Below are 57671 nucleotides of genomic sequence, written 5' to 3'. Positions count from 1 at the left end.
GTCGGCAGGGCGACGAGCCCCAGCAGCTTCGTCACCGAGATCTTCCGCCTGAGGAACATCGACGCCGCGTCGGCGGCGGAGACGGTACGGCCGCTGGTGAGCAAGGAAGGCTCGGTCACGGCCAACCGCAACAGCCTGATCGTGGTCGACTTCGCGGACAATATCGCGCGCATCCGCCAGATACTGGCCGGCATCGACCGCGACACCGCGGCGACGCAGATGCTGACATTGGAAAATGCCGGCGCGCGCGAGATCGCCGAAGCCTTGTCGACGCTGGTTGCGGCCGGTGGCGAGGGCGGGGCGGCCGCCTCGGTCGTTCCCATCGACAGCTCCAACTCCATCGCCTTCCGCGGCGATGCGGCGACCGTCGCGCGGCTGATGGAGATGGCGCGTGAGCTCGATGAACGGGCGGCGAGCGGGACGGAGCTTCGCGTCATCTTCCTGGAACATGCCGATGCCGAGCAGCTGCTGCCGGTACTACAGCGCCTTCTGGGCCAGGCGTCCGGCCCCACGGCCGGCCCGGCGCCCGTCGCCAATGGCGATACCAATGCGCCCGCGCCGCAAGCCGCCTCGCTGTCGACCGGCGCCAGCGTGTTCGGGAACAAGGCGGCGGTCGTCACGCGCTTCGAGGGCGCCAACGCCATCGTCATCGCCGCGCCCAACGACGTGCAGCGCATGCTGGGCGAGGTCATCCGCCAACTGGACGTCCGCCGCGCCCAGGTGCTCGTCGAGGCGATCATCGTCGAGATTTCCGACACCGCCGCCAAGCAGCTCGGCGTGCAGCTGTTCCTTTCGGGGCTCAAGGGATCGAACATCCCGTTCGCCGTCACCAACTATTCGAACATCACGCCTAACATGAACGTGGTCGCCGGCGCGGTGATCGCCAACGAGCTGCGGCGCGACGACGATAAGGATGACGACGACGATGATTCGAACGGCCTCGGCGACCTCGCCGATGCGCTGACCGAAGCCGCAGTCGGCGAGATCGCGGGCTCGTCTGGCGCGCTCATCGGCGGGGCTTTTCGCAGCGGCAACGAGGTCTTTGGGGCGATCGTCAACGCGGTGCAGCGGGACAACAACTCCAACATATTGTCGACGCCGTCGATCATGACCCTGGACAATCAGGAAGCACGCATCCTGGTCGGCCAGGAGATACCGATCACCACCGGCGAGGCGCTGTCCGACAATTTCGACAATGCCTTCCGCACCGTGCAGCGCCAGGAGATCGGCATCGTCCTCGAAGTGAAGCCGCAGATCAACGCCGGCGGCGCGATCAAGCTCGACTTGCGCCAGGAGGTGAGTTCCATCGCAGGGCCGGTCTCGAACAATTTCAACGACCTCATCCTCAACAAGCGCGAGATCGAGACGACCATCACGGTCGACGACGGCGAGATCGTCGGCATCGGCGGCCTGCTCGACGACAATGAGCGGCGGACCCTGGAGAAGATCCCGTTCCTCGGCGACATTCCGCTGCTGGGCGAGCTATTCAAGTCGCGGGGACGCTCGCGCGCCAAGACCAACCTCATGGTCTTCATCCGGCCGACGATCATGCGCTCGGCGGACGACGCGCGCGCCATGACCGAGCGGCGATACGGCTATATTCGCGGCATGCAGTATCAGCGCAATCCGGACCGGGAGCCGAGCATCGATGAGCTGGTGCGCGACTATATGGGCGCGGTGCCGCCGAGGTCGCTCGCGCCGCCGCCGACTGATCCGCGCCTTTATGCGCCGGCGGTCGAGCCGGGGGACGCGGTCGTCGATCCCGTCCCCGTTCCGCAAAGCCAGGTGCCTCGATGAAGATCAGCCGCGGCGACAAGATACCCGACGAGGTGGGGGACCCAGCCGCGCCGCAAGAGGCGTCGCTGCCGCTCAACATCCCTTACGGCTTCGCCAAGCGGCATGGCGTGGCGCTGCTCGGCGAACAGGACGGGCATCTTTCGATCGTCATGCGCGAAGGGGCCGACCCGCGCACCCTGATCGAGGTTCGCCGCTTCCTCTCGCGACCGTTCGACGTCGAGTTCGCGGCGCCCGACAGGTTCGACCGCATCCTCTCCGAACGCTATGCGATGGACGGGCAGGCCGCCGCCGACGCAGCGGGGACGCTCGGCCTCGGCGACGAGCTCAGCCATCTCGCGACCGATCTCCCGACCGCCGACGACCTGCTCGACAGCGCCGACGACGCGCCCGCCATCCGGCTCATCAACGGCATCATCGCCGACGCCGCTCGGCAGGGCGTGTCGGACATCCATATCGAACCTTATGAATCCGGCCTCGTCGTGCGGATGCGGGTCGACGGCGTGCTGCGCGAGACTTTGCGCATGCCGCCCCATGTCGCGCCGGTGGTGGTGAGCCGCATCAAGGTGATGGCCCGACTCGACATCGCCGAGCGGCGGGTGCCGCAGGATGGGCGCATTGGCCTGACGCTCGGCGGCAAGCTGCTCGACGTGCGCGTCTCCACGCTGCCCAGCCGCGCCGGAGAGCGAGTGGTGCTGCGCATCCTCGACAAGGACAATGCCGGCATCGACCTGGACGTGCTCGGCATGCCGCCGGCCATCCATCAAATCTATCTGGACGCCTTGGCCGAGCCGAACGGGATCGTCCTCGTCACCGGTCCGACCGGCTCGGGCAAGACGACGAGCCTCTATGCCGGCCTGCGCCTCCTCAACGACGGCAGCCGCAACATCCTGACCGTCGAGGATCCGGTCGAATATGCGATCGAGGGCGTGGGCCAGACCCAGGTCAACGACAAGGTGGGCCTCAGCTTCGCCACCGGGCTGCGGGCCATCCTCCGCCAGGATCCCGACGTCGTGATGGTCGGCGAAATCCGCGACCGCGAGACGGCGGACATCGCCGTCCAGGCCTCGCTGACCGGCCATCTCGTGCTCTCCACGGTGCACACCAACGACGCGGTGGGCGCCATCACCCGCCTGCGCGACATGAAGATCGAGCCGTTCCTGCTCGCTTCCACCTTGCGTGCCGTCATCGCCCAGCGGCTGGTGCGGCGGCTCTGCCCCACTTGCCGCGAGCCGGTGCAGGCGAGTGGATCGGTGAGCGCCTTGCTCGGCTTCGATACCGGCACGGTCATCTACGAGGCGCGCGGCTGCTCCGAGTGCAACCACAGCGGCTACAAGGGACGGATCGGCGTCTTCGAGGCCGTGCGCATCGACGAGTCCATCCGTCGCCTGATCAACGCCAATGGCGACGAGGCGGTGATCGCCAACCATGCCTTTCGCAACGCGCCCAATCTCGGCTCCGCCGCGCGGGCGCTGGTCCGCGACGGGGTGACGACCGCCGAGGAAGCCGTCAGGATTTCGCGCCGGGGAGCCGAAGCCGAACATGTCTGACTATGACTATCTCGCGCTCGACACCGCCGGACGCGAACGGCGCGGGTCGGTGAAGGCCGCGACCGTCGAGGACGCCCGCGCCGCTCTTGGCGCGCGCAAGCTGTTCGTCGTGAAGCTGGAGCGGGGGACGGGCGCCGCGACGCCGCCTTTGCTGTCTCGCCGCGCGCTGCTCCGCAAGAAGCTCACGGCAAAGCAGCTGGCGCTCTTCACGCGGCAGCTGGCGACCCTGGTCCAGGTGAGCCCGCTCGAGGAGTCGCTGCGCACCATCGCCCGCCAGGCCGAGCAGGAGATGGTGCGCCGCGTGCTCGACAGCGTCCATGGCGGCGTCGTCGAAGGCCGCCGCCTGTCCGAGGCCATGGGCCGGGAGCGGACCAGCTTCCCGCCGCTCTATCGCGCCATGGTCTCGGCCGGCGAGAGCTCGGGCACCTTGCCGCAGATCCTCGAGCGGATGGCGGACCTGCTCGAACGGCAGGCCGAGGTCAGGGGAAAGGTGATGAGCGCGCTCGCCTATCCCGTCATCCTCGCCATCGTCGCCACCTTCGTCGTGTTCGCGCTGATGATCTTCGTCGTGCCCAAGGTGGTCGAGCAGTTCGAGGATGTGGGGCAGGCGCTGCCTTTGCTCACCCGCATCGTCATCGCCCTTTCCGAATTCCTCGGCAATTGGTGGTGGGCGCTGCTCCTCGCCCTCATCGGCGTCGGCCTGCTGATCGGGCGCGCGCTGCAGGACGAAGCGCTGCGGCTGCGCTTCGATCGCCGGCTGCTGCGCCTGCCGCTGATCGGCCGCCTCATCCGCGACCTGCACGCCGCCCGCATGGCGCGAACGCTCTCGACCATGGTCGGCAGCCGCCTGCCGCTGCTGGAAGGCCTGAAGCTCACGACGCAAACCGTCCACAACCGTGCGCTTCGGCAGGCGTCGGAGGAAATCACCGAGGCGATCCGCACCGGCGGCAGCCTGTCGGCCGCGCTGAAGCGCGCCGGCGTGTTCCCGCCGCTGCTCGTCTACCTGGCGGCGAGCGGCGAAGCGTCCGGCAAGCTCGACATCATGCTGGAACGCGCCGCCGACTATCTGGAGCGCGAGTTCGACAGCTTCACCAGCGCGGCGCTGTCGCTGCTGGAGCCCGCCATCATCGTCATCATGGGAGCGATCGTCGCGGTGATCGTGCTGGCGATCCTGCTCCCCATCCTGCAACTCGATACGCTCGCCTCCGGAGTTTGAAATGGTCCTGAACCGAATCCTTTCCCGTCATTCCCGCGGAAGCGGGAATCCATTCAGAGTCGGGGCAAGGCACCAGCGCCGCCTGGATTCCCGCTTTCGCGGGAATGACAAAAGGATGGGGAATGACGAAAGGACGCAGGATGAGGGCGAGGAAGGCTTCACCCTCGTCGAGCTGATGGTGGTGATCGTCATCATCGGCCTCCTCGCCACAGTGGTCGCGATCAACGTCATGCCGGCGCAGGACACGGCGCGGGTGAAGAAGGCGGAGGCGGACATCGCGCTGCTGGAGCAGGCGACGGAGATGTATCGCCTCAGCAAGCTCAACTATCCGGCGAGCGGCGAGGGGCTGCAGGCGCTGGTCAGCGAGGGCTTCGTCAAGCGCCTGCCAGACGACCCCTGGGGCAATCCCTATCATTATGCCGCGCCGGGCGGAGAGGGTCGCGCCTTCGACATCTACTCCTACGGCGCCGACGGCCGCGAGGGCGGCGAGGACGACGATGCGGATATCGGTAATTGGTGACCCGATCCTCCCCGCGCGCAGCGGGGGGAGGGGGACCATGCGGAGCATGGTGGAGGGGTATGCTGACGAGGCCTCGCCAGTTACCCCTCCACCACCCTTCGGGTGGTCCCCCTCCCCACGAGCTTCGCTCGCAGGGAGGACAGCCGGATTCACCCTCGTCGAGCTGCTGATCGTGCTGACCATAATTGGGCTTGCCTCGGCCGGCGTAGTGATGGCGATCCCCGACACGCGCGGCAGCCTCACGGAAGAGGCGGAGCGGTTCGCCGCGCGGGCGGCGGCCGCGCGGGACCGGGCGATCATCGATGCGGCAGCCCTGTCGCTCCGCGTCACCAGCACGGGCTATGGTTTCGACCGGCGCGTCGATTCCGAGTGGCAGCCGCTCGAACGCAAGCCGTTCGGCGACCAAAGGTGGACGGAAGGGACGCGCGCCAGCGCCGACGGCGGCGAAGCCGTGCGCATCCTGTTCGATCCCACCGGACTCGTCGACCCGGCCCGCCTGACCTTGGTGCGCGACGACGAGCAAGTGGTGGTCGAGATCGGCGCGGATGGCGAGATCGATGTCATCGTCTAATCCCGGCGAGGCCGGCCTTACGCCCCCGAGGCGTTCCGCCGAACACGGCTTCACGCCCCCGAGGCGTTCCGCTGAACACGGCTTCACGCTGATCGAGATGCTCGTGGCGCTCGCCATCTTCAGCCTGGCGGCGCTGGCGCTGCTGCGCCTGGAAGGCGCCACCGTCTCCAACACGGCACGCCTGCAGGACCAGGCGATGGCGCAGGTCGTCGCCCGCAACATCGCGGTGGAGACGATGACCGATCCGGCGCCGCCGTCGCTGGGGCAGGAGAGCGGCGAGGTCGAGAATGGCGGCCGCCGCTGGGGCTGGACCCGGCTCGTCGCGCTGTCGCCCGAGCCGCGCATCCAGATGATCACGATCAGCGTGCGCAGCCAGGCCGGACCGGAATCTGCGACGCTCACCATCTTCCGGCGGGCGGCGTTGTGAATTCGGCCTCCTCCCGCGAACAGGGGTTCACCCTGGTGGAGCTGCTCGTCGCGCTCCTCATCTTCGGCATGATCGCCGCCGCGGGCGTCGCCTTGCTGTCCTTCAGCGTGCGCGCCCAGGACATGGCCGATGCGCGCCTTGACGATGTCGCGGCGATGCGGCGCGTGGGCGCGCTGCTGACCGGCGACCTCGCCCAGGCAGCGGCGCGCGTCGTCCGCAACGAGGCGGGGGCGGTGAAGCCCGCTTTCGTGGGAGGAACCGGCGCGGAGGGCGATATCGCCCTGGCGCTGGTCCGGCGCGGCTGGGACAATCCCGACGGCGCGGGCCGGCCCTCGCTGCAGAAGGTGGAGTATCGCCTCACCGGCGTTCGGCTGGAGCGCATCGCCTATCGCAATCTCGACGGCGCGGCGCCGATGGAGCCGGTCACCGTGCTGGAAGGCGTGGAGGCGCTCCGCCTTCGCTACCGGGATTCGGAAGGCGAGTGGCGCGAGCGGTGGGACCCGACCCAGATCACCGATCTGCCGCGCGCCGTCGAGATGATCGTCGACGTCCGGGACGGCGGTCCGGTCCGCCAGCTCTTCCTGGTCGGGGCGGGTCTTTGAGCATGTGCCGACCCATTCCCAGCGCCGAACGCGGCGCGGCCCTGCTGACGGTGCTGCTGCTCGTCGCGGTAATGGGGGCGCTTGCGGCGTCGGCGCTGGAGAAATTGCGCCTTTCGACCGCCCTTGCCGCCAACAGCAGCGGCCTCGATCAGGCGCGCGCTTTCGCCATCGGCGTCGAATCGCTGCTCGCGCTCCGGGCCGACGACATCCTCGCCGCCAGCCCCGACCGGACGACGCTGGCCGGCGGCTGGAACGGAGAGACGAGGCGCTATCCCATGCCCGGCGGCGGCCTGGTCGAGGCCACCGTCCGCGACGGCGGAAACTGCTTCAACATCAACAGCGTCGCCACCGGAGCGCTGGCGACGGACCTCGCGCCGCGCGCGGCGGGCATCGAGCAGTTCGTCGCGCTTCTCCGCATCCTCGAAGTCCCGGAAGGCACGGCTCGACGCATCGCCGAGGGCGCCGGCGACTGGGTCGATGCCGACGTCAATCCGACCCGAGAGGGAGCGGAGGACCGCGTCTATGGCGGCGCCGAGCAGCCTTACAGGACCGGCAACACGCTCTTCGCCGACGTGAGCGAATTGCGAGCCGTGAATGGCATGACGCCCGAGATCTATCTGCACGTTCGACCCTGGCTTTGCGCGCTTCCCACGACCGATCTGTCGCCGATCAACGTCAACACGCTCTACGTGGAGCAGGCGCCTCTGCTGGCCATGCTCGATCCCAATCAGATCAGCCTCGACGCGGCCCGCCGCCTGATCGCGGAGCGGCCGGCGTCGGGATGGGCGAGCCTGGTCGATTTCTACCGGGAGCCGGCGCTCGAGGACGCGCATCTGGCGCTCGACGTTCAACTGCAACCTCAGCTAAGGACGCGGTGGTTCTCGCTCGATCTTCGGGTCGAGCTTCAAGGGGCCGAGCTGCACGAGACCGCGCTCGTCGATGCGCGGATCGCGCCGGCGCGGGTGGTGGCGAGACGCTGGGGGAGTGACGATTGAGCGTGAGCGACGTCCTTCTCATCTTCCTCGGCCGGCGTGAAGGCGTGGATGGCTGGCTCCGGCTTCGGGACGGCGCTGTCGTGGCGCGCGGCACCGGGCTTGAGGGGCTGCCGGACCTTGCCGATCCGCTGCGCATCGTGGCCGCGGTCCCGGGTGACGCGGTGGCCATCCATCGCTTCGAGCTTCCTGAAGGTCTCGCGCCCGCCCAGGCCGCGGCGGCGGCGCGCCTCATGGCGGCGGAGGTCAGCGCCCAACCGGTCTCCGAGATGCACGTCGCCGTGGGAGCGGGGAGGGAGGGGGACGCGCTGCGCCTCGTCGCGCTGGTGCCGGCGCTCGCCATGGCGGATTGGCTCGGCCGCCTTCAGGCCCAGGGACTCGACCCGGACAGTGTCATCCCCGAACCGCTGCTGCTGACGGCGCCGGACGAAGGTTTTCGCCGCTACGATCGGGGCGAGCTCCCGCTCTATCGCGGCCGGAACGAAGCCTTCAGCATCGAGCCTGACTTGGCGGCGCTGGTCGTTGGCGACGCCCCTGTCGAGACGATCGGGGACGAGGCCTTTGAAAGAGGCCTTGGCGATACCATCGCCGCGCCGGCGGTCGATCTTCGCCAGGGGGCTTTCGCCAAGCGGCGGCGCTGGGCGATCGATTGGAAGCGCCTGCGGCGTACGGCGCTGGTCGCGGCGGGCATCCTGCTGCTGACATTGGCCATCCAGATCGCTTCCATCTTCCGCTACACCTTCGCGGCCGACGCTCTGGAGGCGGAGGCCGCCGAAGTGGCGGCGGGCGTGCTTCCCGGCAGCGGCCCCGTCACCGATCCGGCGCGGCAGCTCGACTCCCGCCTGGCGCAGCTGGGCGGCGGCGGTGCCGGTTTCGACACCCTGGCGTCCGGCCTGATTGCTGGGATCCGCGCCACGCCGAACGTCCAGCTGACGGCCCTGGTCTTCGATCGCGAGGGCAGCTTGCGCGCGACCGTGCAGGGCGACACGCCGGCCGCCTTCAGCGCGCTCGAACAGCGGATCGAGGCGAGCGGCTTCGAGGTGGATGTGGGACCCGCCCGAAGCGGTGGCGGCCAGCCGACGGCCGAGTTGACGGTGCGCGCGTCATGATGGACAGCCTGAAGCCCTGGTGGCGCACGCGGACGTTGCGGGAGCAGAGGCTGCTGCTGGCGATGATCGCGCTCGCCGCCATCGTCTTCGCCTGGCTGCTGGTCGTCCGGCCGCTCGGCGATGCCTTGTCCGATGCCCGCGAGCGGCATGGCGATGCGGTGGTGGCGCTCGCCGAAGCGCGGGCGCAGGCGAAGCTGATCGCGGGGCTGGAGCGGGAGGAACCGGCGGAGCTCGGCGGTCCGGTCGACGCCATCGTCGGCGCCGCCGCGAGCGAGGCGGGGTTCCAGGTCAGCCGCATCGAACGCGAAGGAGCGGTCGCGGCGACGGTCGTGATGGACGCGGTGCGTCCGCAGGCTTTCTTCGCCTGGGTCGCACAGCTCGAGGACCGCGGCCTCGCCGTGGAGCGGCTCAGCGCCAGCACCAACAGCGATCAGACTCTCGCCGTCGAGGTCACCTTTCGAGCGAGGGCGGGCTGATGCGCTTCCGCCTGCCGCTGGGCCGCCCGCTGTTCGTGCTGTGCGCCACGTTGTTCGCGCTCGTGGCGCTCCTGCCGCTGCGGCTGGGAATGGACTGGCTGTCGCTCGACCAGCGGGGTCTCGCCGCGCGCGAGGCGAATGGCAGCATCTGGCTCGGCGTATTGAGCGAGGCGCAGCTTGGTCCCGTCGAGCTCGGCGATCTCCAGGCGCGCCTCAGGACATGGCCCCTGTTCCTGGGCCGCGCGCGAGTGGACCTGGAAAGGGGTGGGGAAGGGGACCCGCTCCAAGGCTCGATCACCGTGTCGCGTCACCATTTCGGCATCGACGACGCTACCGGGCGGCTCGACATCGGCTCCGCGCTCGCGCCGCTGCCGATCGCCAGCCTCGAACTCAGCGACGTCACCGCGCATTTCACCGACGGCCAGTGCAGCCGTGCCGAGGGGCTGGTGAAGGCCGGTATCGCCGGCGCCATAGCCGGCCTGTCCCTGCCCGCCGGCCTCAGTGGCACCGCGCGCTGCGACAAGGGCGCGCTGCTGCTTCCGCTAGCCAGCCAGTCCGGCATGGAAGCGCTCAGCCTCCGCGTCCATGAGGACGGTCGCTACCAGGTGGAGCTGGCCGTCCGCCCCGCCGACGACCAGATGCGCGATCGTCTGCTGGCTTCCGGCTTCAGCCTCGGCAGCAACGGCTACGTCCTCTCCATCGCCGGAGAATTCTGAGCCGCCAGCCGCGCCGCGATCCAGGCGCAGACGATGAGCTGGAAGGAATGGAACAGCATGACCGGCAGGATCACGTACCCCGCCGCGGCGCCGGGGAACAGGATGCGCGCCATCGGCACCCCGCTCGCCAGCGACTTCACCGATCCGCAGAAGAGGATCGCCGCGCGGCTTTCCCGGCTGAAACCGCCGAAGCGGCCGATCGCGACGGTGGCGACGAGGATCAGGGCCAGCAGCACCAGGCAAAGGCCGATCACGGCGGCGATGTCGACGGGCGGGATGCGGCTCCAAAGCCCCTCTACCCGCGCCGCCGAGAAGGCGCCGTAGACGGCGAGCAGGATCGTGCCCTTGTCGACGAAGGTGGTGAGGCGTGGCCGCCCGGCGATGAGCGGGAAGAGGAGCGGCCGGAGCGCGTGGCCGAGGATGAAGGGCAGGAACAGGGTCGCGACAATATTCCAGATGCCGCTGAACGACACCTGCGTCCCCTGAGCGCTGAGCAGAAGGCCCACGAGCAGCGGCGTCAGGAACACGCCGAGCAGGTTCGAACCCGCCGCCGCCGCCACGGCACCGGCGACATTGCCGCGCGCCATGGACGTGAATGCGATCGAGGATTGGACGGTCGAGGGGAGGGCGCAGAGGAAGAGCATTCCGGCCCAGAGCTCCGGCGACAGCAGGCCGGGGAAGAGGTTCGCCAAGGCCAGCCCCGCGACGGGGAAGACGAGGTAGGTCGAGGCCAGGATCGCGGCGTGCAGGCGCCAATCGGTGAGGCCGGAGACCAGAGCCTCCCTCGGAAGGCGGACGCCGTGAAGGAAGAAGAGAGAGAAGATCGCGGCCAAGGTGGCGGCATCCAATGCGGCCGCGGCTACGCCCCGCACGGGCAGGAGGCTCGCGAGCAGAACGGCCCCGATCATCCACCCGATGAAGGGATCCGGGAACAGGCGTTTCAGCAGGGGATCAGGCCTTGGTCCGATCGTCGCCGAGATCGTCGTTTCGGTAGCGGCTTTCGATGAAGCGGCGCTGGGTCTCGAAGCCGTCGTGGCGGTCGCGGCAGCATTGATCGAGCAGCGTGTCCAGTTCTCCGGCGACGATGCCAAGGCTTTCGGTGAAGCGCTCGCTGCTTTCGGACGCGGGCGTCCGGGCGCTTGGCGGCAGATCGAGATAGGAGTCGACGAGGCGCGGCAGATGCTGCCCGATCAGTCGCCTCGCGTCGCCCGCCAGCATCGATTGCGGATCGAGCGTGCCGAGGTGCGGCTGCAGCTCGGCGAGGCGGGTCATGATCGCGTCCGCCGCCGGGAGCGCACGCCCGGGGAGCTCCTGGGATCGGTCGAGCAGGCCTTCCTCGGCGCGGGCGGCCAGCTCGCCGAGTGGCAGGGGCGCGGCGGTCGTATCCTCGGCCCTCGCGCGCTTGCCCGATCCGAAGAAGAGCGAGAGGAAGGCGACGAGGAACACGGTCGGGAGCGCCACCAGCCAGGTGAAGAAGCCGATCGGATCGACGAGGAGGCTGAAGGCGATCAAGGCCAGCAGCAGGCCGGCGAGGATCAGGCTCGCGCGCCTCACCCGGCGCATCCACTCCTCGAACTTGCGCCTGAGCTTGCGCTTCTTCGCCTCGCGGCGGGATTGGGAGCCGAGGTTTCGCCTCAGGAAATCCTCGGTTTCGTAGAGAACGCGCTCCAGCTCGAAACCCATGTCATTCGCCCCGGATGGCGCCGCCCTCGTCCTTGTAGCGGCTCTCGAGGAAACGGCCCTGGGTCTCGAAGGCGGTAAGGTCCTCATGCGCCAGCTTGCGGCCGAGATCGTCGAGCGCGGACTTGGCGGCATCGAGGCCGGAGACGAGGCGCTCGTCGACCGTCATCCCTTCGCCGTCGCGCTCGTGCCGATACTGCGCCGGGACGCGTTGGTAGCGCTCGATCAGCTCGGGAATATGCTTGCCCATCAGGCGCCGGGCGTCCTGAGCCAGGGGATCGAGGATGTTCGCTTCGGCGAGGCGCTGCTCCAGCAGGGGCAGCTGCCGGCTGATCGCGTCCACCTGCTGCGCGGCCGGGGCGGGGAGAGCAGCGCGACGGCGGACGAGAAGATTGTCGAGCCGCTGGACGACCGCCTTGTTCGGCATGTCCTCCTTATATTCGACGGCCGGCCTTTCCGTCGGCCAGACCGAGAAGAAGATCAGGATGAACAGCATCGCCACGGCGACGAGGAACAGGCCGCTCCAGCCGATGGGCGAGACGAACAGGCCGAAGGCGATGGTGGCGACGATGAGGGCGCCGACCGCCATGCCAATATTGGCGAGCCGGCGTCCGAGGACCCGCGCGCTGCGGCTGTAATAGCGCCTCCGCGCCGCCTGGGCCGCCGGCGGATGGCCGTCGAGCCGCGCCGCCATCTCGTCGAAGCGGGCGATCGCCTGATCCACGCTGCGGGGATTGCGGGTCATTTAGGGCGCTCCCCGCCGCGTCATCCCGACGAAAGTCGGGACCCAAGAACACAGGCGCCTGCGAACAACCACCGCCATCGGCGTTCTTGGGTTCCGGCGTACGCCGGAATGACGGAAGGTGGGCATGCTTATCCCTCCAGCGCCGCGAGGGGCGATTGGGTGCCGGCGAGGCGGTTCTGCTCGACGCCTTCGGCGCGGGCGATGTAGCCGCGGCTCTTCTCGACCTCATTGGAGAGCGTGTCGACGGTCTGCTTCATGTTGGCGAGCGCCTCGACCTTGAAACGGTCGATCGTGTCCATCGTGTCGTAGATGTTCTGGAAGGCGCGCTGCAGCGTCTCCAGCGGAATGGTCGAGGACGCGGCCTGCTTGTGGATCTCGCCCGACTGGGTCTTCAGCAACGTGCCGGTGCTCTCGATCATGCCGGCGGTGGTGGTGTTGAGGGCGGTGATCTGCTCCAGCACCAGCTTCTGGTTGGTCAGCGCCTGGGCGACGGTGACGGCAGTGCGCAGCGCCGAGACGGTGGTGGTGGAGGCGCGGTCGACGCCCTTCACCAGCTCGACATTGTTCTTCTTGACGAGATCGAGGGCGAGATAGCCCTGCACGGTCACCGCCATCTGGGTCAGCAAATCGGTGGTCCGCTGGCGGGTGTAGAAGAGCGCGGTCTCGCGGATCGCCTTGGCCTTGGCCGGATCGATGGCGTCGAGCTCGTTCGCCTTCTCCTCGAGCTTTCCATCGAGCGTCTTGGAGATGTGGATCATCTGCTCGAGACGACCCATGGTCTTCCACATGTTGGCGCGCTCGGTGTCGATGGCGGCATTGTCCATGAGAAGCTCGTCCTTGCCGGAGGCGAGGGCGGCGAGAATCGAGGCGATATGGGTCTGCGCCGACTGATATTTCATGAAATAGCCGCGCATCCGGTTCCCGAACGGAATGATGCCGAGGAACTTGCGCGGCTTGGTGAGCGCGCCGCCGCGGCCGGGATCGAGCTCCTCCACCGTCTTGCGAAGCTGCGTGAGATTGGCGCCGATGCCGGTATCCTTGTCGATCGCCTTGAGCGGCCGGTCAAGGAAGCGGTTCGAATGGCCCGCCGCCTCGGCGATCTCCTTGCGGCCCATCGTCGTCAGCTGATCGACCTTCTTGCCGAATTCTGGCGAATTGGCGTCGGTCGCGACGAGATCGGCGACGAAGCCGTCGACCTTCTCCTCGAGCGCCGTGCGCTGCTCTTCCTTCAGCGGCACGAGCCCCGCGGCCTCCTGCGGCGCGATGGTCTGCAGCGCTTCGGGCGCATCCAGCTTCAGCTTCGTTTCCGTCGCCATGGTTTCCCCTTCTTTTGAGGCGTTCACTGACGAAGATGGGGCACGCACTACCCTTAGTGCAAGGGCAATTGGTGTTTTATAGCGCCAATACGCTCGAAATGCGGACACCGGCTCATATCATCCATGATATCATCCCCGGAGTCGAAGCGGAGATCGGTTTATGAAGCGCCTCTTCGCCCTGCTGCCTCTCCTTCTCATGACAGCCGCCGCGCCGGCTTCGGACGTGACCGGAAACTGGGTGACTGAAGACGGCACGGCGTTGATCGCGATCGGCCGCTGCGGAAACAGCGTCTGCGGCAAGGTCGCCAAGGCGCTGGTGATCAAGCCCGGTCGTGCGGAGACCGACGTCAAGAATCCCGACCCCAGGCTGCGGAAGCGGCCGATCATCGGCATGACCATCCTCAGCGGCTTCAAGACGGACGGCGGCGGATGGAAGGACGGCCGTATCTACGATCCGGAAACCGGCAAGACCTATCGCTCTCGCCTCCGCCTCAATACGGACGGATCGCTCAAGGTCTCCGGCTGCATCCTCTTCGTCTGCCAATCCCAGCGCTGGACTCGTCCGCGCTGAACGGGTCAGGAGGAACTCTTGGGCTCCTGGGCCAGGCTCATGATCTCCGCGCCGAGCTGCAGGTCCGGCAGATGGCCGAACGTCTGGCGGCGCAGGCGTCCCTCGCGGTCGATCAGGATCAAAGTGGGCGTCCCCTGCATCGCATAGGCGGACATGGTGCGCGGGATGGGGCTTCCCTCGCCAGGCGCATCGATACCGACCGGGAAGGCGAGTCCATATTCATGGAGAAACGCCTTCAACGCCGCCGGGCTGTTGCCTTCGTGATGTTCGAACACCGTGTGGAGGCCGATGACGGCGACGTCGTCCGCCCGGAACGTCTCATGCACTCGGCGCGCCTGCGGCAGCGCCTGGCTGGCGCAACCCGGGCAGAGCATCTGAAAGGCATAGAGCACCACGACTCGGCCGCGCAGGTCGTCGAGGCGAAGCGGCCGTTCGCTGTTCAGCCACTCCGTCGTGGTCCAGTCCTGCGCCTGTATCGGTCGCACCTTCCCCTCTCGCTCGGCGGGTTCGCTCGGACGGACGATGGGACAGGTGCCGCGCCTGATGCAAGGGCAGATGCTGGGGTTCGGCCGATCACATGTTCTGGGGTTCGCGGAGGCCAAAAACAGGTTACTGATATCTGGGGTGAATAGGGGGGCGGCATGAAAATAGCTTCGTTCGGAATGCGCCTGTTCGTGGTGCCGCTTCTGGCGGCCGGCCCGGCCTTCGCTCAAGACGCGGACGTGCCGAAAGCTTCGGAGCCGGATAGCCTCACGATCGGCCTCGGCGCCGCCTGGGCGCCCTCATATGAGGGCTCTGACGATTATATCGTCGTCCCGGCCGGGCTCGCATTCGGCAAGATTAGCGGCTTTGCCTATTATACGCGGGCGACGACGCTCTACGTCGATCTCATCCGCGATCCCTATGACGCCAAGGTCGATCTCGCCTTCGGCCCCGCCGCCAATCTCCGGGTCGACCGCGCGAGCCGGATCGAGGACGCGCGCGTGAAGGCGCTGGGCGAGCTGGATTATGCCGTCGAGGCGGGTCTCTTCGCCGGCGTGGCCGTCAATCGCGTGCTGCACGATTACGACACCGTCACCGCCCGCCTATCGTGGCTCCACGATGTCACCGATACGCATGACAGCTTCATCGTCACGCCCGCGCTCGAATATGGCACGCCGCTTAGCCGCAAGAGCTATGCCGGTCTCCAGCTGTCGGCCGACTATGTGGGCGAGGATTTCGCGGGCACCTATTACGGCGTAACACCCGCCGGCGCGGCGGCCAGCGGCCTCTCGCCTTTCGCCATCGACGAAGGCTGGAAGAATGTCCGCGCCAGCCTGCTCGGCAGCTACAAGCTCCAGGGCGACCTCACGACCGGCGGCCTCGGCCTCTTCGGCATCGCCAGCTATTCCTCGATGCTCGGCGAGTTCAAGGAGAGCCCCCTGGTGGATGAGGCGGGCGATGCCGACCAGTTCTTCGTCGGCGGAGGGCTTACCTACACCTTCTAATCAAAGCTGGCTCATCGGTCGGCGTCCGCCTTCGCATGCGGGTTCTTGCCGCCGTCCGCGATGAAGCGGTCGATTTCGGCTTCCAGGACGGGGAGGGGGACGGAGCCGAGGCCGAGGATCGTGTCGTGGAAATAGCGTTGGTCGAACTTGTCGCCGAGCGCCTTCTCGGCCTTGGCGCGCAGGCGCCGGATGGTCATCTCGCCCAGCTTGTAGGCCACGGCCTGGCCCGGCCAGCTGATGTAGCGGTCCACCTCGGTCTCGACCTCGTGCTGCGATAGCGCGGTGTGGCTGGCGAGATAGTCGATCGCCTTCTCGCGGCTCCAGCCCATGGCGTGGATGCCGGGGTCGATGACGAGGCGCACCGCGCGCCACATCTCGTAGGACTGGCGGCCGAACTGCTCGTACGGCGTGCGGTAGATGCCCATGCCGATGCCGAGCCATTCGGTGTAGAGGCCCCAGCCTTCGCCATAGCCGGAGAAATAGGTCTCGTTTCGGAAGTCCGGCCGCTCCGGCGCCTCCAGGGCGAGCGCGGCCTGGAAGCTGTGGCCGGGCGCGCATTCGTGCAGGGTGAGGGCGGGGATGTTGTAGAGCGGGCGGACCGGCAGGTTGTAGGTGTTCATGAGGCAGCTGCCGAGGCCGCCGCGGCCGGCCGTGTAGAAGGGCGCGATCGCGTCCGGTACCGGCAGGATGGTGAAGCGGCCGCGCGGCAGGAAGCCGATCACGTCGTCGATCTTCCCGTCGACGCGCTTGGCGACATAGGAGGAGACGCCCATCAATTCGTCCGGCGTCTTGGCGTAGAATTGCGGATCGGTCTTCAGGAACTGCAGAAATTCCTGGAAGCTGCCCTTGAAGCCGGTCTCGGCGATCGTCGCCTTCATCTCCGCCTGGATGCGGGCGACTTCCTTGAGACCGATCTCGTGGATCTGCTGCGGCGTCAGGTTCAAGGTCGAATATTGTTTCACGTTGGAGAGGTAATAGGCCTCGCCATTGGGCATGTCGGCGGCCGAGATCGTCTTGCGGGTGTTGGGGAAATAGACGTCGCGGATGAAGGTCAGGAGCTCGCCATAGGCCGGCGCGACGGTGTCACGAATGAGGGTTTCGGCCTCGGCGCGAAGCTTCGCCTGCTCGGCCGCCGGGATGCTGTCCGGCATGTCCTCGAAAGCCTTGAAGAAGGGATTCTTGGCCGCCTCGACGCTGGTGTACGGGACGAGCGAGGAATCCCGGCCCTCCAAGGTCACGCGCGGCACGCTGAAGCCGCGCTCCAGGCCGGCGCGCATATTGGCGACATGCTGATCGAAATAGCGCGGAATGTCCCGCATCCGGCTCAAATAACGGCGATATTGCGCGGCCGTGCGGTAGCCCTGGCGCGGGTTGAGGTACGACCAGAAATTGCTGTCGCTGTCGAACGGCATCTCCCATTCGCGGAAGCGCGCGTCGGCGATGTCCTGCTCCAGATTGGTGCGGAAGACGGCCGCGTTGATCTGTTCCTCGTGGGAGAGCTGGTCGAGCGGGATTTGGTCGAGCGCCGCCAGCGTCTTTTCCCAATAGGCGAGGCGCCTCAGATGGCTCTCGGCATCCACCTGGGGCAGATGGTCGCCCGCCGTCCATTCGCCTTCCTCCTTGATCTGGCCGAATTCCTTCATCCGCCACTGCCACTCGGCCTCGTAGAGGGCGCGGAGGCGGGCATCGGCGGTGCCTCGCTCGGCCGTCGCCGCAGGGGCCTGCGCAAAAGCGGGCGCAGAAAGGGCGGTGGCGGAGAGGCTCGCTAGGAGAGCAGCGGAGAGAGACAAGAATTTCGTCACGAGCGGCCTCGAAATCTGAAGGTGGTCGGGGCCGGAACGATAGGAGCCACCGTATACGATTTGCAACCCGGCACTTGCCGCAGCCAAGCTCAGCCCGGGACGCGGCGAAGGGCCGGCCAGGCTTCGGCGATCACCCGCGTCGCGGAGCGAAGGAAAAGGACGGCGATCACCGAGGCGACGATGATGTCCGGCCAGAAGGAACCGGTGACGGCGACGGCGCCGGCCGCGAGCAGCACGCCCGAATTGGCGATGACGTCGTTTCGCGAGCATTCGACCGCGCTCGACATGTTCATGTCGAGGGAGCGGAACCGCCATATCAGCCGGAGGCAGAAGAGGTTCACGACGAGGGCGAGGCCGCCGAACAAGAGCATCAAGGTGGAACGGGGCGGAACGCCGGTCTGAAGCCTGACGCCGATCTCGATCAGCACGGCAAGGCCGAGGCCAAGGATGAAGAGGCCCTTCGCCATCGCCGCTCCGGCCTTCCAGCGGTCGCTCCTGTCGAGGGCGTAGAGGCTCAAGGCGTAGACGCTGGCGTCGCCGAACATGTCGGCTGAATCCGCCATGAGCGCCGCCGAGCCGGCGATCAGGCCGGCGGTGAACTCGACGAGGAACATGGCGGCGTTGAGGGCGAGCACGAGGACGAGCACGCGGCGCTGCTCGGCCTGGCGCGCCAGCCGTTCCAGTTCGCTCCCCTTGCTTGCGCAACAGTCGGCCACGGGATATCTCCGAAGGTGGATCATCGGAGCGGGAGAGGCGAAACGCAAGAGTTCGCGGCCGCCCGGACGGTCTTTCCCCCTTTGTCCTGGAGTTATCGATGTTTCGTAAGTTGATGCTGGCGGGCCTCGCGGCCACCACCCTCATCACCACCGCCTGCAACACCATCTCCGGCATGGGCCGGGATGTCGAGTCCGTCGGCCGGACCGTCTCGGACGCAGCCGATTAACTGTTTACGTCATCCCGGCGAATGCCGGACCCAAGAACTCAGGCGTTTGAGAAGACGCCGAAGCCCTTCTTCACTGAACGGTGTTCTTGGGTCCCCGCGTTCGCCGGATGACGCCGTCTACAAATCCGGCAGCGCCTGGGCCGCTTCCCCCCAGCCTTGAAGCAGGCGGCCGGAGGCGCGCTCCAGCAGCGTCTCCGCATCCTTCACGCTGAAACGCCCGCCCGACTCCATCTCGTCCAACTCGTCCCAAACGATCGGCGCCGACACGGTGGCGCCTTCGCGGGCGCGGGCGCTGTAGGGCATGATGGCGGTGGCACCGCGCTGGTTGCGCAGCCAGTCGAGGAAGATGCGGCCCTTGCGCTTCGCCTTGGACATGGTCGCGGTGAAGCGGTCCGGCTCGCCTTCGGCCAGGGCCAGGGCGAAGCGGTTGGCGAAATCCTTCACCGCCGGCCATTCCGCCTTCGGCGTCAGCGGCACGACGATGTGCAGCCCCTTGCCGCCGGTGAGCAGCGGAAAGGTCTGCAGCCCCATGTCCGCGAGGTGGCGCTTGATGTCCCGCGCGGCCTTTTTCACGGCGTCGAAACCGAGTCCCTCGTCGGGGTCGAGGTCGAAGATGAGCCGATCGGGCTTTTCGATATCCTCGACCTTCGAGCCCCAGCCGTGGAACTCGATCGTTCCCATCTGCACGCAGGCGAGGAGCCCTGAGGCGTCGGCGACGTAGAGATAGTCCTCGGTGCCGCCTTTCTTCTCCTTCACGGGAACATGAAGGACATGCTTTCCGAAGCTGCCGCTGTCATGCTTCTGGAAAAAGCATTTCTTGGCACGGCCTTGCGGACAGCGGACCAGGCTGACCGGGCGGTTCGCGGTCCACTCCAGCATCAGCGGCGCGACGGCGCGATAATAGTCGGCAAGCTGTCCCTTGGTGATCTTGGCTTCGGGAAAGATGACGCGGCCGGGATTGGTGATCTTGATGTCGTCGACCGGGGCGGGCTCGACCGGCTGAGGCCTTTCCTCGACCACGTCCTCGGCCGACTTATCGTCGCGCAGGCCCAGGAAGCTCGCGTGACGGACGACGCCCTCTGAGGTGAACTCGGCGAAGGCGACCTCCGCGACCAATTCGGGCTTCACCCAGTGGGCGCCCCGGGTTTCGGAGCGCGGCGCCTCGACCGGCGCCTTCTTGACTTCGATCTCCCCGAGCTTTTCGCGCAACTCCTGCAGCGTCGCCATGGAGAAGCCGGTGCCGGTCTTGCCGACATAGCGAAGCTTGCCGTCCTCGTGCACGGCGAGGAGCAGCGCCCGCAGCGCTCGTCCCTTGCTCTCGCTCGGCGTCCAGCCGACGATGACGAATTCCTGGCGCCGCGTGCATTTGATCTTCAGCCAGTTCTTGGTGCGCGCGCCGCGATAGGGGGCGTCGGCGCGCTTGGAGATGATGCCTTCCTGGCCGGCATCGCACATGCCTTTCAGCAGCTTCTCGCCGTGGCTTACGATGTGATCGGCATAGAGGATGAAGGGCGGCTGCCCATCGCCGATTAGCGACGCGAGACGGGCCTTTCGTTCAAGGTTCGGGAGCTTGGTCAAAGACTCGCCCGCGATCTCCAACGCGTCGAACAGGAACAGCGTAAGGCCGCGTCCGCCTTCGCTGATCGCCTGCTGGAGGGCGGAGAAGCTTGTGCCGCCATTCTCGTCGACATGGACGATCTCGCCGTCGAGCAGGGCCGAGCCGACCTCGATCTCGCGCGCCGCCGCGGCGATCTCCGGGAACTTGTCGGTCCAGTCGAGCCCGGTGCGCGTATAGATTTTCGCCTTCCCGCCGCCCAGCGCGAGCAGGCAGCGATAGCCGTCATATTTCATCTCGTGCAGCCAGGCGGAGCCGGACGGGACATGATCGACCAGCGTCGCCTTCTGCACGGCGTGGAATTTGGGAGGCTTCGATCCTCCCCGGGACGGGGAAGGGGACCGCGCGGAGCGCGGTGGAGGGGCCGCCGCGTTAGCGGCGGTTGCACCGCCGCCCCCTCCACCACGCCGCTTCGCGTCGCGGTCCCCCTCCCCGGACCGGGGAGGAGCTTTCACCTCGCCCTCCGAGGTCCAGACCGCGTCCATTGCCTCGGCGATCTTGTTCATGGTTCGGCCGGTCTTGACCGAGGTCAGAAACTTTTCCGTGAGGGCTCCGGTCGGTCCGGCATGGACGTCTTCCACCTTGCGCAGGATCCAGTTCTCGGTCCGCTCTCGGCCGCGCGGCTTCAGGCGGAACATCACCCACTCGCCCTTCATGCGCTCGCCGTCGAGGGTGAAGTGGAGGTGGCCCTCCTCCAGCGTCTTCCTCGGGTCCTTGCCCGGGACTGGCGTCCAGGTTCCGCGGTCCCACAGCATCACCGTGCCGCCGCCATATTGGCCCTTTGGGATCGTGCCCTCGAAGGTGGCGTAGTCCAGAGGGTGATCCTCGGTGCGGACGGCGAGGCGCTTGTCGTCCGGATTAGGGCTGGGTCCGCGCGTAACCGCCCAGCTCTTCAGCACGCCGTCCAGCTCCAGCCTGAAATCGAAATGGAGCCGGGTCGCGTCGTGCTTCTGAACCATGAAGTCGCGGCCGCCGCTGTCGGCGACCGTCCCCGCCGGTTCCGAGGTCTTCGTGAAGTCGCGCTTCTTCTTATAGGTGGCGAGCGGATCGGAGTTGGTGCGAGCCATTCAACCCCTCCGTTCGCCCCGAGCGTAGTCGAGGGGCGTATGTGATGTGTCGGTGCCAGCGCCCCTCGACTTCGCTCGGGACGAACGGGGCGGGAAGGGCATGGCTACGCCCGCTTCCTGGCCGGTGCGGGCTTTTTGGCGGGGGCCTTCTTCGCGGGCGCCTTCTTGGCGGTGCCCTTTCCGGCCGCCGCCCCCGGCTTCTCGATCGACTTCTTCAGCGCGGCCATGAGGTCGATGACGTTGGAGCCGCGCGCGGGGGCTTCCTCTTCCTCCGCCTCGATCTTGGCGCCCTTGGACTTGCGCTTGCGCTCGATCAGGTCCTTCAGCGCGTCGACATAGCGGTCGTGATACTCCTCGGGATGGAAGGCCGCCGTCTTCTTCTCGATCAGCGTTTCGGCGAGGTCGAGCAGCTCCTCGTCCGGCTCCTCGTCGCTGATGTCGCGGAAATAGGACTTGGCCTTGTGGACCTCGTCGGCATAGCGCAGCGTCTCCAGCACGATGCCGCGGCCGCAGGGCTTGAGGCTGACGATATATTCGCGCCCGCGCAGCGCTAGCTGCCCGAGGGCGACCTTCTTGGTGCGGCGAAGCGCTTCGCGCAGGACGATGAACGCCTCCTCCGCCAGGTCGTCGGCGGGGACGACGTAATAAGGCTTTTCGAAATAGAGGACGTCGATCTCGTCATGGTCGACGAACTGGGTGAGCTCGAGCGTCTTCTTGCTCTCCAGCTTCACGCTTTCGATCTCGTCGTCGTCGAGGAGGACGTAATGGCCCTTCTCATATTGGAATCCCTTGACGATCTCCTCGGGGTTCACCGGGCCGACGCCGGGCACGACCTTTTCATATTTGATCCGTTTGCCGGTCGGCTCGTGGATCTGGTTGAAGGCGACCGTGGCGCCGCTCTTGGTGGCGCTGAAGATTTCGACGGGAATCGAGACCAGGGCGAGCCTGATCTGCCCTTTCCAGTAAGCGCGTGCAGCCATGGGTCCTGCTCCAGTCGATTCGCTGGCGATTCAATCCCCGGGAAGGACGGCGGTTCCGTAATCCTCCCCGGAACGGGGAGGGGGACCGCGACGCGAAGCGGCGTGGTGGAGGGGCCGACGGACTCTGGGCCAAACGCGGCCGCCGACAGCTCGCTTCGCTCGCGACCCCTCCACCATGCTCCGCATGGTCCCCCTCCCCGTTCCGGGGCGGATTTTAGACGGGTATTTCCGTGGTAAATTTCACCTGGCGCAGCGCGAAGTGCGACGCGGCGTTGGCGACGCTGGGGTGGGCGAGGACGCCGCGCATGACGAAACGGTCATAATCGGCCACGTCCCGGACGGAGATGCGCAGCAGATAATCCCACTCGCCCGACATGGCGTAGCATTCGACGATCTCCTCGCGCGACTGGATGAAGGCCTCGAACTCGGCGCGGGCGTCGGTCGTCTGGTGGGTCATGCGGACATGGCAGAGGACGTTGACGGGACGGCCGAGTGCTTCCGGGTCGGCGAGGCGGACCGTCCCGCGCAGCACGCCCGCCTTCTCCAGAGCCCGCACCCGGCGCCAGACCGAGGCGGCCGAGGCACCGACCTTCTCGGCGAGCGCGGCATGGCTGAGGCTGGCATCGCGCTGAAGCTCCCGCACGATTCGACGGTCAACCGCGTCGATGTGACGATCATCTTCCATGATTGGCTATATAGTGAAACGTGCGTTTCACATCCAGCGAAAAGCTGCGAAGTTATGAGACCCATTTTACCCGCTGATGGACTATGCGTATCGGCAAGCGAGTGTGGGGCCGCACGAACAAGGAGGCAGCTTCAATGGCGGAAGGATTCATTTTGGCGGACGAACCGAGGCTTTTCGATCGGCTGGAGGCGCAACCTTCGGACTCGCTGCTCGCTCTCATCGGGCTCGTCAAGGCGGACACGCGCCCCGAAAAGATCGACGTCGGCGTCGGCGTCTATCGCGACGCGGCGGGCGGGACTCCGATCCTGCGCTGCGTGAAGGCGGCCGAGAAGATCCTGCTCGAGACGCAGGAAACCAAGGCTTATCTCGGTTCCGAAGGCGATGCCCGCTTCACCGAGCTCATCAAGCCGATCGTCTTCGGCGGTCAGGGCGCGCGGGATGACCGTATCGTCGGCGTGCAGACGCCGGGCGGCTGCGGCGCGCTTCGGCTCGGCGCGGAACTGATCCGCGCCTCCGGCGGGGGTGCCCGCGTCTTCGTCGGCCAGCCGACCTGGCCGAACCACAATCCGCTGATCGGCGCCGCCGGCGTCGAGATGGTCGACTATCCCTATTACGACAAAGCCTCGCACACGGTGCTGTTCGACCGGATGATGGGCGCGCTGGAGGAGGCGCGGCCCGGCGACCTGGTGCTCGTCCATGGCTGCTGCCACAATCCCACCGGCGCCGATCTCAGCCTGAACCAGTGGCGCGAGCTCGCCGATCTCATCGCCGCGCGCGGCATCGTTCCCTTTGTCGACCTCGCTTATCAGGGTCTCGGCAACGGGTTGGAGGACGATGCGGCCGGAACGCGTCTCGTCGTCGAGGCGGCGGAGCAGGCGCTGGTCGCGCAGAGCTGCGACAAGAATTTCGGCCTCTATCGCGAGCGCACCGGTGCGCTTTTCGTCAAGGCGTCGAGCGGGGAGCAGGCCAACGTCGTGTTCGGCAATCTGATCGGCCTCGCCCGCACCATGTGGTCGATGCCGCCCGATCATGGCGCGGCGATCGTCCGCACCGTGCTGGAGACGCCCGAGCTTGAGGCGGACTGGCGTGCGGAGCTGAAGGAGATGCTCGCCCGCATCCGCAGCCTGCGCGCGCGCCTCGCGACCTTCGATCCGCGCCTCGCCTATATCGACGAGCAGAACGGCATGTTCTCGATGCTGCCGCTCTCGCCCGAGGCGGTGGTGGAGCTCCGCGCCAGCCACGGCATCTACATGGCGAACAGCGGCCGCTTCAACGTCGCCGGCCTGTCGGACGACAATGTCGACTATTTCGCCAGGGCCGTCGTCGAGAGGCTGCCGGAGGCGGATCGTGGCTGAAGCGATGGCGGCGTCACCCAAGGCGCGGGCGAACGCGCCCGATCCCGACTTCGACTGGCGCCGCATCGCCTATCTCGTCCACGTCTCGCGCGCCCTCGACAAGCTGGAGGAAACGAAGCTCGTCCCTGAGAAGAAGGTGCTCTACCAATTCTCGGCGCGCGGGCACGACATGGCCCAGATCATGCTGGGCTCGCGCCTCGACCAGCCGAAGGATGCGGTGTGCGGCTATTATCGCTCGCGTCCATTGCTGCTCTCGCTGGGTGTGCCTCTGGAGGACGCGCTCGGCTCCGGCATGGGACGGGCAGGGGGCTATTCGGACGGCCGCGATATCGGCGTCGTCTTCAACTATCCCAATCCGCGCGGCGCTCCCGCTCTGCCGATGTGCGGCGGCGTAGGGGCGCAGTATACGCCCACCGCCGGCTGGGCGCAGGCGATCGAATATTATCGGACCGTGCTGAAGGACCGCGCCTATGAGGGGGCGATGGCGGTGGTGCTGGGCGGCGACGCCTCGGTCGCGACCAACGGCTTCTGGTCGGCGCTGACGATCGCCACGACGCAGAAGCTGCCGATGCTCTTCTACATCGAGGACAATCAGTTCGGCATCTCCGTGCCCGGCACCTACCAGACCCCCGGCGGCAACATCGCCCGGAACCTGGAAAGCTTCACCAATCTCCACGTCATCTCGGGCGACGGCACCGAGCCGGCGGAAGCCGCGCGCCTCCTCAAGATGGCGTCGGATCATGTGCGCGGCGGCAAGGGCCCGGCGCTGCTCCGCCTCACCGTTCCGCGTCTCCAGGGGCACAGCTTCCAGGATACCCAGACCTATAAGTCCGAGGAGCTGGTCGAATCCGAATGGGCGCGCGATCCGCTGCCCAAGCTCAGATCCTACCTCGTCGGCTCGCTCCTCGACGACGGCGAGTGGGAGGCGATCCAGGCCGAGGCCGAGGCCGCCGTCGAGACAGCGCGCGAGATCGCCGAAGGACGGGACGTGGCCGATCCGGAGACGGTGCTTTCCAACGTCTTCTACGAAGGCGAGATGCAGCAGCTCGGCGGCCAATGGACCCATGGTTATGAGCCGCCCGCCTCGACCGACCAGCCCAAGCCCGAGGGCCAGCGCATCAACATGGTGACGGCCATCCGCCGCACCCTCGACCATGAGCTGGAGATCAACCCGCGCGTGCTCCTGTTCGGCGAAGATATCGGTCCCAAGGGCGGCGTCCATGCGGTGACGTTGGGCCTCCAGGACAAGTTCGGCATCGAGCGGGTGTTCGACACCAGCCTCTCAGAGGAAGGCATTGTCGGCCGCGCCGTCGGGATGGCGATGGCGGGGCTGATGCCCGTGCCCGAGATCCAGTTCCGCAAATATGCCGAGCCGGCGATGGAGCAGATCAACGATTGCGGCACCATGCGCTGGCGCACCAACAACCGCTTCGCCGCGCCGATGGTGCTGCGCATCCCCGGCGGCTTCTTCAAATGCGGCGACCCCTGGCACAGCCAGACCAACGAGGTGCAGTTCGTCCACAATCCCGGCTGGAAGGTGGCGGTGCCGAGCAATGCCGAGGACGCCGTCGGCCTGCTCCGCGCCGGCCTTCGCGGCAACGATCCGGTGGTGTTCTTCGAGCACCGCGCCATGCTCGACGACGTCTGGGCCCGCCGCCCTTATCCGGGCGACGACTATGTCCTCCCCTTCGGCCGCGCCAAGAAGACGCGGGAAGGCAGCGGCATCACCATCGTCACCTGGGGCGCCATGGTCCCGCGCTGCGAGGAAGCGGCGAAGGACGTATCCGCAGACATCATAGACCTTCGCACCTTGATGCCGTGGGATCGCGAGATGGTGCTGGACTCCGTCCGCCGCACTCGCCGGTGCCTGATCGTTCACGAGGACCTCCAGACCGGCGGCTTCGGTGCCGAGATCGCGGCCGTGGTGGCGGACGAGGCCTTTCTCGATCTCGATGCTCCGGTGTCGCGCCTCACAATGCCCGATATTCCAAGCCCGCATAATCCGGTGCTGCTCAACTGGGCCGTCCCGAGCGTCGAGCGCATCCGCGCCAAGATCGACGATCTCATTTCCTTCTGAGGGTTCAATATGATCGACGTCATTGTTCCCAAGGAGCAGGAAGGCACCCAGGCCGTGGTGCGCTCCTGGCTGAAGCAGATCGGCGACCGGGTGGAGGAGAACGATCCGCTCGTCGAGCTGGAGACCGACAAGGTGGCCGTGGAAGTGCCGGCACCCGCGGCAGGCGTGCTCAAGGAGATCGTGCTCGACACCGATGCCGAAGCGCTCCCCGGCGCCGTGCTGGGCCGCATCGCAACTGACGAAACAGAAGAATCCGTTCGTCCCGAGCGAAGTCGAGGGGCGCCGGCACCGACCCCTGAGAAACGCCCCTCGACTACGCTCGGGACGAACGAGGTTCGTGATCCCGAGATGCGTCTCTCCCCGGCGGTAAAGCGCGCGCTCCTGCAGCACGATATCGATCCCAAATTGATCAGCGGCACCGGCCGCGACGGCCGCATCACGCGTGCGGACGTCGACAAGGCCGTCGAGGAGGCGACGCACGTGCGCCCCGTCGAGGGGATCATCCCGGCCGCAGGCATCCGCTCGCACAGCGTGCCCCACGACCGCATGCGCCTTCGCATCGCCGAGAACATGCTGAGCTCGGTCACCCAGGCGCCGCACGTCACCGCGGTGTTCGAGGCCGATTTCAGCGCCATCCAGGCCCACCGCGCCCGTCACAAGGATGTGTTCGCCAAGAAGGGCGTGAAACTTACCTACACCGCCTATATCGTCGCCGCGGCGGCCGAGGCGATGAAGGTCGCGCCCGCGATCAACAGCCGCTGGCATTCCGACCGGCTCGAAATCTTCGACGACGTCAACATCGGCGTCGGCACCGCGCTTGGCGACAAGGGGCTGATCGTTCCCGTCCTTCCCCGGGTGCAGACGCTGTCGCTGAAAGGCATCGCCGCCGGCCTCGACGCGCTGATCGAAAAGGCCCGCGCCGAGAAGCTGACCAGCCAGGACGTGAAGGGCGGGACCTTCACCATCTCCAATCACGGCGTTTCGGGCTCGCTTTTCGCGTCGCCGATCATCATCAACCAGCCCCAATCCGCCATCCTCGGCGTCGGCAAGCTGGAGAAGCGCGTGGTGGTGCGCGAGGTCGGCGGCGTCGACACCATCCAGATCCGCCCGATGGCCTATGTGAGCCTCACCATCGACCACCGCGTCGTCGACGGCCACCAGACCAACGCCTGGCTCAGCCGCTTCGTCGAGCTGCTGGAGAATTGGCCGGCGGAATGAAAAACCCCTCCCCGGGGAGGGGGAGGGGTTAGTGAGGAGTGGGCCTAGGGCATTCGACACCCACCCCGAAACTCAAACCGCCTTAGCGGCATTTATCGTTGAGCACGTTCCGCTCCACATGCCGGCCGAGCAACGCGCCGACCGCGGCGCCGAGGATCGTGCCGGTGGCGCGGTCGCGGCCGCCGTCGATCTCGCGGCCCAGCAAGGCGCCGCCGGCGCCGCCGACGATGAGGCCGGTCGTGCCGCTGCGCTTCTCGCACCGCACCTGACGCCGGTCATAGGCGCGGCTGTAGCGAGGCTGGTCGCCGCGGTGATAATGCTCGTAGCCCGTGCGGTGAGCGAAGGCGGGGGCGGTGGGGACGGCGATAGCGGGAACGGTAAGGCTTAGTGCCGACATCGCGAGAACAATCTTACGCATAACTCGAACTCCTCAAACGACTCGGCGGAGGATCGAATACGCGTCTCCGTCCGCCGATGTCGCTTAGAGCCGATTCGCGTTGAGCGATGGCTGAACCGGCTTGTTAGCCGCCGTTCAGACGGTGGAGGTCAGCCGCCTTGGCCCTGGCTGTGCGAGCCGCCCGGGTCGGTGATCCCGCCCAGCGCCATCGAGGCTGCCTCGCCCTTCTCGGAGCGGCTGAGGTCGCCGAGCGAGACGATGCCGACCAGCTTCTTGTCCTCGCGGCTGATGACGGGGAAGCGGCGGATCTGGGCGTCGCTCATCTTCATGGCGACCTCCTCAACCTCCTCGTCATCGAAGCAATAGTCGATATGGTCGGTCATCGCGTCCCGCACGGGCGTGTCGGGCCCGCGCCCCTCGGCGATCGCGCGGACGGCGATATCGCGATCGGTGATCATGCCGACGAGCCGGTCGCCGTCGCAAACCGGCAGCGACCCGGCATCGTGGCGAAGCATGAACTGGGCGGCTTCGCGGATGGGCTGATCGGGGCTGACGATCTCGACATCCTCGGTCATGCATTCGGCGATCTTCATGGCGCGTCTCCTTTGGGGGCGTGGAAATCGCCTCGCCAACGGCCGATGCCGATCGCCGTTCCAGTCGTTACGCTCGCATGCGCTAGGGCGCGTTCATCGTTAGCAGGTCGTAGGTCGCGACCACCTCGTCCTTCTGATTGAAGACGTAGACGGCCCAGCGCACCTCGCCCATCTCCTCGTTGCGGAGCTTCGTCGATTTGACGGTCAGCTCCACCCGCATTGAATCGCCCGGATAGAGCGGCGTCACGAAGCGGAGATTGTCGAGGCCGGTATTGGCGAGCACCGGGCCAGGCGCGGGTTCGACGAACAGGCCGGCGGCGAAGGAGAGGATCAGATAGCCGTGCGCGACGCGGCCGTCGAAGATCGGATTCGCCTTGGCGGCTTCCTCATCCATATGGGCATAGAAGGTGTCGCCCGTGAAATGGGCGAAATGCTCGACGTCCTCCAAGGTGACGGTGCGACTGTGGGTCTTCAGCGTGTAGCCGACCTCCAGCTCGGAGATCCGCTTGCGGAAGGGGTGGACGTCCCCCGTCGGCTTGTCCGCGCCGGGCAGCCATTGGTGCGCCACCTTGGACAGGACCTCGGGCGAGCCCTGAAGCGCGGTCCGCTGCATATAATGGGTGACGCCGCGGATGCCGCCCATCTCCTCACCGCCGCCGGCGCGGCCGGGGCCGCCATGGACGAGGACGGGGAGGGGAGAGCCGTGGCCGGTCGACTCCTTGGCGCTGGTGCGGTCGAGGATCATCATGCGGCCGTGATAGGCGCCTGAGCCGAGCACGAACTCCTCCGCCACTCGGGCATCGAAGGTGAAGAGCGAAAGCGCGAGGCTGCCCATGCCTCGGTTGGCGAGGGCGATCGCGTCCTCCATGTCCTTGTAGGGCATGATTGTCGACACCGGCCCGAACGCCTCGATGTCGTGGACGGCGTCGGCGGTCCAGGGCGTATCGGTTCGCAGCAGCACCGGCTCGATGAAGGCGCCCTTCTCGTGGCCCGGAAAGACATGGTCCGGATTGCCCGACACGATCCGCGCCTGCTTATGGAGCTTGCCGATCTGCTCGCGCACGTCTCTGAGTTGGCGGGCGCTGGCGAGCGCGCCCATGGTGACGCCCTCCTCGCGCGGGTCGCCGATCTTCACCTTGGCGAGACGGGCCGAGAGCGCGTCCTGCACCGCGTCGAGATGCTCGGCGGGCGCCATGGCCCGGCGGATGGCGGTGCATTTCTGGCCCGCCTTCACCGTCATCTCGCGCGCGACTTCCTTGATGAAGAGATCGAATTCGGGCGTGCCGGGTGCGGCGTCGGGCCCCAGGATCGAGGCGTTGAGGCTGTCGCGTTCGGCGATGAAGCGCACGCTCTCACGGGCGATCACCGGATGCGACTGGAGCTTCATCGCCGTCTGCGCCGAGCCGGTGAAGCTCACCACGTCCTGGAGCGTCAGATGGTCCATCAGGTCGCCGACACCGCCCATGATGAGCTGGAGCGCGCCCTTGGGCAGCACGTCCGCCTCGATCATGATGCGGACGCAGGCCTCGGCGAGATAGCCCGTCGCCGAAGCCGGCTTCACGATCGCTGGGACGCCGGCGAGCAGGGTCGGCCCTAGCTTCTCCAGCATGCCCCACACCGGGAAGTTGAAGGCGTTGATATGGACGGCGACGCCCTGGAGCGGGGTGAAGACGTGCTGGCCGACGAAGCTGCCGCCCTTGGACAGGGGCTCCATCGCGCCGTCGACGAGGATGCGGCCGTTGGGCAGTTCGCGCCGGCCCTTGGACGAGAAGGAGAAGAGCGTGCCCGCGCCGCCTTCGATATCGATCCAGCCGTCGGTGCGCGTCGCCCCGCTATTGTAGCTGAGCTCGTACAGCTCCTCCTTGCGCGCCATCACCGCCTGGGCAAGCGCCTTCAGCATCCAGGCGCGGTCGTGGAAGGTCATCGCCCTGAGCGCCGGTCCGCCGACATTGCGGGCATGGTCGAGCATCGCCTTGAAGTCGAGCCCGCTGCTGCCCGTCTCCGCGATCACCTCTCCGGTAACGGCGCTATGCACCTCCGCCAGACCGCCATCGCCCGCCACCCACTGGTCGGCGGCATAGTTCAAGAGCTTCAGCGTTTTCATCGTCTCACCTCACAGGCGTTCGTCCCGAGCGAAGTCGAGGGGCGCTGCACGGACTCACCACATACGCCCCTCGACTACGCTCGGGACGAACGATTTGGGAGTCTCGCTCTAGCGTCCCGTAAATCTCGGCGTCCGCTTCTCCATGAACGCCGCTACGCCCTCGCGATAGTCCTCGCTATGGCCCAGTTCGCGCATATTGTCGCGTTGCAGGTCCAGTTCCTCGTCTAGGCTGTGCTCCCAACTCGCCCGGATCATCTGCTTGATGGCCGCGAGCCCCCGCGTCGGGGCCGAGGCAAAGCGGGTTGCCAGCGTATCGACTTCCTCGTCGAGCGCCTCGTCCTCCACCGCCTTCCAGATCAGCCCCCATTCCGCCGCCTGCTCCGCCGGCAGCGGCTCAGCCGTCAGCGCCAGGCCCAGCGCCCGCGCCTGTCCTACTAGCCGTGGCAGCACCCAGGTGCCGCCGCTGTCCGGAATGAGCCCGATCGCGGCAAAGGACTGGATGAACTTCGCGCTCTTCGCCGCGATCACGATGTCGCAGGCGAGTGCGATATTGGCGCCGGCCCCCGCCGCGACGCCGTTCACCCGCGCGATGACGGGGAGTGGGAGGGACGTCAGTCTGCGGATGAGGGGGTTGTAATAGGTCTCGACCGAATGGCCGAGATCGACGCTCTCGCCCGGCGCCACGGCCCGATCGTTCAGATCCTGCCCCGCGCAGAAACCGCGTCCTGCGCCGGTCACCACCAGCACCCGCGCCTCATCCAGCTGGCCCAGCGCATCCGCCACTTCCTCGTGCATCTGCACGGTGAAGCTGTTGAGGCGGTCCGGACGATTGAGGGTGAGTCGGGCGATGCCCTCGCCCTGCGAAAAGAGGATGGTTTCGTAGCTGGACATGCATCGTCCTTATCAGCCCCTCTCCCCTTGTGGGAGAGGGCGACTCACGCGGAGCGTGAGCGGGATGAGGGGGTGCGCTTGCGGCGCAAGCGCGCGCTCCTTGCGGAGCGCACCCCTCGACCAAGCTCCGCTACGCTGCTTCGCAGCAAGCTCCACTATCCTTCTCCCGCAAGGGGAGAAGGGCTAGGCTGTCCCGATGACCGATCCCGATCAACTCGCCGCCTCCGTCGCCCACGCCATGCTGGCACGCGAGGGCACCGGCCCCGCCTGGGGCATCGAGATAGTGGAAGCGCGCGAGGGCTATTCGCGCCTCCGCATGACGCTTCGCGCCGACATGCTGAACGGCCATGGCAGCGCCCATGGCGGCATGGTCTTCGCGCTGGCCGACACCGCCTTCGCCTATGCCTGCAACAGCCGCAACGTGCGCACCGTCGGCGCCCAGGCGACGATGGTGTTCCTCGACGGCGCGAAGGAAGGCGAAGTGCTGATCGCGGAGGCTGAGGAGGCCGCCGTCGTCGGCCGCTCCGGCGTCTACAATGTCAGCGTGAAGACCGAGGATGGCCGCGCCGTCGCCGAATTCCAGGGCTTCTCCCGCACAGTGGGCGGGGCGTTTATCGACGAGGCCCCTCTCCCTTGAGGGGAGAGGGTTGCGCAGCCTTAGCGAGCCATTTCTGGCGAGCTTAGGCGAAGCTGGGTGAGGGTGACAGACTCCGAGAATAGTCTCCACCGCTGTCACCCTCACCCAACTACGACTAGCCAGCAAGCTGGCAAGTCTTCGTATCCCTCTCCCCTCAAGGGAGAGGGGCTGCTACGGAGCACCCATGACCGAAGCCTATATCTGCGACGCCATCCGCACCCCCATCGGCCGTTATGCCGGCGCGCTCGCCCATGTCCGCGCCGACGATCTCGCCGCCATCCCGATCAAGGCGCTGATCGATCGCAACGCGCAAGTCGACTGGGCCGACCTCGACGACGTCATCCTGGGCTGCGCCAACCAGGCCGGCGAGGACAATCGCAACCTCGCCCGCATGGCCGCCCTCCTTGCCGGGCTTCCCGACACGTCCGGCGGCGTCACGCTCAACCGCCTGTGCGGCTCCGGTATGGACGCGGTTGCCATGGCGGCGCGCGCGATCCGCGGCAGCGATGCCGATCTCGTCATCGCGGGCGGCTCGGAAAGCATGAGCCGCGCCCCCTTCGTCATGGCCAAGGCGACCTCGGCCTTCGATCGCAACGCCGAGATGTACGACACCACCATCGGCTGGCGCTTTGTCAATCCGAAGATGAAGGACGCGTACGGCGATGACAGCATGCCGAGCACCGGCGAGAATGTCGCCCAGGAATTTCAGGTCTCCCGCGAGGACCAAGACGCCTTCGCCGTCCGCAGCCAGGAAAAGGCCGCCCGCGCCCAGGAGAACGGCCGTCTCGCCTCAGAAATAGTCCCCGTCACTATCCCCCAGCGCAAGGGCGATCCGATCGTCGTCGACAGGGACGAACACCCGCGCAAGACCAGCCTCGAAGCGTTGGCGAAGCTTCGTCCGATCGTCCGCTCTGACGGCACGGTGACGGCCGGCAACGCCTCGGGCGTCAACGACGGCGCCGCCGCCCTCATCGTCGCGTCGGAGGAAGCCGCCAAACGCAACGGCCTCACCCCCCGCGCCCGCATCGTCGGCACCGCCGTCGCTGGCGTCCCGCCCCGCATCATGGGCATCGGTCCTGCGCCCGCCTCCCAGAAGCTGCTGAAGCGCCTCGGCCTCAGCATCGCCGACATGGACGTGATCGAATTGAACGAAGCCTTCGCCGCCCAAGGCCTCGCCGTCATGCGCCAGCTCGGCCTCCCCGACGACGCGGAGAAAGTGAACCCCAATGGCGGCGCCATCGCGCTGGGCCACCCCCTCGGCATGTCCGGCGCCCGCCTCGTCCTCACCGCCACCGAAGAGCTCCACCGCACCGGCGGCCGCTACGCCCTCACCACCATGTGCATCGGCGTGGGGCAGGGCATCGCGATGGTGATCGAGCGGGTTTGACGAATCGTCACCCCGGCGTAGGCCGGGGTCTCGCTAAGACCCGCCGAGACTTCTGGTTTTGAGATCCCGGCCGTCGCCGGGATGACGTTTTCTTCCGATGCGACTTCGGGATGGAGCTGCGCGTTGAAACAGTGAGGCAAAGCTGCCGGATTCATTGACCGATCGGTCGGCGAACGGTAGAATGCGCCCAAGGAGCCAGCCATGTACACCACCGAACTGCAGAAGTCGGCCAAGCCGGCCGTCGCGCCTATCGAGGACCCGGAGAAGCTCGCCGCGTTCGAAGCGCGCGTCGCCGCCGACGAGTTCATCGAGCCCAAGGACTGGATGCCCGAGGCCTATCGCCGCACGCTCACCCGGCAGATTTCGCAGCATGCGCATAGCGAGATCGTCGGCATGCTGCCGGAGGGCAACTGGATCACCCGCGCGCCCTCGCTCAGGCGCAAGGCCATCCTGCTTGCCAAGGTGCAGGACGAGGCGGGGCACGGTCTCTACCTCTATTCGGCCGCCGAGACGCTCGGCACGAGCCGCCAGGAGATGATCGAGGCGCTGCATTCGGGCAAGGCCAAGTACAGCACCATCTTCAACTATCCGACGCTCACTTGGGCGGATATCGGCGCCATCGGCTGGCTGGTCGACGGCGCCGCGATCATGAACCAGGTGCCGCTGCAGCGCACCTCCTACGGCCCCTATGCCCGCGCCATGGTCCGCGTCTGCAAGGAGGAGAGCTTCCACCAGCGTCAGGGTTACGAGATTTGCATGACGCTCGCGAACGGCACGCCCGAGCAGAAGCGCATGATGCAGGATGCGCTGAACCGCTGGTGGTGGCCCAGCCTCATGATGTTCGGCCCGCCCGACGCCGACAGCCCCAACACCGCCCAGTCGATGCGTTGGCGGATCAAGCGCGACACCAATGATGAGCTTCGCCAGAAATTCGTCGACATCACCGTGCCGCAGGCCGACGCGATCGGCCTCAAGGTGCCGGACCCGGACCTCAAGTGGAACGATGAAAAGGGCGGCTATGATTTCGGCGAAATAGATTGGGAGGAATTCTACGCCGTGGTGAAGGGCGAGGGTCCGGTTGCCAAGGAACGGATGAAGGCCCGCCGCGACGCCTGGGAAAACAACGCGTGGGTGCGCGAGGCGGCGGCGGCCTATGCCGGGAAGCGCGCGAAGAGGGAGGCGGCGTGATGGTGCGGCGGGTAAAATCCTCCCCGGAACGGGGAGGGGGACCATGCGAAGCATGGTGGAGGGGTCGGAGCCTCTCCATGCTCGCTGGCGCTCGCGACCCCTCCACCAACCGCCCTCGGCGGCCGGTCCCCCTCTCCGTTCCGGGGAGGATCGCATGACCAAAGACTGGCCGCTCTGGGAAGTGTTCGTCCGCTCGAAGGGCGGCCTCTCGCACCGTCATGTCGGCAGCGTCCACGCGCCGGACGCGGAGATTGCCGTCCGCCACGCCCGCGACACCTATACGCGGCGCATGGAGGGCGTGAGCCTGTGGGTTGTCCCCTCCGCCCAGATCATCGCCTCCGATCCGGCCGAGGACGGCCCGATGTTCGAGCCCGCCGAGGACAAGATCTACCGGCATCCGACCTTCTACAACATCCCGGACGACGTGAAGCACATATGAGTGGTGATCGCGCAAGCCTGAAATCCGCCCCGGAACGGGGAGGGGGACCATGCGCAGCATGGTGGAGGGGTCGACGGCCTCTCCGTGCTCGCTGCGCTCGCGACCCTTCCACCACGCCGCTCCGCGTCGCGGTCCCCCTCCCTGTTCCGGGGAGGATTTGATGGCCTCGCTGCCTCCCATCGGCCTGCCCAAGGGCGCGACGGGCGAGGGTGCCTTCGATCCGCGTGCCGAAGACCGCGACCGCCCGCTGTTCGACTATCTCCTCCGCCTCGGCGATGACAGCCTGATCCTCGGTCAGCGCCTCGGCGAATGGTGCGGGCATGCGCCGAGCGTTGAGGTCGATCTCAGCCTTGCCAACATCGCGCTCGACCTGATCGGCCAGGCGACGCATTTCCTGAACCATGCCGGCGCCGTCGAAGGGCGGGGCCGCGACGGCGACGCGCTCGCCTTCCACCGCGATGTGCTCGATTTCCGCAACTGCCTTCTCGTCGAGCAGCCCAACGGCGATTTCGCCCAGACCATGGCGCGGCAATTCCTCTTTTCCACCTGGCAGAAGCTGCTGTTCGAGCGCCTGACGACCTCCAAAGACGAAACCATCGCCGCCGTCGCCGCCAAGGCGGTGAAGGAAGTCGCCTATCATGAAGAGCTCAGCGCCGAGTGGGTCATTCGCCTCGGCGACGGCACCGAGGAAAGCCGCCGGCGGATGATCGACGGGCTCGACTGGAATTGGCGCTTCGTCCCCGAACTGTTCGAGATGGACGTGGTCGCGCGCGAAATGGCGGAGCGCGGCATCGGCGCCGACGTCACCGCCTTCCGCGCCGATTATGACCGCAAAATCCGCGCAGTCCTCGAGCAGGCAGGCCTCGAAGCCCCCAAGGATCAGCGCCCCATCCTCGGCGGCCGCGACGGCCACCACAGCGAGCATCTCGGCCACATCCTCTGCACCCTGCAGTTCCTCCCCCGCACCTATCCGGAGGCGACATGGTAGCGGTGCAGGTAGAGGAGGCCCGTTCGTCCCGAGCGAAGTCGAGGGGCGCCGGCAATGAGTCTGAGCAACGCGCCTCGACTACGCTCGGCACGAACGAGGTGGTGGGTAGGCTCTGGCGCGTGCTCCAAGGGGTGCCCGATCCCGAAATCCCGGTGCTCTCGGTCGTTGACCTCGGTATCGTCCGAGAGGTGACGCCGGAGCGGGTGACGATCACGCCCACCTACACCGGCTGCCCCGCCACCCAGGTGATCGAGCGCGACATACGCGATGCTCTCGATGCGGCGGGCTACCGCGAGGTCCGCATCGACACGACCCTCTCGCCGCCCTGGTCGACCGACTGGATCAGCGAGGAAGGCAAGGCCAAGCTCAAGGCCTATGGCATCGCCCCGCCGACACCGGCGGGAACGCGCGCGGTCGAATGCCCGCAATGCGGCTCCACCGATACGGAAGAGCTCAGCCGCTTCGGCTCCACGCCCTGCAAGGCGCAATGGCGCTGCCGCTCCTGCCTGGAGCCGTTCGACCTCTTCAAATGTCATTGAGCCGCTGAATGTCGATCGATTTCCACACCCTGACCGTCGCGGAGGTCGTGCCCGAGACCGCCGAGGCCAAATCCATTCGCTTCGACGTGCCGGACGCGCTTCGGGAGACGTTCCGCTTCAAGCCCGGCCAGCACCTCACCTTGAGGTGCGACATTGGCGGCGAGGAAGTGCGTCGCAACTATTCCCTCTGCGTCGCTCCGGCCGAGGGGCAGCTCAAGGTTACCGTCAAGCGTATCGCCGGCGGACTCTTCTCCAACTGGGCCAATGACAATCTGAAGCCCGGCGACAGCGTCGAGGTGATGGCGCCGCACGGCAGCTTCACCTGGGATTTCGACCCGGCAGCCGCCAATCATTATGTCGGTTTCGCTGGGGGCTCCGGCATCACCCCCGTCATGTCGCTCATCAAGACCGCGCTCAGCGTCGAGCCGGACAGTCGCTTCAGCCTCTTCTACGGCAACCGCGACAGCCAGTCGGTGATCTTCCTGGAAGAGCTGGCGCGCCTCAAGAACCGGTTCATGGGGCGGCTCGAAGTCTATCATTTCCTCGCCGAGGAGGCGGAAGATATCGACCTTTTCAACGGCATGCTCGATCGTACCAAGTGCGACGAGATATTGCAGCATCTGGTCGAGCCGGAAGCGGTGGCGGGCTTCTTCATCTGCGGCCCCGGCCCGATGATGGACGCGGCCGAGGAGGCGCTGCTGGAGCGCGGCGTCGACAAGCACAAGATCCATATCGAGCGCTTCACCGCCGACCGCCCCTCGGCCGCCGTCGAGGCGCAGATGCACGTCCTTCAGGACCAGGCCCGTGGCCTCACCATGCAGGTAACCCTCGACGGCCGGAAGCGCCGTGTTGCGTTCGATGCCGAGGCCGGCAACATCCTCGACAGCGCCCGCGCTGCCGGTCTCCCCGCGCCTTACGCCTGCAAGGCCGGCGTCTGCGCCACCTGCCGCGCCCGCGTCATCTCCGGCGAGGTCGAGATGGCCGCCCGCTACGGCCTTAGCGACGAGGAGATCGAGGCCGGCTACGTCCTGACATGCCAGTCGGTGCCGAAAGGGCCGGGCGTGGAGTTGGACTACGACGCCTGAGGCTCGTCATTGCGAGGAGCGGAGCGACGAAGCAATCCAGCTCGGGCGTGGCTGGATTGTTTCGCTGCGCTCGCAATGACGCGCGGAGAGTCAGCGCAATGAGAGTTCGCCCAATCCATTCAGCATCAGGTCCACCGCCAGATAGGCCAGTTCTTCGGCCGACATGGCGCCGTCGGGCCGGAACCAGGTGTGCGTCCAGTTGATCATGCCGAAGAACAGCATGGTGAGGGGCAGGGCGGTCGCGCCGGCATCCGGCCGGATCGTCTGGATGAGATTTTCGACGACGGCAATGATGCGCCGCTGCTTGCGGACCACCTCCGCACGTCGTTCGCTGGGCAGGTTGTCGAGCTCGTTCAGCAGCACCTTGTGATGGTCCTGCGCGCCTTCGTAGAGGCGCATGAAGGCGAGGGCGAGGGCGCGCAGCCGCTCCTTCGCGTCGCCCCTGCGCATCACATCGTCGGCGGCATCGACCAGCGCCTCCAGATGCGCCGCCATCACTTCGTAGAGTATGTCCTCTTTCGACGGGAAGTAGTGGTAAACTAGGGATTTCGAGGTGTTGCACGCCTTGGCGAGGTCGGCCACCGACGCGCCTTGGAAGCCCCGGCGTGCGTAAAGCTTGGCCGCCGTCGCGATGATCGCGTCGCGCCGCTTGTCATAGTCGGGGGATTGGGGCCGGGCCATGGCGACACCTTAGTCGGCGCGGGTTCAAACGCCAGCGCCGGGATGACGGGGAGTAACTCGCTACCCGCCCACGCGGTAGATCTTGCCGTCCTCGCGGTCGTCGATGGCGATGGTGTAGCCCTGCAGGTTCTCGTGATAGTCGATGATCGCCCGGACCGTGTCCTGCATGGTGCGCATGCGCTGGATATTGGGAGCGGAGGTGCGGCGGATCAGCACCGCCACGGCATAGCTGTGGCCGCTCGGCGAGGTGACGATGCCGATGTCGTTATAGCCCGCCTGCTCGCCCTTGAAGACCTGGCCGGTGCCGGTCTTGTGGGCAAGGCGCCAGCCGCCGCTGAGGCCGCCCTTGAGCCGGGTCGGGCCCGTCCGCGTATTGGACATGATCTCGAGCAGCAGCGCCGTCGAGGAAGGCGAGAGCAACTCGCCCTTCTTCAGCCGGGCGAGCGCATCGACGATGCCGAGCGGAGTCGCGCCGTCCATCGGATTGGCGATATAGCTTTCGAACGCCTGGCGGCGGACGGCGTCGGGAACCGCGTTGCGAGCGGCATAGAAGTTGTTGCCGATCGAATAGGAGGATTTCCACTCCAGTCCGGCGATCTTGCTCTGGAGGGCCCTTTCGCCCGGGCCGAACCGGATGCCCTCGATATTCATGCGATCGAGATAGGCGCGCACCGCCTCCGGCCCGCCCGCTCGCCACAGCAGGAAGTCGTTGGCGGTGTTGTCGCTCTGCTGGATGGCGCGGTGGAGCAAATCGTTCGGCGTCGTCGTGTAGCCGCCGCTCAGCACCATCGCCCGGATCGGCTGGTGGAAGAGCGTGAGATCGTCGCGACCCAGGGTCACCGGCGTCGCCAGGCTGAGATTGCCCTTGTCGACTTCGGCCAGGGCGGTGAGCGCGACCCAGAACTTGCTCACGCTCTGCTGCGGATACCAGGTGGTGCCGTCATAATGGCTGGTCCAGCCGGTCTGGATGTCCTTGACCGCAATGCCGATGTCGCCGTTGAAGGCGCGGCCGAGCTCATTGATGCGGGCATCGAGGATGCGCTGCGCCGTCAACACCGTCGCCGGAACGACCGGCGCGGGGGACGGTGCGGGCTGCGGAAGCGCCGTTTGGGTCTGCGTGGAGGCGACGGCGGGCCGAGCCTTGGGCGTCGCGGCGACTTCCGCGGATCGGGCCTGCGGGATGCAGGCCGCGAGCAGGGCGGAAACCGAGAGGGCGGCAATGAAGGCGGTCGTGGTGCTGCTGTGCAGTTTCCGACGCGCTATGATCTGCCGTCCCAATGTCATCCGATCCCCTCTCTCGGCGCAAGGAACGCCTTATGTTTGAAGGGGTTCATCATAAACGAACGGTCATTGCTGTCAGCTGAATTGCGGACAATGGAGACGAACCGTTCGCCTGACACGGCGAGACGAATCGGGGGGTGGAACCAATCGCAGCGTCGCTGCCACCCGCTCAGCCGATCGGCATGCCGGGCGGTATCTTGGGCTTGCGCTTCTCGTCGGCGAGGACCTTGTCCAGCGCCTCGCGGTCGCGCAGCAGCCTTGCCAGGCCGCGGCCCCATTGGCGGGTGTCCTCGCTTCCCGCCTTCCCTTCGGCGAGCCGTGCCGCCAGCCGGTGCAGCCGGTCGTCGAGCTTCAGGGCCAAAGTCGGCGATAGGTTGGGTTCGCGCCGCAGACGGGCGAGCTCGAATATCGTCGTCGTGGCGACGCGCCGCTGGACGGCCTCCGCCATGGCGTCTCGGCCGCCCGTGGGGAGAACCGTCGCGAGCAGGCGATCGAACAGCTCGTCGGGTCCCGGCATGCCTTCGTCGAGCCTGTGCTGCTGCGCCAGCCTGTTGAGGCGTTCGGGCTCCAGCAGCGTGTCGAGCGTGACGGCGGCGGCGGTTTCGGCGGCGACCATGGCGTCGAACACCGGCCCCCCGGCCGTGTCGAATATCTCGATGTCGTTCTGGCGGTCGTTGTTCCCCGACCAGCCGGACGAAAGCAGCGGGATCAGCCCAGAGGGGACGGTCAGCGCTTCCGGCGAGAGCGTCGCGAGCAGCGCATCCAGCGCGGCCCGCTGCGCATCGGCCGGGACGGGCGAGGAGGTTTCGAGGCCATCGCCCCGCCGCGAATAGGAGAAGTCGACGCCGCCGACGAGCTTGGCCGCCGCCTCCACCTGGTAGCGGTGGAGCAGCCAGATCGGCACGAACTTGCGCCTGAGATTGGCGACCGGCTCGCCGGCGGAAAGCGCGGCGAGCCCGAAATTGTCGACCGCTGCGCGGCGGACGGCGATCATCCGCTCCAATTCGGCGGCCGGATCGGCGAAATCGTCCCAGAGGCTGCCCGTCGGCTGGGCGGCGTCGAGCGGACGCGCGTCGTCATCGGCGACGAAGCGCAAGCCCTCGGCCACCGCCGCTGAGGCCTTCGCGTCGGCTTCCGCCTGGCTGTCGCTGCCGTAGAGCCAGTCGACGGCGAAGACGTCCCACCGGCCGAGCCCAGCGCCATAGGCATCGGCGAGGCTCGGCCGCCCGTCGGCCAGGGTCACGCGCGGCGCGGGATAGTCCATGACCGAATAGCGGCCCTGCGTGCTGCCCGCGAAATTGTGGGCGAGGCCGAGGGCGTGGCCGACCTCGTGCGCCGAGAGCTGGCGGATGCGGGCGAGGGCGGCGTTGATCGGATCGTCGGGACCGCCGTCACCCACCTTGTCGGCGCCGACCAGACCTTCGAAGATCAGCATGTCCTGACGGACGCGGAGCGAGCCCAGCAGGACATTGCCCTTCAGTATCTCGCCGGTGCGAGGATCCTCGATCGCCTGGCCGTAGGACCAGCCGCGGGTGGCGCGGTTGACCCAGTTGACGACATTGTAGCGCGCGTCGAGCGGGTCGACGCCTTCGGGCAGTATCTCGACCCGGTAGGCCTCGATGAAGCCCGCCTCCTCGAACGCCTGCTTCCACCAGCTCGCCCCTTCCAGCAGGGCGGTGCGGATCGGCTCCGGCGCGGACCGGTCGATGTAGAAGACGATCGGCTTCTTGACCCGCGAGCGCGGCGCGTCCGGATCGATCTTCTCGAGGCGGAAGCGGTTGACCAGCTCTCTTACGATCGGCTGGCCCAGTGGCGCCGAATAATCGAGCACCTGCGTTCCGAAGCTGCCGGTGCGCGGGTCGAAGGGGAGGGGCTCGTAACCGGCCTCGGGAAGCTTCACCAGCGAATGGCGGACGATGAAGCTCAGATTGCCGGTGGTCGGCGCGATGTTGCGGATTTCCGCGCCGGGATCGGTCGAGACGAAGGTCTGGCGGGCCTCCATCTCGATATTCTCCGGAAACACCTTCACCGAATGGGGGTCGGCCACCGTGAGCTCGGGGACGAGCTTGAACTCCTTGCCCTTGACCTCCTCGCCGAGGCTGTCGTTCAGCCGCTTGGCGATGCCGATGACGTCGCGGGTGAGGAAGCTGGAGATGTCGACCAGCAGCTGTCCGTCCGCCGTCTCTGCCGCGATATCGCCCATCCAGACTGTCGAATAGGCGAAGCTGTCGCGCGCCGCCGCCTGCTCGGCGTCGGTCCCTGCGGGCGCGCGGAAGCGGGGATTCTCGATCTCCGCCACGATCTTCTTGCCGACCCGGCGGAAGACGAGCAGCTCCGATCCGCCGCTCATCGCCCGATCGAGGCCGACGGGCGCGGAGCCGAGGCCGGTCTTCAGCGCCGTCACATAGAGATAGCGGCCGGAAATGCCCTCCGCGTCGGGCGCGGGCAGCGACAGGAGGATGCGGCCCTCTTTCCTGTCGACATGGACCGGCAGCAGGCCCGTTTCGGCCGTCGTTCCCTTGAGCACCGTCGCCGCCGGCTCGGCCGCCAGCGCCGCGCTCGAGACGCCGCTCAGCAGCAGGATGGACAGGCAGGCGGCACGCGTCGATCTCATGAAAAACTCCCCTCGCTGAAGGGCATGCCTAGGGCACCCCCGCCGCTTTTGTCGAGCGCTTCCGGCGGCGGTGAACCGTGTGCGTCGGGCGACCGGTCGGTCAAGGCGCGGCGATCACGGTATTGATACAATGTATCGTCTCCTTTAACCGGGCTGCGGTTCATGGGAGACATCATGGTTAAGTTCGCGTACCTGCTCGCCACCACTGCGTTCGTGGCCGTCCCCGCCATGGCCCAGCAAGCCGAGCCGCCGGCCGAAACGGTGACGGGCGCCCGCGCCGCGGCACAGACCGATCACGTCCATGACGAGCAGCCGGGAATGATCGTCGTCACCGGGCACAGCATCAAGGATGTCGACCTGCTGGCGGGCAAGTCGGTGCTGTCCGGCGCCGATCTCGTGCGCGACCTGAAGCCTCAGATCGGCGACACGCTGGCCAGCCTGCCGGGCGTGTCGGCCACCTCCTTCAGCCCCGGCGCCTCCCGTCCGGTGCTGCGCGGCTTCTCGGGGGAGCGCGTGCGCGTCCTTACCGACGGCATCGGTTCGATCGACGTCTCCAACACCTCGGCCGATCACGCCGTCACCATCGATCCGCTGACGGCCGAGCGGATCGAGGTCGTCCACGGCCCTGCCGTTCTGCTGTTCGGCGGCCAGGCGATCGGCGGCGCGGTCAACGTCATGGACCGGCGCATTCCCCGCCGCGTGCCGGACGAGCCCGTCCATATCGACGGCATCGCCGCCTATGGCTCCGCCGCGAACGAGCGCAGCCTCGGCGCCGCCCTTGATGTGCCGCTGACCGACAGCCTCGTCGCCCATTTCGACGGAAGCTACCGCAAAACCGACGATCTGGAGGTGGGCGGCTTCGTCCTATCGCCCGCGCTTCGCGCCGAGCAGCTGGAGATCGCGGCCGAGGAAGCGGCGGAAGGCCATGCCGAGGAGGCGGAGGAAGCGCGCGCGCGGGCGAACCTCAAGGGGCGCATCCCCAATTCCGCCACGGAGACCAAGACGGTCGGCGCCGGCCTAGCCCTCATCCGCGACGGCGGCAGCCTCGGCTTCTCGGTCAGCTATTACGACACGGGCTATGGCGTTCCCTCCCGGCCGGGCGCCGGGCATCACCATGAGGAGGAAGGCGGCGAGGAAGGGGAGGGGCACGGGCATGGCGACGTTCCCGTCACCATCGGTCTCGAGCAGCTTCGCGCCGATCTTCGCGGCGAGATCGAGGCGGGCGGCGATTTCATCGACAAGATCCGCTTCCGCCTCGCCGCCGCCGATTACGAGCATACCGAGTTCGAGGGCGGCGAAGTCGGCACGGTCTTCAAGACCAATGGCATGGAAGGCCGCTTCGAGCTGGTCCAGGCCGACCGCGGCGGCTGGCACGGCGTCACCGGGGCGCAATATTATAGCCGCGATTTCGAGGCGATCGGCGCCGAGGCCTTCGTCCCGCCCAACGAGAGCAGCCAGATCGGTCTGTTCACACTCCAGGAGATGCATTTCGGCCCGCTCGGGATCGAAGGCGCCGCTCGCTTCGAGCATAGCGACGTCGACGTCACCACCCTCGGCCTGGAGCGGAGCTTCAACGCCTGGTCCTTCGCCGCCGGCGCAGCCTACGACGTCAACCAGGGCACCAAGATCGGCGTCAACGGCTCCCGCGCCGAACGCGCGCCCTCCGCCGAGGAGCTGTTCTCCAACGGCCCCCATATCGCAACCCAGGCCTTCGAGGTCGGCAATCCCGATCTCGCCAAGGAAAAGAGCTGGGGCGCCGAGGCCTATGTCCGCCACGACGCCGCGAATTATTCGCTGAGCGCCACGTTGTTCGCCAACTGGTTCGACGACTATATCTTCCAGACGGCGACCGGCGAGGAGCAGGACGAGCTTCCCGTCTTCCAATATTTCCAGCGCGACGCCACCTATTACGGCTTCGAGCTCCAGGGCTCGGCCGAGCTGTTCGAGACGGGCGGCTTCAAGGTCGTCGGCGATGTCGTCGCCGACTATGTCCATGCGAGCATCAAGGACGGCGGCCCGGTGCCGCGCATCCCGCCGCTCCGCCTGCTCGGCGGTCTCGAGGCGCAATCGGACCATGTCGACGGCCGGGTCGAGGTCGAATGGTCGGACGCCCAGGAACGGGTTTCCGCCTTCGAGACTCCGACCGACAGCCACACCCTGGTCAACGCGTCCGTCGCCTGGCGCCCCTGGGGCCGCGAGAACCCGACTTCGCTGATCCTGTCGGCCAACAATCTCTTCGACGTCGACGCCCGCCGCCACGCCTCCTTCACCAAGGATTTCGTGCCTCTCGCCGGCCGCGACATAAGGTTGAGCGCCAGGGTGAGTTTCTAGTTTGTAAGTTCGACCTTTTGGCGCAAACACCGCCAAGGCCGAAACGCTTCAATTAACTAGAACGCCCTATCGCGAAATTGGGATTGGCCAGCAACCGAACGATCGTGGTTATGGCGAACCTTGCGTCTTGCTCGAAGAGATTCATTGGATGAATTCCCTCGTCCATTGCGCGTCTTTCTACATGATCCGGATCGTTAATATCTCGGAAGTGCGTGACCGGATTTCGAATTTCGGCAAGTCGCTCTAGATTTCTGGCTTCTTGGGCGGAGATGACTCCGCCCTCGACGCATTTTGCGATGATCTCCCTCAGAGATGGCCGTTTTCGCAGCGGTCCGCTCTCCAAAGGGGCAGTGCCGCGGATCGGTCGAGAACTCTCATCAAGCTTGAGATGCGCACCCAACAGATTTTCGACTAGCGCCTGGCAGAGCACGATCGTCGCAACAAAGTACCCTGCCACAAATGAAGCTCGTGCTTCAGTACAGGCTAGATAACTCGGATGCCCTCCGGGGAGCATTACATCGCTTCCGCCAAGATCTGCATCTAGGGCGATTAGCAGCCTAAGTCGGCTAACCCGCTCAACTAGATCGAAATGTAGGTCGCCGAGTAGGATGCGAGCGACTACGGCTTCCGTTGGGAGTTCATCAAACATGACTCGTTTATATACGTGCCGAAACAAAAAAAAGCCCCGCCGGATCGCTCCGGCGGGGCTTCTTCATTTCAGCGTCTGCCGGGATCAGTCCTGCAGATACTCGCCGGCGTCGGCATCGGTACCGTGGCCGCTCGGGGCGACCTCGGCCAGCGGATCGTCGCCGATCGCGGCTTCGGCGCCTTGGGCCAGCTCCGCCTTATGCTCTTCCTCGGCCGTGTTGGCGAGGATGAGGGCCTCCTGGAGCTTCCGCTGCTGGGCGCGGAGCGCGGCGTCGCGGCTGGAGGCGGCGATGCGCATCCGCTGCATGCCGGCGCCGGTGCCCGCCGGGATCAGGCGGCCGACGATGACATTCTCCTTGAGGCCGTCGAGCGTGTCGATCTTGCCCTGGACCGAAGCCTCGGTCAGCACCCGGGTCGTCTCCTGGAAGGAGGCTGCCGAGATGAAGCTGCGGGTCTGCAGGCTCGCCTTCGTGATGCCCAGGAGCACCGGCTTGCCTTCCGCCTTCTTCTGCTTGCCCGTCAGCTTGGCGTTGATCTCGTTCATCTCCGCCAGGTCGACCTGCTCGCCGACGAGAAGCGTGGTGTCGCCGCTCTCGGTGATCTCGACCTTCTGCAGCATCTGGCGAACGATCACCTCGATGTGCTTGTCGTTGATCTTCACGCCCTGCAGTCGATAGACTTCCTGGATCTCGCTGACGAGATATTCGGCCAGCGCCTCGACGCCGAGCACTTCCAGGATGTCGTGCGGATCGGGGCTGCCGCCGATCAGGTTGTCGCCGCGCTTCACGAAGTCGCCTTCCTGCACGTCGATGACCTTCGACTTCGGCACCAGATATTCGACCAACTCGCCGCCGTCCTCCGGCTGGATGCCGATCTTGCGCTTGGCCTTATAGTCCTTGCCGAAGACGACACGGCCGGAGACCTTGGCGATGATCGCATTCTCCTTGGGCTTGCGCGCCTCGAACAGCTCCGCCACCCGCGGCAGACCGCCGGTAATGTCGCGGGTCTTGGCGGCCTCGCGGGTGACGCGGGCGAGCACTTCACCGGCCTGCACCACCTGACCGTCCTCGACCGAGAGCATCGCGCCCGGCGCCAGCATGTAGCGCGCCGCCTCGCCGCTCTCCTCGTCGAGAAGCGTGATGCGCGGACGCAGATCCTCCTTCGAGCGAGCGGACCCACGGAATTCCGTGACGACGCGCTGGGCGATGCCCGTCGCTTCGTCGACCTGCTCGGTCAAGGTCTTGCTCTCGACCAGGTCCTGGAACTTCACGGTGCCGCCCTTCTCGGTGATGACCGGCATCATGAACGGATCCCACTCGGCGATCCGGTCGCCCTTGGTCACGATGTGGCCGTGGTCGACCATCAGGTGCGCGCCGTAGGGGATGCGGTGCGTCGCACGCTCGCGACCGTCCATGTCGAGGATCGCCAGCTCGCCGTTACGGGCCATGGCGACGCGGCGGCCGCGCGAGTCCATGATCGTCGGCAGGTCGCGAAGCTCGATCGTGCCGTCGACGGCCGCCTCGAGATTCGAGGTCTCGTTGAGCTGCGCGGCGCCGCCGATGTGGAAGGTCCGCATGGTCAGCTGCGTGCCCGGCTCGCCGATCGACTGGGCGGCGATGACGCCGACCGCTTCGCCGATATTGACCGGCGTGCCGCGGGCGAGATCGCGCCCGTAGCATTTGCCGCAGACGCCGCGCTCGCTCTCGCAGACGAGCGGCGAGCGGATGCGGACGGCCTGGATGCCCATCTCGTCGATGCGCAGCGCCGCGGCCTCGTCGATGAGCTCGCCTTCCTTGGCCAGCACGTCGCCGGTCTTGTCGTCGACGATGTCCTCGGCCGGGGTGCGGCCCAGGATGCGCTCGCCGAGCGAAGCGATGATCGCGCCGCCCTGGACGATCGCGCGCATGTCGAGCGCGTTTTCGGTCTTGCAGTCCTCCTCGACGATCACGCAGTCCTGCGACACGTCGACGAGACGGCGGGTGAGGTAACCCGAGTTCGCCGTCTTGAGCGCCGTGTCGGCCAGACCCTTGCGGGCGCCGTGGGTGGAGTTGAAATATTCAAGGACGGTCAGGCCTTCCTTGAAGTTCGAGATGATCGGCGTTTCGATGATCTCGCCCGACGGCTTGGCCATGAGGCCGCGCATGCCGGCGAGCTGCTTCATCTGCGCCTGCGAACCACGGGCACCCGAATGCGCCATCATGTAGATGGAGTTGATCGGGGCCATGCGGCCGCTCTCGTCCTTGGGCTGGGCCTTGATCTTTTCCATCATGGCGTTCGCCACCTGGTCGCCGCAGCGGCTCCAGGCATCGATCACCTTGTTGTACTTTTCCTGCTGGGTGATGAGGCCGTCCTGATACTGCTGCTCGTAATCCTTCACGAGCGAGCGCGTCTCCTCGACCAGCCCTTCCTTCTCGGCCGGAATGATCATGTCGTCCTTGCCGAACGAGATGCCGGCCTGGAAGGCGTGGCGGAAGCCGAGGCCCATGATGGAGTCGGCGAAGATCACCGTCTCCTTCTGGCCGGTGTGGCGGTAGACGGTGTCGATGACGTCGCCGATCTCCTTCTTGGTGAGGAGGCGGTTGACGGTCTCGAACGGCACCTTGTGGCTCTTCGGGAGCGTCTCGCCGAGCAGCATGCGGCCCGGGGTCGTCTCGAAGCGCTTCATGTAGGTGTTGCCCTGCTCGTCCGTCTGCGGGACGCGGCTGACGATCTTCGTGTGCAGGGTCACCGACTTGGCGTGGAGCGCCTGGTGGACCTCGGCCATGTCGGCCAGCACCGAGCCTTCGCCCGGCTCGCCCTCACGCTCCATCGACAGATAATAGAGGCCCAGCACCATGTCCTGCGAGGGCACGATGATCGGCTTGCCGTTGGCGGGCGAGAGGATGTTGTTGGTCGACATCATCAGGACGCGCGCTTCGAGCTGAGCCTCGAGGCTCAGCGGCACGTGCACGGCCATCTGGTCGCCGTCGAAGTCGGCGTTGAACGCGGCGCAGACCAGCGGGTGCAGCTGGATCGCCTTGCCCTCGATCAGCACCGGCTCGAACGCCTGGATGCCGAGGCGGTGGAGCGTCGGCGCGCGGTTCAGCAGCACCGGATGCTCGCGGATCACCTCGTCGAGGATGTCCCAGACTTCCTTGCGCTCCTTCTCGACCCACTTCTTCGCCTGCTTCAGGGTCATGGAGAGGCCCTTGGCGTCGAGGCGCGAGTAGATGAACGGCTTGAACAGCTCCAAGGCCATCTTCTTCGGCAGGCCGCACTGGTGGAGCTTCAGCTCCGGACCGGTGACGATGACCGAACGGCCCGAATAGTCGACGCGCTTGCCCAGCAGGTTCTGGCGGAAGCGGCCCTGCTTGCCCTTGAGCATGTCGCTGAGCGACTTCAGCGGACGCTTGTTGGCGCCGGTTATGGTGCGGCCGCGGCGGCCGTTGTCGAACAGCGCGTCGACCGACTCCTGCAGCATGCGCTTTTCGTTGCGGACGATGATGTCCGGTGCGCGCAGCTCCATCAGGCGCTTCAGGCGGTTGTTGCGGTTGATGACGCGGCGATAGAGGTCGTTCAGGTCCGACGTCGCGAAGCGGCCGCCGTCGAGCGGGACCAGCGGGCGCAGCTCGGGCGGGATCACCGGAATGACTTCGAGGATCATCCACTCCGGACGGTTGCCGGATTCAAGGAAGCTCTCGACGACCTTGAGGCGCTTGATGATCTTCTTGGGCTTCAGCTCCGACTTGGTCTCGGCCAGCTCCTTCAGCAGCTCTTCCTTCTCGCCCTCGAGGTCGAGATTCTCGAGCATGACGCGGACCGCCTCGGCGCCGATGCCGGCGGAGAAGGCGTCCTCGCCATATTCGTCCTGCGCTTCCAGCAGCTCGTCCTCGGTGAGGAGCTGGAACTTCTCCAGCGGCGTCAGGCCCGGCTCGATGACGATATAGGCTTCGAAATAGAGGACGCGCTCGAGCTGCTTCAGCTGCATGTCGAGCAGCAGGCCGATGCGGCTCGGCAGCGACTTCAGGAACCAGATGTGCGCGACCGGGGCGGCGAGCTCGATATGGCCCATCCGCTCGCGGCGGACCTTCGAGACGGTGACCTCGACGCCGCACTTCTCGCAGACGATGCCCTTGTATTTCATGCGCTTGTACTTGCCGCACAGGCACTCATAGTCCTTGATCGGACCAAAGATGCGCGCGCAGAACAGGCCGTCACGCTCGGGCTTGAACGTGCGGTAGTTGATGGTCTCGGGCTTCTTGATCTCGCCGAACGACCACGAGCGGATGCGCTCCGGCGAGGCGATGCCGATCTGGATCTGGTCGAACGTCTCCGGCTTGGAGGCCATCGGATTGGCGAAGTTGGTCAGTTCATTCATCACATTTTCCCTTCAGGGAGAAATCTCAAAATCGGGCGGAAGGTGAGGGGGCGCTTCCCAGCGCCCCGCTCGCTCACTCCGCCGCCAGCGCCGGCGGCTCGCTCTCGTCCTCGTCGGAAATGCTGTTGAGCTCGACGTTGAGGCCGAGCGACCGCATTTCCTTGACGAGCACGTTGAAGCTCTCCGGAATGCCGGCCTCGAACGTGTCGTCGCCCTTGACGATCGCCTCGTAGACCTTGGTGCGGCCGATCACGTCGTCCGACTTCACCGTCAGCATCTCCTGCAGGGTGTAGGCGGCGCCGTAGGCCTGGAGCGCCCAGACCTCCATCTCGCCGAAGCGCTGGCCGCCGAACTGCGCCTTGCCGCCCAGCGGCTGCTGGGTGACGAGGCTGTACGGCCCGATCGAACGCGCGTGGATCTTGTCGTCCACGAGGTGGTGCAGCTTCAGCATGTAGATGTAGCCCACCGTCACCTTGCGATCGAACGGCTCGCCGGTGCGGCCGTCGAAGAGGGTCACCTGGCCGCTCTCGTCGAGGCCGGCCTTGGCCAGCATCGCCGAAACGTCCGCCTCGCGGGCGCCGTCGAACACCGGAGTGCCCATCGGCACGCCGCCCACCAGGTTGGACGCCAGTTCCATCACCTGCTCGTCGTCGCGGCCATCGATGTCGGCTTCGTAATGCTCGCCATAGATGTCCTTGAGCTTCCCGCGGATGGCCTTGACGTCGCCGGAGGCGAGGTCCTTGCCCTTCTGGTGGATGCCCTCCAGCATCTCGCCGATCTGCTTGCCGAGGCCGCGCGCGGCCCAGCCGAGATGGGTCTCGAAGATCTGGCCGACGTTCATGCGCGACGGCACGCCCAGCGGATTGAGGACGATATCGGCATGCGTCCCGTCCTCGAGGAACGGCATGTCCTCGATCGGCAGGATGCGGCTGATGACGCCCTTGTTGCCGTGGCGGCCGGCCATCTTGTCGCCCGGCTGCAGCTTGCGCTTCACCGCGACGAACACCTTGACCATCTTCAGGACGCCCGGCGGCAGCTCGTCGCCCCGCTCCAGCTTCTCGATGCGGTCCTCCAGGCGCGCGCGGATGGCGCCCTCGGCCTCGTCATACTGGGCCTTCACGGCTTCGAGGTCGGCCTGGACATTGTCGTCCTTGACCGCGAACTTCCACCATTCATGCTTCTCGACGCTGTCGAGCAGCGGCTGGTCGATCTCGCTGCCCTTCTTGACGCCCTTGGGCGCGGCGGTCGCCGTCTGGCCGAGCAGCATCTCCTGCAGGCGCGAGTAGGTGGCGCGCTTCAGGATGGTGCGCTCGTCTTCGGCGTCCTTCCTCAGGCGATCCTTCTCCTCGGTCTGGATGGCGCGGGTGCGGTCGTCGATGTCGATGCCGTGGCGGTTGAACACCCGGACCTCGACCACCGTGCCGGCCACGCCCGGCGGCAGGCGGAGCGATGTGTCGCGCACGTCGGACGCCTTCTCGCCGAAGATGGCGCGGAGCAGCTTTTCCTCCGGCGTCATCGGGCTTTCGCCCTTCGGCGTGATCTTGCCGCACAGGATGTCGCCCGGCTCCACTTCGGCGCCGATATAGACGATGCCGGCCTCGTCGAGGTTGCGGAGCGCTTCCTCGCCGACGTTCGGGATGTCGCGGGTGATGTCCTCCGGCCCGAGCTTGGTGTCGCGGGCCATGACCTCGAACTCCTCGATGTGGATCGAGGTGAAGACGTCGTCCTTCACGATCCGCTCGGAGATGAGGATGGAGTCCTCATAGTTATAGCCGTTCCAGGGCATGAACGCGACGAGCACGTTCCGGCCCAGCGCCAGCTCGCCCATTTCGGTCGAGGGGCCGTCGGCGATGACGTCGCCTTCGCTCACCACGTCGCCCACCTTCACCAGCGGGCGCTGGTTGATGCAGGTGTTCTGGTTGGAGCGCTGGAACTTCATCAGCGTGTAGATGTCGACGCCGGATTCGCCGGGCTTCACCTCGCCGGTGGCGCGGACGACGATACGAGTCGCGTCGACCTGGTCGACGATGCCCGAGCGACGGGCGGCGATGGCGGCGCCGGAATCGCGCGCGACCGTCTCCTCCATGCCGGTGCCGACGAACGGCGCCTCGGCGCGCACCAGCGGCACGGCCTGACGCTGCATGTTCGAGCCCATGAGGGCGCGGTTGGCGTCGTCATTCTCCAGGAACGGGATGAGCGACGCGGCGACCGAAACGAGCTGCTTCGGCGACACGTCCATTAGGGTGATCAACTCGCGCTGAGCCATCAGGAACTCGCCTGCCTGGCGGCTGGAGACGATTTCCTCGGCGAAGGTGCCATCCTCGTTGAGCTCCGCGTTCGCCTGGGCGATAGTGTGCTTCGCTTCTTCCATGGCCGAGAGATAGATGACCTCGTCGGTCACCTTGCCGTCGACCACCTTGCGGTACGGCGTCTCGATGAAGCCGTATTTGTTCACGCGGCTGAACGAGGCCAGCGAGTTGATGAGGCCGATATTCGGGCCTTCGGGCGTTTCGATCGGGCAGATGCGGCCATAGTGGGTCGGGTGGACGTCGCGCACCTCGAAGCCCGCGCGCTCGCGGGTGAGGCCGCCCGGCCCGAGCGCCGAGACGCGACGCTTGTGCGTCACTTCGGAGAGCGGGTTGGTCTGGTCCATGAACTGCGAGAGCTGCGAGGAGCCGAAGAACTCGCGCACGGCGGCCACGGCCGGCTTGGCGTTGATGAGGTCGTTCGGCATCACGGTCGACACGTCGACCGAGCTCATGCGCTCCTTCACGGCGCGCTCCATGCGGAGCAGGCCGACGCGATACTGGTTCTCGAGCAGCTCGCCGACCGAGCGGACGCGGCGGTTTCCGAGATTGTCGATGTCGTCGATCTCGCCCTTGCCGTCCTTGAGGTCGACGAGGGTCTTCACGACGGCGATGATGTCTTCCTTGCGGAGCGTCGTCACCGTGTCCTCGACGTCGAGGTCGAGGCGCATGTTGAGCTTGACGCGGCCGACGGCCGAAAGATCGTAGCGCTCCGGATCGAAGAACAGGCCGGCGAACAGCGCATCGGCGGTCTCGCGGGTCGGCGGCTCGCCGGGGCGCATAACGCGATAGATGTCGGAGAGGGCCTGATCGCGGTCCTCGGCCTTGTCGGCCTTCAACGTGTTGCGGATCCAGGCGCCGGTGTTGACGTGATCGATGTCGAGCAGCTCGAGGCGGTCGATGCCGGCCTTGTCGAGCTTCTCGAGGTTCTCGGGGCTCACCTCGTCGCCGGCCTCGATATAGATCTCGCCGGTCTTCTCGTTGATGAGGTCGTAGGCGCTGTAGCGGCCGAAAATCTCCTCGGTCGGGATGAGGAGGTTCTCGAGGCCGTCCTTGGCCGCCTTATTGGCCGCGCGCGGGGTGATCTTCTGGCCGGCGGGGAACACGACCTCGCCGGACTTGGCGTCGGCGATGTCGAACGTCGGCTTCTGGCCGCGCCAGGTCTCGGCGACGAACGGGATCTGCCAGCCGTCCTTGCCGCGCGTCCAGGTCACGGTGTTGTAGAAGGTGGTGAGGATCTCCTCGCTCGTCATGTCGAGCGCGTGGAGGAGCGCCGTCACCGGCAGCTTGCGCTTGCGGTCGATGCGGACGTTGACGATGTCCTTGGCGTCGAACTCGAAGTCGAGCCAGGAACCGCGATACGGGATCACCCGCGCGGCGAAGAGATATTTGCCCGAGGCGTGGGTCTTGCCGCGGTCATGGTCGAACAGCACACCCGGCGAACGGTGCATCTGGCTGACGATGACGCGCTCCGTGCCGTTGACGATGAACGTGCCGTTCTTCGTCATCAGCGGCATGTCGCCCATGTAGACGTCCTGCTCCTTGATATCGAGCACGGAGCGGGTCTCGGTGTCGGGATCGACCTCGAACACGATGAGACGCAGGGTGACGCGCATCGGCGCGGCGTAGGTCATGCCCCGCTGGCGGCACTCGTCGGTGTCGTATTTCGGCTCTTCCAGCTCGTAATGGACGAAATCCAGCTCGGCGGTGCCGGCGAAATCGCGGATCGGAAAGACCGAACGAAGCGTCTTTTCGAGGCCCGACACATAGCCGTCCTGCGGCCGCGAGCGAAGGAACTGCTCATAGCTCTCGCGCTGAACCTCGATGAGGTTCGGCATTTCGCTGACTTCGTGGATGTTGCCGAAAATCTTGCGGATACGCTTGGACGCGGTGGAACGAAGTTCCGTCGCCGGAGCTGCCTTGGTCGCCATGTATAAATTCGCCTCGTCTGCCTGTCCCGCGGAGAAAAATCTCCGCCAGGGCCCTGATTCAGGTGCGCCACAAACGCAAAAAGCCGCGAGTCTCGAGCTTGGAGACCGCAGCTTCAGCGTCTAAGAAACCCCAGCCGATCAATGCGTTGACCCCGCTGCGCGACGGCGGAACCTGTTCCGAATGACTGTGGTGAGGTGCGCGATATAGGGGCGAGAGGCGTCAGCGTCAATGCCCGTCATCGTCGATTGCCGCCAACGGCAGCGTGACGTCGAAGCGGGCGCCGCCCGCCGCCCGGTTCGAGGCCGCGATCTTGCCGCCATGGGCTTCGACGATGGTCCGGCTGACGGGGAGGCCGATGCCCATGCCGTCGGGCTTGGACGACGCGCGGGAGTCGAACAGCGCCTTCGGCGCGTACGGCGGCAGGCCCGGCCCATTGTCCTCGACCCGGATGACGACGACCTCTTCGGTCAGCGACGATGAAATGACGATCTCTCGCCGGGCGAGGGGGCGTACCGCCTCGGCGGCGTTCTTGACGAGCGCGATAAAGACCTGCTGGATCTGCACCGGGTCGACCGAAACCGCCGCGTCGTCCGCCAGTTCGTAGCGGACCGCGGCGCCGTCGCCGCTTCCGGCAACGGCGAGCGAGACGGCTTCCCGGATCAGGCCGTTGACGCCGAGACGCTCGCGCCGGGCCTCGTCGCCGCTCATCGCGCGCAGGCTGCGGATGATGTTGGCGGCCCGCTGGGCGCATTGCTCGATCGAGGCGAGGCCGCGCTCCAGCATCAGCCTGTCGGGCTCCGGCCGCTCCAGCATCCGCCGCGCGCCGGCGACGAAGTTGCCGATGGCGGCGAGCGGCTGGTTGAGCTCGTGCGCCAGGGTCGAGGCCATGGCCCCCATCGCGCTCCGCCGCGAAGCCTGGATCAGCTCGGCCTGGAGCGCGCGCACCTTCTCCTCGGCCGCCTTCTGCTCGGTGATGTCCTGCTTGGTCCCGAAGATGCGGACCGGGCGGCCATCCTCCTGCTCCACGTCGACGGTGAGCCGCAGCCAGCGCGGCTCGCCCCCCGCCGTCCGGATATGGACGTCGAGCGCGAAGCCCGTCCCGTCGCGGATGGCCGCGGCGCGGAGCCGCTCCATCTCCCGCCGCGAGCCGGCCTCGTACATCTCGACGATCTTGGAGCGCACCAGCGGCGAGCCGCGGGGAAGATCGAACAGGTCGTAGACGCCGTCGGTCCAGATCAGCGCCTCGGTGGCGAGATCGCACTCCCACACCCCGATCCTGGCCAGCGCCGAGGAGCGGTCGTACATCTTCCGATAATGGGCGATGGTCTCGGCCTGGTCGTGGATCAGCCGCGACTGAGCCTCGAACGCGTCGGCCGCTGCGGCCTCGCCGCTCGCCGGCTCCGCCCCCCGCTCGCGCGCCGTCCCCCTCGTCATCCGTCACCCCCCGCCGGCCTTCATGGTTAATCTAGCGTCTTTCTCCGCCATTGGCACGGGCCATCGAAGGGGCGCTATTCCACCCGCCGCGCGCGGATGATGCGGATCGGCTTGATGATCGACTGACCGATCGTGTTCTCGGAGCGGCCGCCCGGATAGGTGGGGGCGGCGAGGATCTTGCGGACGACGTCCATCCCCTCCACCACCTGCCCGAAGGCGGCATAGCCGGCATAGTCGCCGCGGGCGTCGAGATAGGCGCCCTTGCCGATGGTGATGAAGAAGTCGCCCATCGCGGTCCCCGGCGCATTGCGGGCCATCGAGACGGTGCCGTCGATGTGGCGGAGGCCGGTCTTCGTCGTCGGCTCATGCTCGATGGGGAGAAGCGCGCCCACGACGCGGTGGTTGATGCCGCCCTGGACGAGGCCATATTCGGGCGCCCGCTTGTTGCGCGCCGCCCGGTAGAAGGTGGTGCCGTCGAACTTCTTGCCGTCGACATAGGCGAGGAAGTTCCCGGCCGTGACCGGTGCCCGCTTCGCCTCCAGCTCGATGACTATGGACCCGGCGCTCGTCTCGAGCCGCACCCGCGGCAGCGCCTCGGCGGCGGCGGTCCGGGGGAGGGCGAGGAGGGCGAGGAGCGCACAAAGGACGGCAACAAGACGACGAATCATGACCGCCCGGACCTAGCGAATGCATTGGCCAAAAGAAAAGGGGCGGCCCCGCGCGGGAGCCGCCCCTTCCTTGATCTGGACCGGCCGAAGCCGGTGCCGGACGGTCGAGCTTACTTCAGCTCGACGGTGCCGCCGGCTTCCTCGATCTTCTTCTTGATTTCCTCGGCCTCGGCCTTGTTCACGCCTTCCTTGATCGGCTTCGGAGCGCCTTCGACGAGCGCCTTGGCTTCGCCGAGACCCAGGCCGGTGATGGCGCGGACTTCCTTGATCACGTTGATCTTCTTGCCGCCGTCGCCGGTGAGGATGACGTCGAACTCGGTCTGCTCTTCAGCAGCCGGGGCGCCAGCGCCGCCGGCGGCCGGGCCGGCAACCGCGACAGCCGCGGCGGCCGAAACGCCCCACTTCTCTTCGAGCGCCTTGGCGAGGTCCGCGGCTTCGAGAACGGTCAGCTCGGAGAGCTGGTCAACGAGGGAATTGATGTCTGCCATTTTAAGTCTCCATGTAGGCCACGCGGCCCGTCAGTTCAGTTCAAACGGTATTGAATTCAGGTGCCCGCTTAGGCGGCTTCCTTGTCGCCATAAGCGGCGAACACGCGGGCCAGCTTGGCCGCCGGCGCGTTGACGACCTGCGCGATCTTCGTGGCCGGTGCATTGACCAGACCGATGATCTTGGCGCGCAGTTCATCGAGCGACGGAAGCTCGGCGAGCGCCTTCACGCCGTCGACGTCGAGCAGCGTCTCGCCCATCGCGCCGCCCACGATTTCCAACTTGGGGTTGGTCTTCGCGAAGTCGACGGCAGCCTTGGCGGCCGCGACCGGATCGGCGGAGGTGGCGAGCGCGGTCGGCCCGGTCAGCATGTCGCTGATCGGGGCGTAGGTCGTGCCCTCGACGGCAATCAGGGTGAGCGTGTTCTTGGCCACCTTGTAGCTGGCGCCGGCGTCGCGCATCCGGGTCCTGAGGTCGGTGGACTGGGCCACCGTCAGGCCGAGGTTGCGGGTGACGACCACCACGGCGACCTCGTTGAACGTCTGCTTCAGCTCGGCGACGGCTTCGGCCTTTTGAGCTCTATCCATGCCTCTACTCCAAAATACGCGCGGCGGACCGTCCGCCACGCGGGTACTTTTGTCCGAGGGGATGGGTTGCAGGCCTGATGAGACAGGCAGACCCGGGCGGCGTGCCCGGTCAGAAACTCTTCCCCGTCTAGGCTGGAAATTAAGGGAGCGACGCCCCCACCAACTGTCTCGGACGGATGCTCGCGCGGACGAGCCGGGCGAGCGAAGCCGCGCCTATAGCGCCTTTCTCGGGAAGGTCAACATGGAGGCGCTCAGACGCACCTCAATAGCCGTTGCCGGGATCGTCGACCGGCTGCGAGACTTCGGGCGGCGATCCGCCCATCTGCGCATTGCCCGCCTGGTTCAGCGCCTGCTGGGCCGTCTCGTCCGGATTGGGCACGCCTGCTTCGATCCGGTCCGCTGCATTTTCGAGCACAGCCTCCGCGGCCGGCGTGCTCTGCTCGGCCGCCTCCTCAAGCTGGTCGGCGGTGTTCTCCGCGCGATTGTCGCCGCCGCAGGCGGCAAGGGCGATGAGGGCGATGAGGTAAGGGGCGTGCTTCATGCGTCTCTTCCTGTCTGGTCGGACTAGGAACGACGCGGCGGCAT

Annotated in this window: 49 protein-coding genes (1 of these 49 cut by a window edge); 25 read left to right on the top strand and 24 right to left on the bottom strand. The window is 66.7% G+C overall.

Annotated features, from left to right (window positions below; translation table 11 throughout):
- From gspD to gspN, 11 genes are all read left to right on the top strand, one after another.
- Positions 1-1797, top strand: partial view of a type II secretion system secretin GspD gene (gspD, locus tag DF286_RS00585; RefSeq protein ID WP_109269669.1) — the 3' portion only. 321 nt of this gene lie to the left of the window's left edge; the window shows 1797 of its 2118 coding nt (coding positions 322-2118); its start codon lies off the left edge, out of view; the stop codon is at positions 1795-1797.
- Positions 1794-3344, top strand: coding sequence for a type II secretion system ATPase GspE (gspE, locus tag DF286_RS00580; protein ID WP_109269668.1), 1551 nt, complete (start codon positions 1794-1796; stop codon positions 3342-3344). The genes gspD and gspE overlap by 4 nt, the downstream gene beginning before the upstream one ends.
- Entirely contained in the window at positions 3337-4560 is a 1224-nt protein-coding gene (gspF, locus tag DF286_RS00575) for a type II secretion system inner membrane protein GspF (protein WP_109269667.1), read from the top strand. Before gspE ends, gspF begins: the two co-directional genes overlap by 8 nt.
- 115 nt (positions 4561-4675) lie before the next feature.
- Positions 4676-5080: a type II secretion system major pseudopilin GspG gene (gene gspG / locus DF286_RS00570; RefSeq protein WP_109269666.1), complete on the top strand. Its 405-nt coding sequence runs from the start codon at positions 4676-4678 to the stop codon at positions 5078-5080.
- Positions 4977-5651 carry a GspH/FimT family pseudopilin gene (locus tag DF286_RS00565; RefSeq protein ID WP_341533220.1) on the top strand — a complete coding sequence of 225 codons (675 nt, stop codon included), beginning with the start codon at positions 4977-4979 and terminating at the stop codon, positions 5649-5651. Before gspG ends, DF286_RS00565 begins: the two co-directional genes overlap by 104 nt.
- Positions 5638-6078 carry a type II secretion system minor pseudopilin GspI gene (gene gspI, locus DF286_RS00560; protein WP_109269665.1) on the top strand — a complete coding sequence of 147 codons (441 nt, stop codon included), beginning with the start codon at positions 5638-5640 and terminating at the stop codon, positions 6076-6078. Before DF286_RS00565 ends, gspI begins: the two co-directional genes overlap by 14 nt.
- Positions 6075-6680, top strand: coding sequence for a type II secretion system minor pseudopilin GspJ (gene gspJ / locus DF286_RS00555; protein WP_109269664.1), 606 nt, complete (start codon positions 6075-6077; stop codon positions 6678-6680). Before gspI ends, gspJ begins: the two co-directional genes overlap by 4 nt.
- Before the next feature lie 2 nt (positions 6681-6682).
- On the top strand, positions 6683-7675 hold the full coding sequence (gene gspK, locus DF286_RS00550) for a type II secretion system minor pseudopilin GspK (protein WP_109269663.1): 993 nt from the start codon (positions 6683-6685) through the stop codon (positions 7673-7675).
- A gap of 2 nt (positions 7676-7677) precedes the next feature.
- The gene (gspL, locus tag DF286_RS00545) at positions 7678-8781 is read left to right on the top strand and encodes a type II secretion system protein GspL (protein ID WP_243444672.1); all 1104 of its coding nucleotides are present in this window, start codon (positions 7678-7680) and stop codon (positions 8779-8781) included.
- Positions 8778-9257, top strand: a complete 480-nt coding sequence (gene gspM, locus DF286_RS00540) for a type II secretion system protein GspM (RefSeq protein ID WP_109269661.1) — start codon at positions 8778-8780, stop codon at positions 9255-9257. The genes gspL and gspM overlap by 4 nt, the downstream gene beginning before the upstream one ends.
- The gene (gene gspN, locus DF286_RS00535; protein ID WP_109269660.1) at positions 9257-9973 is read left to right on the top strand and encodes a type II secretion system protein N; all 717 of its coding nucleotides are present in this window, start codon (positions 9257-9259) and stop codon (positions 9971-9973) included. The genes gspM and gspN overlap by 1 nt, the downstream gene beginning before the upstream one ends.
- Here gspN and DF286_RS00530 read toward each other — a convergent pair.
- The 4 genes from DF286_RS00530 to DF286_RS00515 all read right to left on the bottom strand — a co-directional run bounded on the left by DF286_RS00530 (position 9943) and on the right by DF286_RS00515 (position 13714).
- Positions 9943-10908 carry a bile acid:sodium symporter family protein gene (locus tag DF286_RS00530; protein ID WP_341533240.1) on the bottom strand — a complete coding sequence of 322 codons (966 nt, stop codon included), beginning with the start codon at positions 10906-10908 and terminating at the stop codon, positions 9943-9945. The two genes, gspN and DF286_RS00530, sit on opposite strands and share 31 nt — an antisense overlap.
- Before the next feature lie 16 nt (positions 10909-10924).
- Complete coding sequence (locus tag DF286_RS00525) at positions 10925-11656, bottom strand: hypothetical protein (protein ID WP_109269659.1); 732 nt, start codon at positions 11654-11656, stop codon at positions 10925-10927.
- Between the two features lies 1 nt (position 11657).
- The gene (locus DF286_RS00520) at positions 11658-12398 is read right to left on the bottom strand and encodes a hypothetical protein (protein ID WP_109269658.1); all 741 of its coding nucleotides are present in this window, start codon (positions 12396-12398) and stop codon (positions 11658-11660) included.
- Positions 12399-12526: 128 nt separating this feature from the next.
- Positions 12527-13714, bottom strand: a complete 1188-nt coding sequence (locus DF286_RS00515; RefSeq protein WP_109269657.1) for a toxic anion resistance protein — start codon at positions 13712-13714, stop codon at positions 12527-12529.
- Between the two features lie 160 nt (positions 13715-13874).
- On the opposite strand from DF286_RS00515, the gene DF286_RS00510 reads away from it, so the two are divergent.
- The gene (locus tag DF286_RS00510) at positions 13875-14285 is read left to right on the top strand and encodes a DUF2147 domain-containing protein (protein WP_109269656.1); all 411 of its coding nucleotides are present in this window, start codon (positions 13875-13877) and stop codon (positions 14283-14285) included.
- 5 nt (positions 14286-14290) lie between these two features.
- Here DF286_RS00510 and DF286_RS00505 read toward each other — a convergent pair whose 3' ends face one another.
- Entirely contained in the window at positions 14291-14770 is a 480-nt protein-coding gene (locus DF286_RS00505) for a peroxiredoxin family protein (RefSeq protein WP_109269655.1), read from the bottom strand.
- Between the two features lie 156 nt (positions 14771-14926).
- Here DF286_RS00505 and DF286_RS00500 point away from each other — a divergent pair, with 156 nt between their 5' ends.
- Entirely contained in the window at positions 14927-15772 is an 846-nt protein-coding gene (locus DF286_RS00500) for a MipA/OmpV family protein (protein ID WP_109269654.1), read from the top strand.
- 11 nt (positions 15773-15783) lie between these two features.
- Here the strand turns inward: DF286_RS00500 and DF286_RS00495 are convergent, their stop codons facing one another.
- Together DF286_RS00495 and DF286_RS00490 are read right to left on the bottom strand one after the other, a co-directional pair.
- Positions 15784-17589 carry a DUF885 domain-containing protein gene (locus DF286_RS00495; protein ID WP_207790034.1) on the bottom strand — a complete coding sequence of 602 codons (1806 nt, stop codon included), beginning with the start codon at positions 17587-17589 and terminating at the stop codon, positions 15784-15786.
- A 74-nt stretch (positions 17590-17663) separates the two neighbouring features.
- Positions 17664-18290, bottom strand: coding sequence for a cation efflux transmembrane domain-containing protein (locus DF286_RS00490; RefSeq protein ID WP_243444670.1), 627 nt, complete (start codon positions 18288-18290; stop codon positions 17664-17666).
- 98 nt (positions 18291-18388) lie between these two features.
- Between DF286_RS00490 and DF286_RS00485 the strand changes: the two genes are divergently transcribed.
- Positions 18389-18517 carry an entericidin A/B family lipoprotein gene (locus tag DF286_RS00485; RefSeq protein ID WP_109269652.1) on the top strand — a complete coding sequence of 43 codons (129 nt, stop codon included), beginning with the start codon at positions 18389-18391 and terminating at the stop codon, positions 18515-18517.
- A 117-nt stretch (positions 18518-18634) separates the two neighbouring features.
- Here DF286_RS00485 and ligD read toward each other — a convergent pair whose 3' ends face one another.
- The 3 genes from ligD to DF286_RS00465 form a co-directional block, all read right to left on the bottom strand.
- Entirely contained in the window at positions 18635-21199 is a 2565-nt protein-coding gene (gene ligD / locus DF286_RS00480; protein ID WP_109269651.1) for a DNA ligase D, read from the bottom strand.
- Between the two features lie 104 nt (positions 21200-21303).
- A complete protein-coding gene (ku, locus tag DF286_RS00475; protein WP_109269650.1) occupies positions 21304-22179 on the bottom strand; it encodes a non-homologous end joining protein Ku in 876 nt (291 codons plus the stop codon).
- Positions 22180-22393: 214 nt separating this feature from the next.
- Positions 22394-22864, bottom strand: coding sequence for an Lrp/AsnC family transcriptional regulator (locus tag DF286_RS00465; protein ID WP_109269649.1), 471 nt, complete (start codon positions 22862-22864; stop codon positions 22394-22396).
- 134 nt (positions 22865-22998) lie between these two features.
- Here DF286_RS00465 and DF286_RS00460 point away from each other — a divergent pair, with 134 nt between their 5' ends.
- Genes DF286_RS00460 through DF286_RS00450 form a run of 3 tightly spaced genes read left to right on the top strand, consistent with a single transcriptional unit; the run spans position 22999 to position 27514 of the window.
- Positions 22999-24219, top strand: coding sequence for an amino acid aminotransferase (locus tag DF286_RS00460; protein WP_109269648.1), 1221 nt, complete (start codon positions 22999-23001; stop codon positions 24217-24219).
- Positions 24212-26296 carry a transketolase C-terminal domain-containing protein gene (locus DF286_RS00455; RefSeq protein ID WP_243444669.1) on the top strand — a complete coding sequence of 695 codons (2085 nt, stop codon included), beginning with the start codon at positions 24212-24214 and terminating at the stop codon, positions 26294-26296. The genes DF286_RS00460 and DF286_RS00455 overlap by 8 nt, the downstream gene beginning before the upstream one ends.
- Positions 26297-26305: 9 nt before the next feature.
- The gene (locus DF286_RS00450) at positions 26306-27514 is read left to right on the top strand and encodes a dihydrolipoamide acetyltransferase family protein (protein WP_109269646.1); all 1209 of its coding nucleotides are present in this window, start codon (positions 26306-26308) and stop codon (positions 27512-27514) included.
- Between the two features lie 82 nt (positions 27515-27596).
- Here DF286_RS00450 and DF286_RS00445 read toward each other — a convergent pair whose 3' ends face one another.
- The 4 genes from DF286_RS00445 to paaG all read right to left on the bottom strand — a co-directional run bounded on the left by DF286_RS00445 (position 27597) and on the right by paaG (position 31499).
- The gene (locus DF286_RS00445; protein WP_109269645.1) at positions 27597-27932 is read right to left on the bottom strand and encodes a glycine zipper 2TM domain-containing protein; all 336 of its coding nucleotides are present in this window, start codon (positions 27930-27932) and stop codon (positions 27597-27599) included.
- 128 nt (positions 27933-28060) lie between these two features.
- On the bottom strand, positions 28061-28504 hold the full coding sequence (locus DF286_RS00440) for a CBS domain-containing protein (RefSeq protein WP_109269644.1): 444 nt from the start codon (positions 28502-28504) through the stop codon (positions 28061-28063).
- A gap of 82 nt (positions 28505-28586) precedes the next feature.
- The gene (gene paaZ / locus DF286_RS00435; RefSeq protein WP_109269643.1) at positions 28587-30608 is read right to left on the bottom strand and encodes a phenylacetic acid degradation bifunctional protein PaaZ; all 2022 of its coding nucleotides are present in this window, start codon (positions 30606-30608) and stop codon (positions 28587-28589) included.
- Between the two features lie 108 nt (positions 30609-30716).
- The gene (paaG, locus tag DF286_RS00430; RefSeq protein ID WP_109269642.1) at positions 30717-31499 is read right to left on the bottom strand and encodes a 2-(1,2-epoxy-1,2-dihydrophenyl)acetyl-CoA isomerase PaaG; all 783 of its coding nucleotides are present in this window, start codon (positions 31497-31499) and stop codon (positions 30717-30719) included.
- 196 nt (positions 31500-31695) lie between these two features.
- Here paaG and paaI point away from each other — a divergent pair, with 196 nt between their 5' ends.
- The 7 genes from paaI to paaE all read left to right on the top strand — a co-directional run bounded on the left by paaI (position 31696) and on the right by paaE (position 37762).
- Positions 31696-32136: a hydroxyphenylacetyl-CoA thioesterase PaaI gene (gene paaI, locus DF286_RS00425; RefSeq protein WP_109269641.1), complete on the top strand. Its 441-nt coding sequence runs from the start codon at positions 31696-31698 to the stop codon at positions 32134-32136.
- 184 nt (positions 32137-32320) lie between these two features.
- Positions 32321-33523: a 3-oxoadipyl-CoA thiolase gene (gene pcaF / locus DF286_RS00420; protein WP_109269640.1), complete on the top strand. Its 1203-nt coding sequence runs from the start codon at positions 32321-32323 to the stop codon at positions 33521-33523.
- Positions 33524-33724: 201 nt separating this feature from the next.
- Positions 33725-34711 carry a 1,2-phenylacetyl-CoA epoxidase subunit PaaA gene (gene paaA / locus DF286_RS00415; RefSeq protein WP_109269639.1) on the top strand — a complete coding sequence of 329 codons (987 nt, stop codon included), beginning with the start codon at positions 33725-33727 and terminating at the stop codon, positions 34709-34711.
- A gap of 154 nt (positions 34712-34865) precedes the next feature.
- The gene (paaB, locus tag DF286_RS00410) at positions 34866-35150 is read left to right on the top strand and encodes a 1,2-phenylacetyl-CoA epoxidase subunit PaaB (RefSeq protein WP_109269638.1); all 285 of its coding nucleotides are present in this window, start codon (positions 34866-34868) and stop codon (positions 35148-35150) included.
- Positions 35151-35310: 160 nt separating this feature from the next.
- A complete protein-coding gene (gene paaC / locus DF286_RS00405) occupies positions 35311-36138 on the top strand; it encodes a 1,2-phenylacetyl-CoA epoxidase subunit PaaC (protein WP_109269637.1) in 828 nt (275 codons plus the stop codon).
- Complete coding sequence (gene paaD / locus DF286_RS00400; RefSeq protein WP_109269636.1) at positions 36132-36677, top strand: 1,2-phenylacetyl-CoA epoxidase subunit PaaD; 546 nt, start codon at positions 36132-36134, stop codon at positions 36675-36677. The genes paaC and paaD overlap by 7 nt, the downstream gene beginning before the upstream one ends.
- A gap of 8 nt (positions 36678-36685) precedes the next feature.
- A complete protein-coding gene (paaE, locus tag DF286_RS00395) occupies positions 36686-37762 on the top strand; it encodes a 1,2-phenylacetyl-CoA epoxidase subunit PaaE (RefSeq protein WP_109269635.1) in 1077 nt (358 codons plus the stop codon).
- A gap of 90 nt (positions 37763-37852) precedes the next feature.
- Here the strand turns inward: paaE and DF286_RS00390 are convergent, their stop codons facing one another.
- The 3 genes from DF286_RS00390 to DF286_RS00380 form a co-directional block, all read right to left on the bottom strand.
- Positions 37853-38443, bottom strand: a complete 591-nt coding sequence (locus tag DF286_RS00390) for a TetR/AcrR family transcriptional regulator (RefSeq protein ID WP_109269634.1) — start codon at positions 38441-38443, stop codon at positions 37853-37855.
- Between the two features lie 60 nt (positions 38444-38503).
- A complete protein-coding gene (bla, locus tag DF286_RS00385) occupies positions 38504-39727 on the bottom strand; it encodes a class A beta-lactamase (protein WP_207789982.1) in 1224 nt (407 codons plus the stop codon).
- 166 nt (positions 39728-39893) lie between these two features.
- A complete protein-coding gene (locus DF286_RS00380) occupies positions 39894-42338 on the bottom strand; it encodes a zinc-dependent metalloprotease (protein ID WP_109269633.1) in 2445 nt (814 codons plus the stop codon).
- 174 nt (positions 42339-42512) lie between these two features.
- On the opposite strand from DF286_RS00380, the gene DF286_RS00375 reads away from it, so the two are divergent.
- Positions 42513-44669, top strand: coding sequence for a TonB-dependent receptor (locus DF286_RS00375; protein ID WP_243444668.1), 2157 nt, complete (start codon positions 42513-42515; stop codon positions 44667-44669).
- Positions 44670-45402: 733 nt separating this feature from the next.
- Here the strand turns inward: DF286_RS00375 and rpoC are convergent.
- The 7 genes from rpoC to DF286_RS00340 form a co-directional block, all read right to left on the bottom strand.
- Positions 45403-49674 (bottom strand): DNA-directed RNA polymerase subunit beta', encoded by a 4272-nt coding sequence (gene rpoC, locus DF286_RS00370; protein WP_109269632.1) that lies wholly within the window; start codon positions 49672-49674, stop codon positions 45403-45405.
- Between the two features lie 73 nt (positions 49675-49747).
- Complete coding sequence (gene rpoB / locus DF286_RS00365) at positions 49748-53911, bottom strand: DNA-directed RNA polymerase subunit beta (protein WP_109269631.1); 4164 nt, start codon at positions 53909-53911, stop codon at positions 49748-49750.
- 226 nt (positions 53912-54137) lie between these two features.
- The gene (locus DF286_RS00360; protein ID WP_109269630.1) at positions 54138-55346 is read right to left on the bottom strand and encodes a sensor histidine kinase; all 1209 of its coding nucleotides are present in this window, start codon (positions 55344-55346) and stop codon (positions 54138-54140) included.
- 74 nt (positions 55347-55420) lie between these two features.
- Positions 55421-56014: a peptidylprolyl isomerase gene (locus DF286_RS00355; protein WP_109269629.1), complete on the bottom strand. Its 594-nt coding sequence runs from the start codon at positions 56012-56014 to the stop codon at positions 55421-55423.
- A 110-nt stretch (positions 56015-56124) separates the two neighbouring features.
- Complete coding sequence (rplL, locus tag DF286_RS00350) at positions 56125-56502, bottom strand: 50S ribosomal protein L7/L12 (RefSeq protein WP_109269628.1); 378 nt, start codon at positions 56500-56502, stop codon at positions 56125-56127.
- A gap of 68 nt (positions 56503-56570) precedes the next feature.
- Entirely contained in the window at positions 56571-57086 is a 516-nt protein-coding gene (gene rplJ / locus DF286_RS00345) for a 50S ribosomal protein L10 (protein WP_109269627.1), read from the bottom strand.
- Between the two features lie 262 nt (positions 57087-57348).
- Positions 57349-57627: a hypothetical protein gene (locus tag DF286_RS00340; RefSeq protein WP_109269626.1), complete on the bottom strand. Its 279-nt coding sequence runs from the start codon at positions 57625-57627 to the stop codon at positions 57349-57351.
- Positions 57628-57671: the final 44 nt, after the last annotated feature.

This window comes from Sphingosinicella humi (genome assembly GCF_003129465.1).
GTDB classification, from domain to species: Bacteria; Pseudomonadota; Alphaproteobacteria; order Sphingomonadales; family Sphingomonadaceae; genus Allosphingosinicella; species Allosphingosinicella humi.
Note: the sequence above shows the minus strand (reverse complement) of the source record. Positions and strands in the feature narration are given on the sequence as shown.

Coding starts and splice junctions, on each gene's coding strand:
- gspE (WP_109269668.1), top strand. CDS start 1,794: ATGAAGATCAGCCGCGGCGACAAGATACCCGACGAGGTGGGGGACCCA.
- gspF (WP_109269667.1), top strand. CDS start 3,337: ATGTCTGACTATGACTATCTCGCGCTCGACACCGCCGGACGCGAACGG.
- gspG (WP_109269666.1), top strand. CDS start 4,676: ATGGGGAATGACGAAAGGACGCAGGATGAGGGCGAGGAAGGCTTCACC.
- DF286_RS00565 (WP_341533220.1), top strand. CDS start 4,977: ATGCCGCGCCGGGCGGAGAGGGTCGCGCCTTCGACATCTACTCCTACG.
- gspI (WP_109269665.1), top strand. CDS start 5,638: ATGTCATCGTCTAATCCCGGCGAGGCCGGCCTTACGCCCCCGAGGCGT.
- gspK (WP_109269663.1), top strand. CDS start 6,683: ATGTGCCGACCCATTCCCAGCGCCGAACGCGGCGCGGCCCTGCTGACG.
- gspM (WP_109269661.1), top strand. CDS start 8,778: ATGATGGACAGCCTGAAGCCCTGGTGGCGCACGCGGACGTTGCGGGAG.
- gspN (WP_109269660.1), top strand. CDS start 9,257: ATGCGCTTCCGCCTGCCGCTGGGCCGCCCGCTGTTCGTGCTGTGCGCC.
- DF286_RS00525 (WP_109269659.1), bottom strand. CDS start 11,656: ATGGGTTTCGAGCTGGAGCGCGTTCTCTACGAAACCGAGGATTTCCTG.
- DF286_RS00520 (WP_109269658.1), bottom strand. CDS start 12,398: ATGACCCGCAATCCCCGCAGCGTGGATCAGGCGATCGCCCGCTTCGAC.
- DF286_RS00515 (WP_109269657.1), bottom strand. CDS start 13,714: ATGGCGACGGAAACGAAGCTGAAGCTGGATGCGCCCGAAGCGCTGCAG.
- DF286_RS00510 (WP_109269656.1), top strand. CDS start 13,875: ATGAAGCGCCTCTTCGCCCTGCTGCCTCTCCTTCTCATGACAGCCGCC.
- DF286_RS00500 (WP_109269654.1), top strand. CDS start 14,927: ATGAAAATAGCTTCGTTCGGAATGCGCCTGTTCGTGGTGCCGCTTCTG.
- DF286_RS00485 (WP_109269652.1), top strand. CDS start 18,389: ATGTTTCGTAAGTTGATGCTGGCGGGCCTCGCGGCCACCACCCTCATC.
- ligD (WP_109269651.1), bottom strand. CDS start 21,199: ATGGCTCGCACCAACTCCGATCCGCTCGCCACCTATAAGAAGAAGCGC.
- ku (WP_109269650.1), bottom strand. CDS start 22,179: ATGGCTGCACGCGCTTACTGGAAAGGGCAGATCAGGCTCGCCCTGGTC.
- DF286_RS00465 (WP_109269649.1), bottom strand. CDS start 22,864: ATGGAAGATGATCGTCACATCGACGCGGTTGACCGTCGAATCGTGCGG.
- DF286_RS00460 (WP_109269648.1), top strand. CDS start 22,999: ATGGCGGAAGGATTCATTTTGGCGGACGAACCGAGGCTTTTCGATCGG.
- DF286_RS00450 (WP_109269646.1), top strand. CDS start 26,306: ATGATCGACGTCATTGTTCCCAAGGAGCAGGAAGGCACCCAGGCCGTG.
- DF286_RS00445 (WP_109269645.1), bottom strand. CDS start 27,932: ATGCGTAAGATTGTTCTCGCGATGTCGGCACTAAGCCTTACCGTTCCC.
- DF286_RS00440 (WP_109269644.1), bottom strand. CDS start 28,504: ATGAAGATCGCCGAATGCATGACCGAGGATGTCGAGATCGTCAGCCCC.
- paaZ (WP_109269643.1), bottom strand. CDS start 30,608: ATGAAAACGCTGAAGCTCTTGAACTATGCCGCCGACCAGTGGGTGGCG.
- paaG (WP_109269642.1), bottom strand. CDS start 31,499: ATGTCCAGCTACGAAACCATCCTCTTTTCGCAGGGCGAGGGCATCGCC.
- paaI (WP_109269641.1), top strand. CDS start 31,696: ATGACCGATCCCGATCAACTCGCCGCCTCCGTCGCCCACGCCATGCTG.
- pcaF (WP_109269640.1), top strand. CDS start 32,321: ATGACCGAAGCCTATATCTGCGACGCCATCCGCACCCCCATCGGCCGT.
- paaA (WP_109269639.1), top strand. CDS start 33,725: ATGTACACCACCGAACTGCAGAAGTCGGCCAAGCCGGCCGTCGCGCCT.
- paaB (WP_109269638.1), top strand. CDS start 34,866: ATGACCAAAGACTGGCCGCTCTGGGAAGTGTTCGTCCGCTCGAAGGGC.
- paaC (WP_109269637.1), top strand. CDS start 35,311: ATGGCCTCGCTGCCTCCCATCGGCCTGCCCAAGGGCGCGACGGGCGAG.
- paaD (WP_109269636.1), top strand. CDS start 36,132: ATGGTAGCGGTGCAGGTAGAGGAGGCCCGTTCGTCCCGAGCGAAGTCG.
- paaE (WP_109269635.1), top strand. CDS start 36,686: ATGTCGATCGATTTCCACACCCTGACCGTCGCGGAGGTCGTGCCCGAG.
- DF286_RS00390 (WP_109269634.1), bottom strand. CDS start 38,443: ATGGCCCGGCCCCAATCCCCCGACTATGACAAGCGGCGCGACGCGATC.
- bla (WP_207789982.1), bottom strand. CDS start 39,727: ATGACATTGGGACGGCAGATCATAGCGCGTCGGAAACTGCACAGCAGC.
- DF286_RS00380 (WP_109269633.1), bottom strand. CDS start 42,338: ATGAGATCGACGCGTGCCGCCTGCCTGTCCATCCTGCTGCTGAGCGGC.
- DF286_RS00375 (WP_243444668.1), top strand. CDS start 42,513: ATGGTTAAGTTCGCGTACCTGCTCGCCACCACTGCGTTCGTGGCCGTC.
- rpoC (WP_109269632.1), bottom strand. CDS start 49,674: ATGAATGAACTGACCAACTTCGCCAATCCGATGGCCTCCAAGCCGGAG.
- rpoB (WP_109269631.1), bottom strand. CDS start 53,911: ATGGCGACCAAGGCAGCTCCGGCGACGGAACTTCGTTCCACCGCGTCC.
- DF286_RS00360 (WP_109269630.1), bottom strand. CDS start 55,346: ATGACGAGGGGGACGGCGCGCGAGCGGGGGGCGGAGCCGGCGAGCGGC.
- DF286_RS00355 (WP_109269629.1), bottom strand. CDS start 56,014: ATGATTCGTCGTCTTGTTGCCGTCCTTTGTGCGCTCCTCGCCCTCCTC.
- rplL (WP_109269628.1), bottom strand. CDS start 56,502: ATGGCAGACATCAATTCCCTCGTTGACCAGCTCTCCGAGCTGACCGTT.
- rplJ (WP_109269627.1), bottom strand. CDS start 57,086: ATGGATAGAGCTCAAAAGGCCGAAGCCGTCGCCGAGCTGAAGCAGACG.
- DF286_RS00340 (WP_109269626.1), bottom strand. CDS start 57,627: ATGAAGCACGCCCCTTACCTCATCGCCCTCATCGCCCTTGCCGCCTGC.